This window comes from Polymorphobacter sp. (genome assembly GCF_051860865.1).
GTDB lineage: Bacteria > Pseudomonadota > Alphaproteobacteria > Sphingomonadales > Sphingomonadaceae > Sandarakinorhabdus.
The window spans coordinates 1-40,445 of sequence record NZ_JBIMKZ010000021.1 but is presented as its reverse complement, the minus strand read 5'-3'; the positions used below and the strand labels follow the sequence as shown (position 1 = coordinate 40,445).

Annotated in this window: 39 protein-coding genes; 21 read left to right on the top strand and 18 right to left on the bottom strand. The window is 67.1% G+C overall.

The annotated features are described in order from the left end of the window. Window positions 1-133: 133 nt before the first annotated feature. Window positions 134-466: a DUF6481 family protein gene (locus ACTIFJ_RS05935; protein WP_439533175.1), complete on the bottom strand. Its 333-nt coding sequence runs from the start codon at window positions 464-466 to the stop codon at window positions 134-136. 111 nt (window positions 467-577) lie between these two features. Between ACTIFJ_RS05935 and ACTIFJ_RS05930 the strand changes: the two genes are divergently transcribed. The 4 genes from ACTIFJ_RS05930 to ychF all read left to right on the top strand — a co-directional run bounded on the left by ACTIFJ_RS05930 (window position 578) and on the right by ychF (window position 4,005). Further along, the gene (locus tag ACTIFJ_RS05930; protein ID WP_439533174.1) at window positions 578-1,537 is read left to right on the top strand and encodes a TraB/GumN family protein; all 960 of its coding nucleotides are present in this window, start codon (window positions 578-580) and stop codon (window positions 1,535-1,537) included. Between the two features lie 122 nt (window positions 1,538-1,659). Beyond that, window positions 1,660-2,286 (top strand): 50S ribosomal protein L25/general stress protein Ctc, encoded by a 627-nt coding sequence (locus ACTIFJ_RS05925; RefSeq protein ID WP_439533173.1) that lies wholly within the window; start codon window positions 1,660-1,662, stop codon window positions 2,284-2,286. 30 nt (window positions 2,287-2,316) lie between these two features. Next, on the top strand, window positions 2,317-2,895 hold the full coding sequence (gene pth / locus ACTIFJ_RS05920; RefSeq protein ID WP_439533172.1) for an aminoacyl-tRNA hydrolase: 579 nt from the start codon (window positions 2,317-2,319) through the stop codon (window positions 2,893-2,895). A 9-nt stretch (window positions 2,896-2,904) separates the two neighbouring features. Then, the gene (ychF, locus tag ACTIFJ_RS05915) at window positions 2,905-4,005 is read left to right on the top strand and encodes a redox-regulated ATPase YchF (protein WP_439533171.1); all 1,101 of its coding nucleotides are present in this window, start codon (window positions 2,905-2,907) and stop codon (window positions 4,003-4,005) included. Between the two features lie 8 nt (window positions 4,006-4,013). Here ychF and ACTIFJ_RS05910 read toward each other — a convergent pair whose 3' ends face one another. Continuing rightward, window positions 4,014-4,604, bottom strand: coding sequence for a DUF1826 domain-containing protein (locus tag ACTIFJ_RS05910; RefSeq protein ID WP_439533170.1), 591 nt, complete (start codon window positions 4,602-4,604; stop codon window positions 4,014-4,016). Window positions 4,605-4,750: 146 nt separating this feature from the next. On the opposite strand from ACTIFJ_RS05910, the gene ACTIFJ_RS05905 reads away from it, so the two are divergent. From ACTIFJ_RS05905 to ACTIFJ_RS05890, 4 genes are read left to right on the top strand one after another with little or no spacing between them, the layout of a single operon-like run. Continuing rightward, entirely contained in the window at window positions 4,751-5,632 is an 882-nt protein-coding gene (locus ACTIFJ_RS05905) for a glycine--tRNA ligase subunit alpha (protein ID WP_439533177.1), read from the top strand. Next, a complete protein-coding gene (gene glyS / locus ACTIFJ_RS05900) occupies window positions 5,629-7,830 on the top strand; it encodes a glycine--tRNA ligase subunit beta (RefSeq protein WP_439533169.1) in 2,202 nt (733 codons plus the stop codon). The genes ACTIFJ_RS05905 and glyS overlap by 4 nt, the downstream gene beginning before the upstream one ends. Further along, complete coding sequence (gene ppdK, locus ACTIFJ_RS05895) at window positions 7,827-10,505, top strand: pyruvate, phosphate dikinase (RefSeq protein ID WP_439533168.1); 2,679 nt, start codon at window positions 7,827-7,829, stop codon at window positions 10,503-10,505. Before glyS ends, ppdK begins: the two co-directional genes overlap by 4 nt. Window positions 10,506-10,547: 42 nt before the next feature. Continuing rightward, entirely contained in the window at window positions 10,548-11,942 is a 1,395-nt protein-coding gene (locus tag ACTIFJ_RS05890; protein ID WP_439533167.1) for an FAD-dependent oxidoreductase, read from the top strand. 39 nt (window positions 11,943-11,981) lie between these two features. Here ACTIFJ_RS05890 and ACTIFJ_RS05885 read toward each other — a convergent pair whose 3' ends face one another. The 7 genes from ACTIFJ_RS05885 to ACTIFJ_RS05855 form a co-directional block, all read right to left on the bottom strand. Further along, window positions 11,982-12,212: a superinfection immunity protein gene (locus tag ACTIFJ_RS05885; RefSeq protein WP_439533166.1), complete on the bottom strand. Its 231-nt coding sequence runs from the start codon at window positions 12,210-12,212 to the stop codon at window positions 11,982-11,984. 336 nt (window positions 12,213-12,548) lie between these two features. Continuing rightward, window positions 12,549-12,764, bottom strand: coding sequence for a hypothetical protein (locus ACTIFJ_RS05880; protein WP_439533165.1), 216 nt, complete (start codon window positions 12,762-12,764; stop codon window positions 12,549-12,551). A 75-nt stretch (window positions 12,765-12,839) separates the two neighbouring features. Continuing rightward, window positions 12,840-14,351 carry an oligosaccharide flippase family protein gene (locus ACTIFJ_RS05875; RefSeq protein ID WP_439533164.1) on the bottom strand — a complete coding sequence of 504 codons (1,512 nt, stop codon included), beginning with the start codon at window positions 14,349-14,351 and terminating at the stop codon, window positions 12,840-12,842. 67 nt (window positions 14,352-14,418) lie between these two features. Further along, on the bottom strand, window positions 14,419-14,943 hold the full coding sequence (locus ACTIFJ_RS05870; RefSeq protein ID WP_439533163.1) for a nuclear transport factor 2 family protein: 525 nt from the start codon (window positions 14,941-14,943) through the stop codon (window positions 14,419-14,421). Window positions 14,944-14,954: 11 nt separating this feature from the next. Then, complete coding sequence (locus tag ACTIFJ_RS05865) at window positions 14,955-16,112, bottom strand: acetyl-CoA acetyltransferase (RefSeq protein ID WP_439533162.1); 1,158 nt, start codon at window positions 16,110-16,112, stop codon at window positions 14,955-14,957. Continuing rightward, a complete protein-coding gene (locus tag ACTIFJ_RS05860) occupies window positions 16,109-16,465 on the bottom strand; it encodes a Zn-ribbon domain-containing OB-fold protein (RefSeq protein ID WP_439533161.1) in 357 nt (118 codons plus the stop codon). Before ACTIFJ_RS05860 ends, ACTIFJ_RS05865 begins: the two co-directional genes overlap by 4 nt. Beyond that, a complete protein-coding gene (locus ACTIFJ_RS05855; RefSeq protein ID WP_439533160.1) occupies window positions 16,462-17,667 on the bottom strand; it encodes a CaiB/BaiF CoA transferase family protein in 1,206 nt (401 codons plus the stop codon). Before ACTIFJ_RS05855 ends, ACTIFJ_RS05860 begins: the two co-directional genes overlap by 4 nt. A 71-nt stretch (window positions 17,668-17,738) precedes the next feature. Here ACTIFJ_RS05855 and ACTIFJ_RS05850 point away from each other — a divergent pair, with 71 nt between their 5' ends. After that, window positions 17,739-18,470, top strand: coding sequence for a ThuA domain-containing protein (locus ACTIFJ_RS05850; RefSeq protein ID WP_439533159.1), 732 nt, complete (start codon window positions 17,739-17,741; stop codon window positions 18,468-18,470). Here the strand turns inward: ACTIFJ_RS05850 and ACTIFJ_RS05845 are convergent. Further along, on the bottom strand, window positions 18,458-19,180 hold the full coding sequence (locus ACTIFJ_RS05845) for a TetR/AcrR family transcriptional regulator (RefSeq protein WP_439533158.1): 723 nt from the start codon (window positions 19,178-19,180) through the stop codon (window positions 18,458-18,460). The two genes, ACTIFJ_RS05850 and ACTIFJ_RS05845, sit on opposite strands and share 13 nt — an antisense overlap. A 298-nt stretch (window positions 19,181-19,478) precedes the next feature. Between ACTIFJ_RS05845 and ACTIFJ_RS05840 the strand changes: the two genes are divergently transcribed. The 5 genes from ACTIFJ_RS05840 to ACTIFJ_RS05820 are packed head-to-tail and all read left to right on the top strand — an operon-like array spanning window position 19,479 to window position 24,978. Beyond that, window positions 19,479-20,240 carry an SDR family NAD(P)-dependent oxidoreductase gene (locus ACTIFJ_RS05840; protein ID WP_439533157.1) on the top strand — a complete coding sequence of 254 codons (762 nt, stop codon included), beginning with the start codon at window positions 19,479-19,481 and terminating at the stop codon, window positions 20,238-20,240. Window positions 20,241-20,250: 10 nt separating this feature from the next. Further along, a complete protein-coding gene (locus ACTIFJ_RS05835) occupies window positions 20,251-21,603 on the top strand; it encodes an aromatic ring-hydroxylating oxygenase subunit alpha (RefSeq protein WP_439533156.1) in 1,353 nt (450 codons plus the stop codon). Between the two features lie 14 nt (window positions 21,604-21,617). Further along, on the top strand, window positions 21,618-22,589 hold the full coding sequence (locus tag ACTIFJ_RS05830) for a thiamine pyrophosphate-dependent dehydrogenase E1 component subunit alpha (protein WP_439533176.1): 972 nt from the start codon (window positions 21,618-21,620) through the stop codon (window positions 22,587-22,589). 11 nt (window positions 22,590-22,600) lie between these two features. After that, entirely contained in the window at window positions 22,601-23,611 is a 1,011-nt protein-coding gene (locus ACTIFJ_RS05825; RefSeq protein ID WP_439533155.1) for an alpha-ketoacid dehydrogenase subunit beta, read from the top strand. Further along, entirely contained in the window at window positions 23,611-24,978 is a 1,368-nt protein-coding gene (locus ACTIFJ_RS05820) for a 2-oxo acid dehydrogenase subunit E2 (protein ID WP_439533154.1), read from the top strand. Before ACTIFJ_RS05825 ends, ACTIFJ_RS05820 begins: the two co-directional genes overlap by 1 nt. A gap of 159 nt (window positions 24,979-25,137) precedes the next feature. Here ACTIFJ_RS05820 and ACTIFJ_RS05815 read toward each other — a convergent pair whose 3' ends face one another. Continuing rightward, entirely contained in the window at window positions 25,138-25,776 is a 639-nt protein-coding gene (locus ACTIFJ_RS05815; protein ID WP_439533153.1) for a GntR family transcriptional regulator, read from the bottom strand. A 298-nt stretch (window positions 25,777-26,074) separates the two neighbouring features. On the opposite strand from ACTIFJ_RS05815, the gene ACTIFJ_RS05810 reads away from it, so the two are divergent. The 3 genes from ACTIFJ_RS05810 to ACTIFJ_RS05800 all read left to right on the top strand — a co-directional run bounded on the left by ACTIFJ_RS05810 (window position 26,075) and on the right by ACTIFJ_RS05800 (window position 29,023). After that, window positions 26,075-27,427 carry an MFS transporter gene (locus tag ACTIFJ_RS05810; protein ID WP_439533152.1) on the top strand — a complete coding sequence of 451 codons (1,353 nt, stop codon included), beginning with the start codon at window positions 26,075-26,077 and terminating at the stop codon, window positions 27,425-27,427. Window positions 27,428-27,500: 73 nt separating this feature from the next. Next, a complete protein-coding gene (locus ACTIFJ_RS05805; RefSeq protein WP_439533151.1) occupies window positions 27,501-28,685 on the top strand; it encodes a methyltransferase domain-containing protein in 1,185 nt (394 codons plus the stop codon). Next, entirely contained in the window at window positions 28,682-29,023 is a 342-nt protein-coding gene (locus ACTIFJ_RS05800; RefSeq protein ID WP_439533150.1) for a hypothetical protein, read from the top strand. The genes ACTIFJ_RS05805 and ACTIFJ_RS05800 overlap by 4 nt, the downstream gene beginning before the upstream one ends. A gap of 282 nt (window positions 29,024-29,305) precedes the next feature. Here the strand turns inward: ACTIFJ_RS05800 and ACTIFJ_RS05795 are convergent, their stop codons facing one another. Continuing rightward, a complete protein-coding gene (locus ACTIFJ_RS05795; protein ID WP_439533149.1) occupies window positions 29,306-30,493 on the bottom strand; it encodes an LLM class flavin-dependent oxidoreductase in 1,188 nt (395 codons plus the stop codon). A 141-nt stretch (window positions 30,494-30,634) separates the two neighbouring features. On the opposite strand from ACTIFJ_RS05795, the gene ACTIFJ_RS05790 reads away from it, so the two are divergent. Further along, entirely contained in the window at window positions 30,635-31,261 is a 627-nt protein-coding gene (locus tag ACTIFJ_RS05790) for a cysteine hydrolase family protein (RefSeq protein WP_439533148.1), read from the top strand. Here ACTIFJ_RS05790 and ACTIFJ_RS05785 read toward each other — a convergent pair. Together ACTIFJ_RS05785 and ACTIFJ_RS05780 are read right to left on the bottom strand one after the other, a co-directional pair. After that, window positions 31,252-32,046 carry an alpha/beta fold hydrolase gene (locus ACTIFJ_RS05785; RefSeq protein ID WP_439533147.1) on the bottom strand — a complete coding sequence of 265 codons (795 nt, stop codon included), beginning with the start codon at window positions 32,044-32,046 and terminating at the stop codon, window positions 31,252-31,254. The genes ACTIFJ_RS05790 and ACTIFJ_RS05785 overlap by 10 nt on opposite strands. Continuing rightward, window positions 32,039-32,788 carry an IclR family transcriptional regulator gene (locus tag ACTIFJ_RS05780; RefSeq protein WP_439533146.1) on the bottom strand — a complete coding sequence of 250 codons (750 nt, stop codon included), beginning with the start codon at window positions 32,786-32,788 and terminating at the stop codon, window positions 32,039-32,041. Before ACTIFJ_RS05780 ends, ACTIFJ_RS05785 begins: the two co-directional genes overlap by 8 nt. Window positions 32,789-32,900: 112 nt before the next feature. Here ACTIFJ_RS05780 and ACTIFJ_RS05775 point away from each other — a divergent pair, with 112 nt between their 5' ends. Genes ACTIFJ_RS05775 through ACTIFJ_RS05765 form a run of 3 tightly spaced genes read left to right on the top strand, consistent with a single transcriptional unit; the run spans window position 32,901 to window position 36,846 of the window. Next, entirely contained in the window at window positions 32,901-33,764 is an 864-nt protein-coding gene (locus tag ACTIFJ_RS05775; protein ID WP_439533145.1) for an amidohydrolase family protein, read from the top strand. A 2-nt stretch (window positions 33,765-33,766) separates the two neighbouring features. After that, window positions 33,767-35,314 (top strand): AMP-binding protein, encoded by a 1,548-nt coding sequence (locus ACTIFJ_RS05770; protein ID WP_439533144.1) that lies wholly within the window; start codon window positions 33,767-33,769, stop codon window positions 35,312-35,314. Continuing rightward, window positions 35,311-36,846: an FAD-binding oxidoreductase gene (locus ACTIFJ_RS05765; RefSeq protein WP_439533143.1), complete on the top strand. Its 1,536-nt coding sequence runs from the start codon at window positions 35,311-35,313 to the stop codon at window positions 36,844-36,846. The genes ACTIFJ_RS05770 and ACTIFJ_RS05765 overlap by 4 nt, the downstream gene beginning before the upstream one ends. 193 nt (window positions 36,847-37,039) lie before the next feature. Here the strand turns inward: ACTIFJ_RS05765 and ACTIFJ_RS05760 are convergent, their stop codons facing one another. From ACTIFJ_RS05760 to ACTIFJ_RS05745, 4 genes are all read right to left on the bottom strand, one after another. Further along, window positions 37,040-37,855, bottom strand: coding sequence for an SDR family NAD(P)-dependent oxidoreductase (locus ACTIFJ_RS05760; protein ID WP_439533142.1), 816 nt, complete (start codon window positions 37,853-37,855; stop codon window positions 37,040-37,042). Window positions 37,856-37,866: 11 nt separating this feature from the next. Next, window positions 37,867-38,655 carry an SDR family NAD(P)-dependent oxidoreductase gene (locus ACTIFJ_RS05755; protein WP_439533141.1) on the bottom strand — a complete coding sequence of 263 codons (789 nt, stop codon included), beginning with the start codon at window positions 38,653-38,655 and terminating at the stop codon, window positions 37,867-37,869. Then, complete coding sequence (locus tag ACTIFJ_RS05750; protein ID WP_439533140.1) at window positions 38,646-39,398, bottom strand: acetoacetate decarboxylase family protein; 753 nt, start codon at window positions 39,396-39,398, stop codon at window positions 38,646-38,648. The genes ACTIFJ_RS05755 and ACTIFJ_RS05750 overlap by 10 nt, the downstream gene beginning before the upstream one ends. A gap of 58 nt (window positions 39,399-39,456) precedes the next feature. Beyond that, the coding region (locus ACTIFJ_RS05745; RefSeq protein ID WP_439533139.1) for a TonB-dependent receptor at window positions 39,457-40,445 on the bottom strand (989 nt) is incomplete at its 5' end.

Here is a 40,445-nt window from a genome sequence, read left to right as displayed (position 1 = left end):
AGACGACGGCAGAAGGTCCTGAAGGGCCATCAAAAATTATTTGGGGTCTGGGGCCTGCGGCCCCAGCCGCCGGAGGCCGTTTGTCTTACCGCCGGAGGCCAATTTCGTAATGAATGTGGCTAATGCCCAGGCCCTAGCGGACCTTGCTCTTGCGCGCCGCATAGCGGGCGTCGCGCGCCGCCTTTTGTGCCGCCTCGCGGGCAATGGCTTCCAGCCGCGATTGCTCGGCTTTGACCACCGCTTCAGCTTCCTTGGCGATTCGAGCTTCTTCCGCCTGGCGCGCGCGCTCGGCGCGCTCGACCTTGCGCTGTTCCTCGCGCTCGGCGCGTTTTTCAGCGGCGCGGGCGCGCTCGGCGAGCTTGTCCTCGTCGGGCGGCGGCGCGCTCTTGAACTTGTCGAGTTTGGCCTTGCGGGCCTCGGCAGCCGCCTTCTGGCGGTCGGCGAAATCAGGGAGCTTGAATACCATAGGCCTTGGCCTTTAGCGCCCACGCCGCGCTGCCGCAACCGTCATCCGGCTCATCGCGCAAAGACGCTGTTGCCGCTGGCCAGCGCCGCCCCGTCATGCTTTGTGCGCGCCATGCACGTCCGGCCCATTTTCACTGCCGCGCTTCGCCTGCTGGTCGCGGCCACTCTCGCCATGCCTGCCCTGGCCCAGGCCCCCCAAGCGGCCCCCCAACCGGCCGCACCTGCCGCCGCCGCGCAGACCATGCCCCCCGCATGGGTCATCCGCGATGCCGATACCGAGATCACCCTGTTCGCCACCATCCATGCGCTGCCGGACAACCAACGCTGGCTGTCGCCGCAAGTCACCCAGCGCTTCGACACCACTGATACGCTTGTCCTCGAAACCATGGTGCCCGAGGACCGGTTCGAGCTGGCGCCGCTGATCCAGCAGCTCGGCATCGATGCGGCGCTGCCGCCGCTCGCCGCCCGCCTGTCCCCGGCCAGCGCCACCGCCGTTGCCCGCGCCGCGCAGGAAGCCGGCATCCCGCTGGTGGCGCTGGATCGGATGCAGCCCTGGCTGGCGGCGCTGACGCTCAGCGAGGCGTCGCTGACGCGGCTCGGCATCAGCGCCGCCAACGGCGTCGAGGTGGCGCTGCTGGCCCGCGCCCGCACCATCAAGCGGGATATTGTCACGCTGGAGACCCCGGCTCAGCAGATCGGCTTCTTCGCCGGCCTGCCTCAGGCCGACCAGATTGCCATGCTGGAAGCCACGGTCGCCGATACGGTCAACGCGCGCGCCGATGTCGACCGGCTGGTGGCGCTGTGGCGGGCCGGGGACGTCGACGCCATCGCTCGTGAGTTCGCCCGGGAGGCGCGCGCCTCGCCGCGCCTCTATGAGGTTCTGCTCGCCGGCCGCAACCGCCGTTGGTCGGAATGGCTGGCGGGCCAGATGGGCCGCCCCGGTCGGCAGTTCGTCGCCGTCGGCGCCGGCCATTTCGGCGGCCCCGATGGCCTGCTGGCGCTGCTCAAGGCGCGGGGCTATACCGCCGAGCGCCTCGCCCCGCCTCGGCCCGCCGCCCGTCGCCGCCGGTAGCCGCACGCTGACAGCTTGCCTTTGGCGCGCCCATCGCCTATGGCCGCCGCTTCATCGACGCCCCTGTTTCTGCATCCCTGGAGGCCTGGGGGCCCGTTGAGCAACCATTGGAGAAGCGAGCAATGAGCGATACACTGAAGCTCGCGGCCCAGCAGCGTGATCGGGCAGGCAAGGGAGCCTCCCGTTCTATCCGCCGCACGGGACGCGTGCCGGCCGTCATCTACGGCGCCGGAAGCCCTGCCACCCCCATCCATGTCGAGGAAAAGCTGCTGGTTCGCCAGCTGTCGACCGGACATTTCATGAATTCGGTCGTCGAGATCGAGATCGAGGGCGGCAAGACCATCCGCACGCTGCCGCGCGACGTGCAGTTCCACCCTGTTTCGGACCGCCCGATCCATGTCGACTTCTTCCGCCTCACCGGTGATTCGGTCATCACCGTCAACGTGCCGGTGTCGTTTATCGATGAAGAGCTGTCGCCCGGCATGAAGCGCGGTGCTGTGCTCAACATCGTTCGCCACGAAGTCGCCATCGACTGCGCCCCTTCGGCGATCCCCGACCAGATCGAGATCAGCCTCGAAGGCCTCGATGTCGGCGATTCGATCCACATCAGCGCCGTCAAGCTGCCCAAGGGCGTGGAGCCGCACATCCATGACCGCGATTTCACCATCGCCACCATGGTCGCCCCGTCGGCGCTGAAGAGCGAGCATGGCGAGGCCGAAGGCGAAGCCGCCGCAGACGCGGAAGCCTGAGCCGCGGCAGCCGCCGCCGGGATCGCCGCCATGCAGCTGCTCGTCGGCCTCGGCAACCCCGGTGCCGGCTATGCCCGCCACCGCCACAACATCGGCTTCATGGCCGTGGACCAGATTGCTCTGGTCCACGGCCTTGGCCCGTGGCGCACCGGCTTCCAGGGCCTTTATGCCGAGGGCCGTGTCGGCGCCCACAAGCTGGCGCTGCTCAAGCCCGCCACCTTCATGAACGAGAGCGGCCGCAGTGTTGCCGAAGCCATCCGCTTCTGGAAGCTCGATCCCGCCACCCAACTCACCGTCTTCTACGATGAGCTGGACCTCGATCCCTTCCGGATGAAGGTCAAGCATGGCGGCGGCGCCGCCGGCCACAACGGCATCCGCTCGATCGACAGGCACCTCGGCCCGGACTTCCGCCGCGTCCGCCTCGGTATCGGCCACCCCGGCCACAAGGACCGCGTCACGCCGTACGTGCTCGGCAATTTCGCCGCTGCCGAGCAGGAGCCGCTGGCCGATCTGCTGGACACGCTCGCCCTCAAGCTGCCCACCCTGCTGGACGGCGACGAACCCCGCTTCATGAGCGACGTCGCCCGCCTGACAGCCCCACAAGGATAGGATAATCCCATGCCCGTCACCTGCGGTATCGTCGGCCTCCCCAATGTCGGCAAGTCGACGCTGTTCAACGCGCTGACCGAGACTGCCGCCGCGGCGGCCGCCAACTATCCGTTCTGCACCATCGAACCCAATGTCGGCGCCGTGCCGGTCCCCGATCCGCGCCTCCAGCGCCTCGCCGAGATCGGCAAGTCGGCGAAGATCATCGAGACCCAGCTCGGCTTCACCGACATCGCCGGCCTCGTCCGCGGCGCCTCGAAAGGGGAGGGGCTCGGCAACCAGTTCCTCGCCAACATCCGCGAGACCGACGCCATCGTCCATGTCCTGCGCTGCTTCGAGGATGACGATGTCACCCATGTCGAGGGCCGCGTCGATCCGGTGGCCGATGCCGAGACCGTCGAGACCGAACTGATGCTCGCCGACCTCGAAAGCCTCGAAAAGCGCGTCCCCGCGCTCCAGAAAAAGGCCCAGCAGGGCGACAAGGAGGCCAAGGTCCAGGCCAGCGTCCTCGCCCAGGCGCTCGAGCTGCTCCGCCAGGGCAAGCCCGCCCGCCTCACCGACCCCAAGGACGAGGAGGAAGCCCGCGCCCTCAGGCTCGCCCAGCTGCTCACCGCCAAGCCGGTGCTCTATGTCTGCAACGTCGAGGAGGCGTCAGCCGCCACCGGCAACGCCCATAGCGCCGCCGTCGAGGCGATGGCGGCGACTGTCGGCGCCGGTGCCGTCATCGTCTCGGCGGCCATCGAGGCCGAGATCGCCACCATGCCGCCGTCCGACCGCGCCGAATATCTGGAGAGCCTCGGCCTCCACGAGACCGGCCTCGCCCGCGTCGTCCGCGCCGCCTATGAGCTGCTCGGCCTGCAGACCTTCTTCACCATCGGCCCCAAGGAAGCCCGCGCCTGGACGATCAAGCGCGGCACCCGCGCCCCGGCCGCCGCCGGCGAGATCCACGGCGACTTCGAGAAGAAGTTCATCCGCGCCGAGACCATCGGCTATGATGATTTCATCCTCCACAATGGCGAGGCCGGCGCCAAGGAGCACGGTCGCCTCCGCGCCGAAGGCAAGGAATACATCGTCAAGGACGGCGACGTCCTCCATTTCCTGACCAACGCCTGAGCCCGCCCTTACTCGGCCACGTCGATCACCAGCACCAGCCGCCGCTGCCCGGTCCCGGCGATCGGCGGCGAGCGGTGGATTACCGGCGTCTCACTCCACAGCCGGCCCTTGAACAGCGCCACATCGCCGGCCGCCAGCCGTCGAACCCGCGCGTTCGGCTCCGCATCGTCCAGCCACTCGCTGCCCGGCCCGGCATAGCTGCTGATCAGCCGCGCCGTCACATAATCGGCATGAAATTTCCGGCAGGCATCGCCGGTCACGATCTCCAGCCGCACCGACAGCCGTTCGGCGCCCATCACCCCGGCAAAATGCCCGGCGAGTGCCGCCACATCATCGCTCAGCGCCGGCAGCGCGGGCCAGCCGGCTGCCTGCATCGCCGCCACCAGCATCGGCCCCGTCTCGTTCGCCAAGCTGTCCACCCGCACCTCGCCGGTAGCGCCGACCACCAGCTTCACCGCTTCGCAGGCCGCCCGCGCCGGTAGCCGGCGCTGCCACACCGCCAGATTCACCGATGGCGCGCGGATCATCGCCAGCACCTCGGCGCGGCCCCCGGCCTGCATCGCCGCCAGTACCGGCTGCCCGAGCAGCATCACCGTCATTTCGGTCCCCTCTCTCAATGAAGTAAGGTTATACTATAACATTGTGGGTATCGCGATCGTCAAGAGGGTCTGCCGCCGCTATCCCATTGACCCTCGGCGCACCCCCCCGCTAGAGGGCAGGGCTTCCACACTGCCGTGAAAAGAGAATCCTCCTGTCGGCCCTATCGTTCCAGGACATCATCCTCACGCTCCAGTCCTATTGGAGCGCGCGTGGTTGCGTCATCCTTCAGCCCTATGACATGGAGGTCGGCGCCGGCACCTTTCACCCGGCCACCACGCTGCGCGCCCTCGGCCCGGACAGCTGGAACGCCGCCTTCGTCCAGCCCAGCCGCCGCCCGTCGGATGGCCGCTACGGCGAGAACCCCAACCGCCTCCAGCATTATTACCAATTCCAGGTCATCCTCAAGCCCAGCCCCGACGACCTCATCGATGCCTATCTCGGCAGCCTCGACGCGATCGGTATCGACCGTGCCCGCCACGATATCCGCTTCGTCGAGGATGATTGGGAGAGCCCGACGCTGGGCGCCTGGGGCCTTGGCTGGGAAGTCTGGTGCGACGGCATGGAGGTCACCCAGTTCACCTATTTCCAGCAAGTCGCCGGCTATGACTGCGCGCCGGTCGCCGGCGAGCTGACCTATGGCCTCGAGCGGCTGGCGATGTACGTCCAGGGCGTCGAGAACGTTTACGACCTTGCCTACAACAATAGCGGCGTCAGCTACGGCGATGTCTTCAAGAAGAACGAGCAACAGTTCAGCGCCTATAATTTCGAGCATGCCAACACCGACCGCCTGTTCCAGCATTTCAAGGATGTCAGCGAGGAATGCCGTGCCCTCGTCGCCGCCAACCTGCCGCTCCCGGCCTATGACCAGGCGATCAAGGCCAGCCACCTGTTCAACCTGCTCAACGCCCGCGGCGTCATCTCGGTCGCTGAACGCCAGGCCTATATCGGCCGCGTCCGCGACCTCGTCAAAGCCGTCGCCGACTGCCAGATGAGCCTTACTTCTCCTGCCGCCGCTCCTGCAGCATGAGCCACTTCCTCCTCGAAATCGGCTCGGAAGAAATCCCGGCCCGCATGCAGCCCGCCGCCGCCGCCCAGCTGGCGAAGCGGTTCACCGAGGCCTGCGCCGCCGCCGGCCTCACCCATGGCCAGGTCACTGCCGACGCCACCCCCCGCCGCCTATGGCTGCTCGCCGAAGACGTGGCCGCGTCCAGCGCCGCCACCAGCGAAGAACTGAAGGGCCCCCGCGCCGACGCACCCGCACAAGCCATCGACGGCTTCCTCAAGAAGACCGGCCTCAGCCGCGACGCCCTCGAACCCCGCGACACCCCCAAGGGCCCGATACTGTTCGCGGTCATCCACCGCGAAGGCCGCCCCGCCGCCGTCCTCCTCTCGGAGATCATCCCGCAGATCGTCACCGCCTTCGACTGGCCCAAGTCGATGCGCTGGGGCGCCCCGTCGGCCAGCACCGCATCCCCGCGCTGGGTTCGCCCGCTCACCCATCTCGTCGCCCTGCTCGGCAGCGAAATCGTTCCGGCCGAGGTCCATGGGCTCGCCACCGGCCGCACCAGCCGTGGCCACCGCATCCACGCGCCGGGCGCGCTGGAGATCAGCAGGGCCGAGACCTGGGCGTCGCAGCTCCACGGGGCGCACGTTATCGCCCGCACTGCCGACCGCCGCCGGATCATCGCCGACCGCGCCGCCGCGCTCGCCGCAGCCGCCGTCCTCACCGTTCTGCCGGACGCCGGACTGGAGGCCGAGAACGCCGGCCTCACCGAATGGCCGGTGCCGCTGCTCGGCCAGTTCGACCCGGCTTTCCTCGCCGTGCCGCCCGAGGTCATCCAGCTGACCATGCGCACCAACCAGAAATATTTCGCCTGCGCCGCCCCGGACGGCACGCTGGCCCCCGCCTTCATCTGCGTCGCCAATCTGGAGGCCACGGACGGCGGCCAGTCGATCGTGAAAGGCAACCAGCGCGTCCTCTCCGCCCGCCTATCGGACGCCAAATTTTTCTGGGACCAGGATCTCGCCACGGTAAAAGCCGGCGGCCTCGAAGCCTTCCTCCCGAAGCTCGACCAGATCGTCTTCCACGAAAAGCTCGGCACCGTTGCCGACAAGGTCGACCGCGTCGCCAAGCTAGCCCGCTGGCTGATCGAAAGCGGCGCCATCCCCGCCGCCCCAGCTGTCCCCGCCGCCCCAGCCATCCCCGCGTCCCCAGCCCTCCCCGTCGCCCCGGGCTCGACCCGGGGCCTAAGCGAAAGCCAGGCCGCCACCCTCGCCGACATGGCCGAAACCGCCGCCCGCCTCGCCAAGGCTGACCTCGTCAGCGCCACCGTCGGCGAATTCCCGGAAGTGCAGGGCCTCGCCGGCGGCTACCTCGCCCGTGTCGCCGGCCTCGATCCGCAGATCGCCAACGCCATCCGCGATCATTACAAGCCGACAGGGCAGGGAGACGACGTCCCCACCGATCCTGTCGGCATCGCCGTCGCACTCGCCGATAAGTTCGATACCATCACGGCTTTTTATTGGATCGATCAGCCGCCGACAGGCTCCAAGGATCCCTTCGCGCTGCGCCGAGCCGCGCTGGGTATCATCGCCATCATCCTCAGGAACGGGCTGCGTTTTCGGTTGGAGTCGGTTTTACTGGCCGCCGCCGGGGACGACCTGCGAAAGTTCGACGGCATTTTTTTCGGCGAGCTTGAAAAGCTTGTCGGTGCCTTTTTCGCCGACCGCCTCAAAGTCCAGCAACGCGAAGCCGGCGTCCGCCCGGACATCATCGACGCCGTCTTCGCGCTCGGCGGCGAGGACGATCTCGTCCGCCTGCTCGCCCGCGTCCACGCGCTGCAAGCCTTCATCACCACCGAGGACGGCACCAACCTTCTTGCCGGCTACAAGCGCGCCGCCAACATCCTCAAGGCCGAAGACGCCAAGGACGGCCCCCACTCCGCCGCCGCCCTCGACCCCGCGCAGCTGACGGACCCTGCCGAACAGGCCCTGGGGCACGCCCTCGACACTGCCCTGCCACGCGCCGCCAAGGCCGTGGAATCCGAGGACTTCACCGCCGCCATGGCCGCGCTCGCGGAACTTCGCGGCCCCGTTGACAGTTTCTTCACCGGTCTCATGGTGAATGCTCCCGAGCCCGCAGTCCGTAGGAACCGTCTTGCCCTGCTGGCCCGTTTCCGTGACGCCGTTCACACCGTCGCAGACTTTTCAAGGATCGAAGCATGACCCAGAATCCGTCGCGGGCCGTCTATCGTTTCGGCGGCGGCACCGCCGATGGTGCCGCGGACATGAAGAACCACCTCGGCGGCAAGGGTGCCAATCTCGCGGAAATGGCCTCGATCGGCCTGCCCGTCCCCCCGGGCCTGACCATCGCCACCCCGGTCTGCGCCGCCTATTATGATGCCGGCGGCAAGCTCCCCGAGGCCGTCAAGGCCGAGACGCTCGATGCCCTGAAGCATATCGAGGCCGTCACCGGAAAGACCTTCGGTGATGCCGCCGACCCGCTGCTCGTGTCGGTCCGCTCCGGCGCCCGCGTCTCGATGCCGGGCATGATGGACACCGTCCTCAATCTCGGCCTCAACGACGAGACCGTCCAGGGCCTCGCCGCCGCCTCCGGCAACCCGCGCTTCGCCTGGGATTCATACCGCCGCTTCATCCAGATGTTCGGCGATGTCGTCCTCGGCCTCGATCATTATCTGTTCGAGGACGCGCTGGAGATCCTCAAGGAAGACCGCGGCGTCACCCTCGATACCGAGCTCGCCGCCGAAGACCTGCAGGGCCTCGTCGACCGCTACAAGGCGATCGTCGCCCAGAACTGGGGGGATGAATTCCCGCAGGACCCGCATGAGCAGCTCTGGGCCTCGATCGGCGCCGTCTTCGGCTCCTGGAGGTCGGATCGCGCCCGCACCTATCGCCGCCTCAACGACATTCCGGAAAGCTGGGGCACCGCCGTCACCGTCCAGGCGATGGTCTTCGGCAATCGCGGCCCCACATCCGCCACCGGCGTCGCCTTCACCCGCGATCCCAGCACCGGCGAGCGCGTCACCTACGGTGAATTCCTGATCAACGCCCAGGGCGAGGATGTCGTCGCCGGCATCCGCACGCCCCAGTACCTTACCAAGGCCGCCCGCGAGCGCGCCGGCGCCCGCGCGGAGTCGATGGAAGAGGCGATGCCGCAGGTCTATGGCGAGCTGGACCGCGTCTTCAACCTGCTCGAAACCCATTACCGGGACATGCAGGACATCGAGTTCACCGTCGAGGACGGCCGGCTCTGGATGCTCCAGACCCGCGCCGGCAAGCGCACCGCCAAGGCCGCGCTCAAGATCGCCGTCGACATGGCCGAGGAAGGCCTGATCACCGAGGAGCAGGCCGTGCTCCGCGTCGAGGCCAACGCCCTCGACCAGCTGCTCCACCCGACCCTCGATCCCGCCGCCGTGCGCAACGTCATTGCCCGGGGCCTGCCCGCTTCGCCGGGCGCCGCCTCGGGCGTCATCGTCCTCGATTCGGACAGCGCCGAGGCCCGCGCCCGCCTCGGCGAGCCGGTCATCCTCGTCCGCACCGAAACCAGCCCCGAGGATATCCACGGCATGCACGCCGCCCAGGGCATCCTCACCGCGCGCGGCGGCATGACCAGCCACGCGGCGGTCGTCGCCCGCGGCATGGGCCGCCCCTGCGTCTCCGGCGCCGGCACACTGGTCATCGATCTCGCCACCCGCACCGTCCGCGTCCCCGGCCACACGCTCAACGAGGGCGACCGCATCACGCTCGACGGCGCCACCGGCGAGGTCATGCTCGGCGAGGTCGCAACCGTCGAGCCCGAGCTGGCCGGCGATTTCGCCCGGCTGATGGAATGGGCCGACAAATACCGCCGCATGAAGGTCCGCACCAACGCCGAGACCCCGGCCGACTGCAAGACCGCGCGCGGCTTCGGCGCCGAGGGCATCGGCCTGTGCCGCACCGAGCACATGTTCTTCGAGCCCAGCCGCATCACCTCGGTCCGCCGGATGATCCTCGCCGAGGACCGCGAGACCCGTGACTCGGCACTGGCCGAGCTGCTCCCCGAGCAGCGCGCCGACTTCGAGGCGATCTTCCGCGTCATGGCCGGCCTGCCCTGCACCATCCGCCTGCTCGATCCGCCGCTGCACGAGTTCCTGCCGCACGACGAGGCCGGTTATGACGATGTCGCCGCCGCCACCGGCATCGCGCCGGGCACCGTCCGCCGCCGCATCTCGGAACTCCACGAGTTCAACCCGATGCTCGGCCATCGCGGCTGCCGTCTCGGCATCACCTTCCCGGAAATCTACGCCATGCAGGCCCGCGCCCTGTTCGAGGCCGCCGTCGCCGTAGCCAAGGACACCGGGGAGGCCGTCGTCCCCGAGGTCATGGTACCGCTGGTCGGCACCGCCCGCGAGCTGGAGATCACCAAGGCGATCATCGACGCCGAGGCCGAAGCCGTGTTCGAGGAGCAGGATCATCGCCTCGGCTATCTGGTCGGCACGATGATCGAGCTGCCCCGCGCCGCGCTGCGCGCCGCCGACATTGCCACTCATGCCGAATTCTTCAGCTTCGGCACCAACGACCTGACGCAAACCACGCTCGGCATCAGCCGTGACGACGCCGCCCGCTTCCTCACCGTTTATGTCGACCAGGGCATCTACCCGCGCGATCCCTTCGTCGGCATCGACGAGGAAGGCGTCGGCGAGCTGATCAGCCTCGCTGCCGAGCGCGGCCGCAGCACCCGTGCCGACATCAAGCTCGGCATCTGCGGCGAGCATGGCGGCGACCCGGCCAGCATCGCGTTCGTCGAGACACTCGGCCTCGATTATGTCAGCTGCTCGCCCTATCGCGTCCCCATCGCCCGCCTCGCCGCCGCCCAGGCCGCGCTGAGGGCAAAAAAATAAAGCCTCTTGCCGCCGGGCAAAAGCGACGCGAAAGTGAGTTGTATGGACAACTTTGAATTTACGGTGCCGGTGCTGGTCGTCGGCGGCGGCGCCTGCGGTGCCGTGGCAGCGCTCACCGCCCATGCGTACGGCGCCGAAGTCCTGCTCGCCGAGCAGGACGCGACGCCGGCCGGCACCACCTCGATGTCGCAGGGCCTGATGTGCGCCGCCGGCACCAAAGCGCAGAAGTCACTGGGCATCGAGGACGACGCCGACACCTTTTATGCGGACATCCTTGCCAAGACCAAGGGCCAGACCGACCCGATCATCGCCCGCGCCATCGCCGACACCGCCGGCCCCTGCCTCGACTGGCTGACCGACGTCATCGGCTATCCGTTCAGCGTCGACACCGGCTTTCGTGCCGCCTATGGCCACAGCCGCCAACGCATGCACGGCTGGGACGGCCACGGCGGCGCCGACATGATCCAGCTGCTCCACCAGAAGCTCGCCGAGCGCGACATCCCCGTCCTGCTGCAAGCCCGCCTCGCCGACATCATCGCCGACGAGAGCGGCCGGGTGCAGGGCGTCGTCCTCGAACGGCCGGACGGCAGCCAGGAGCGCGTCGGCTGCGAGACGCTGATCCTCGCCAGCGGTGGCTTCGCCGCCAACCACGAGATGGTCGCCAAGAACATGCCCGAGGCCGCCAACGCCCGCCACAACGGCCATGAGGGCAATCGCGGCGACGGCATCCTGCTCGGCGCCAAACTCGGCGCCGCGCTCGGCGACATGGGCAGCTACCAAGGCTATGCGATGCTCGCCGATCCCAGCGGCATCACCGTGCCGCCCGGCGTCATCGTCGAGGGCGGCGTGCTGGTCAACAAGCACGGGGACCGCTTCGTCGACGAGACCGCCGACATCGCCGGCATGGTGCTGCCGGTCATGGCCCAGCCCGACGGCCAGGCCTGGGTGCTCTACGACGCCGTGATCGAGGAAAAGACTGCCTACACCCTCGAAGTCCAGGCGATGCGCGAGTACGGCGCCATCCGCAAGGCCGACAATATCGAGGCGCTGGCCGAGATCATCGGCGCGCCCCCCACATCAGAATTGGCGTCAGCGCTGGCCGCCACCCTCGACGCCGCCCGCGCCGCCGCCGAATCCGGCCAGCCGGACGCCTTCGGCCGCGTCTGGGGCAATGACCGCCCGCCGCAATGGCCGCTCCATGTCACCAAGGTCGGCGGCGCCATCTACCACACCCAGGGCGGCCTGCAGATCGACGGCCAGGCCCGCGTCCTCCGCCCGGACGGTACCGCGCTGCCCAATCTCTTCGCCGGCGGCGGCGCCGCCCGCGGCGTCTCCGGCCCCAGCTATTGGGGCTATCTCCCCGCCATGGGCCTCGGCTCCGCGATCACCCTCGGCCATATCGCCGGCAAGACCGCGGCCGCCCTTGTAAAATCCTAAACCACAACTTCCGCTGCGCCTGAAAGCTTCCCGCTTCGCTCAGGAGTCGGAATCATAGCGGACTTGCCCATCGTTCTGAACATGAATGAACAGCCGCGGCCGTTCCCGCTTCAGCGCCCTGTTAAGCGCCAGTATCCAGCCGACGATCGTCCATCCCAGAAAAAAATTAAGCGCCGCGATCGACCACGCATCGGGACGCCCCCGCTGAAATGCCACGACGGTCGGAGCAATATAGGCAATAAAGAATACCACGATTACCGCGATCAACATCGATTAGTGCCTCTACGTGCCAAAGGAGCCAGAATAATCTGTTTCTTGTTCGACCAAGTTTTTAGGTCATCCGATTACATCGGAAGTATAAATTAATGCCCGTCAGGCGGACTCTATCATAGTTTTATGACAAAATTTAATCTATCGAGCGCGTTACGGGGTTCGTAGCGAAGAAATAGGGCGCTCGTTTGAAACGCAAGCTTCATGCTGCGTTGATGGCATAGCCATGAAAAGCGTGATCACCGCAAAGCCCCTCGAAACGAGAGTGCTTATGCCCGAGCACTCCCTGTCAACCTCTGGTTAGTTATACTCACTGCGTTAATCAAGTACGTATAACTACTTTTTATGCGCGCTCACGGAACAATTTGCGTTTTGCGCCAACGCCTCATCGCCGGCGTCGCCGGGCGTCAGAACCGTCTCCGCCGATGCCAGGGCATCGGAGGCACCGCCTGCCCTTTCGATCTGACCAATCGCCTTGACTAGCCGCGTCTCCAGCATTGGTTCGTCACGCCGGACATCGAACCATCCGGCCGCTGGAGCGGTGTGATCCATGCACTAGGAAGCCGGGCAACCGCCGCTCGCCCGCATATCCCCTTGCGTGGATGCAGTCCCAGCCGCGTGAGTCCCTCACGTCAGCGCTTCGCGGGACCCAAGCCTCAGCAGGGCGCGCCGCCGCCGCCGCAGCGCGTCGGGCAGCCAACTGGCCGGCAGTACAAGCCCGATCAGCAACGCAATCAGGGCCGTCGCCGGCAGCACGATCAGCAGCGCCAGAATCTGGCTGCCGTTGGCCAGTGGCACCAGCACGAATTCGCCGAGCGCCAGCATGCCGCCGCCGATTGCCAGGCCGGGCGCCATCGCGCCAAGCAGCGGCAGGCGCCCCCCGGTCAATCGGCGCTCGCCGGCGCGGGCGGGCAGCAGCAGCGCCAGGTAAAGCGCGCCGCAGACCAGCCCGGCCACCGCGCGCATGCCATAGGGCGCTGCCAGGAACACCCCGCCGCCGATCACGCCACACATCAGGATATGGCGCAGGATCATGTTGGGCATCGATCCGGCCACCGCGGCCAGCCCGTCGAAGAAATTGAGCGCAATCCGCGCCGGCAGCCCGATCATCAGGATGCCGAGCACCGGCGCCGCCGCCAGCCATTGCGAACCGAGCAGTAGCATCACGATCGGCTCGCGCAGCACCGCGCAGACGGCGGCGATCCCGGCCACGGCAATGGTGATCAGCCGCAGCATGATCACCGCTTGCGCCGTCACCTGGCCATCGCGGTTACGCACGGTGATCAGCGCCTGCCGGGTCGGCCCGTCGAGCGCCGAAAAGGGCTCCTTCAATTGGATGTTGATATTATAGGCCCTTGTATACAGCCCCGCCGCCGCCGGCCCCAGCGTCGCCGCGACGGCGATGGTATCGATCGACGACCAGAACCAGGCGAGTATCCGCGATCCCGCGCCATAAGCCCCCACCGGCCCCACGGCGGCAAACGAAAACCGCCGCGGCCAGCGCAGGCCGATCCGCGTTTGGTGCGCCACGAACAGCGCGGTCAGCAGCATCGAGATATTCTGGGCGATGATGATGCTCCACAACCCCCAGCCCAACGCCGCCAGGATTACCGCCAGCGTCATGTACACCGTCACCGACCCCAGGGACGCCATCGCGGCGCTCCGGAACCGGTGCTGGCGGCGCAGCAGCGCGCTGCCGGTGACGAAGAACACCTGCAGCAGGATGATCGGGATGATGCCGCGCAGGGCAGGGGCCAGATGCTCGAACTGCATCGCCGTCTCGATGGCCGGCGCCGCCACGTATAGCGCGCCCGCCAGCGGCGCCAGGAAGAGCAGCGCCGTCCAGATCATGCTCTGCACATCGTCGCGGGTCAGGTCATCGCGGCGCACCGTCGGCACATCGATCGCCCCCTCGAGGATCACCAGCGACAGCACAGTCACCGTTGCCGTCAGCGCCACCACGCCGAAGTCGGACGGCGTCAGCAGCCGGGCCAACACGATCATGCCGAGGATCGTCACCATGGTCCGGAGCAGCCGCGCACCGATCATCCAGCTGCCGCCACGCGCGACGATGCCCGCCGCACTGCGCGAGGTGCCGCGCCCGATGGCATCAGTCTCAATGGAGGTTTCGGCGGTCATCGGGCCGGCGGTAGCATCGGCGCATTACGAACCGATAAATGCCTGCCCGCCCCGGTCAAGCGTGCGGTTAGCCCTGCAGCCAGCCCGGCAACGCCTCGGGGAAATCGGCAGGCTTCGGCGTCGCATAGGCGCGGTTGCGGTCGCGGTGGAGCATGATCCCCGGATAATCAGCCACATCCACATAATAGAGGAAATTGATCTGCCGCCGGGCAAACCGCCAGCCGGCGTCGGTGCGCCGGTACTCGTCATGATAGCGCAGCGCCGTCACCATCATCGTCTTGTTGCGCTCCAGCTCGGCATGGCCTGAAACCATCCCCGTCGCATGGTTGGCGTCGATGAAGTCGATCTGGACATCGTGCATGTAATGCGCCCCCGCCCCGAGCACGGCGAAGCGCCCTTCATACTGGGTCATGATCGCCTCGATGCCGGTAGCGTTCATCACCCCGTCGGCCGAGCAGACCACGGCATCCTCGGCGAACAGCGCGGCGATATCGTCGGCGCGCCGGTCATCGATCGAGAAGCAATAACGCGCCACCAGTTGCCGGATGGCGCTTTCCGCCTCCAGCCGCGCGATCCGCTGTTCCATGTCCATTGCCATACTCCTCACATCTCGCCCTGGTTGCCGAGGATCACCGTCGCCTGTGCCGACAGCGTGCCACCATTCCCGTGCGCCAGCGCCAGCCGCGCCCCGCCGATCTGGTTCGCCGCCTCGCCGCGCATCTGCCGCGCCGCCTCGACGATCGCCATCAGACCATACATCCCCGGATGGCAGCAGGACAGCCCGCCGCCATTGGTGTTGACCGGCAGCACGCCCCCCGGCCCGATCCGCCCGCCGGCCACGAACGGCCCGCCCTCGCCCTTGCCGCAAAAGCCCAGGTCCTCGAGGAACAGGATCGTGTTGATCGTGAAGGCATCATAGAGCTGCACCACATCGATATCGGCCGGCCGCACGCCGGCCATTGCAAAGGCGCGGGCGCCGCTCTCCACCGCCGCCGTGGTGGTCACGTCGGGCGCCTGCGATATCGCCGTCCACCAGGTCGCCGCCGCCGCCCCCAGCACCGGCACCGGCGGCTGGCGCAGGTCGCGTGCCCGGTCGCTGCGCGTCATCACGATCGCCGCCGCCCCGTCGGTGACCAGGCAGCAGTCTTTCACCGAGATCGGCGAGCTGATCATTCGGCTGGCCAGGCAGTCGGCGATGGTCAGCGGCCCGGTCGCAAAGGCTTCCGGGTTGGTGTTGGCCCAGCCCCGCGCCGCCACCGCCACCTCGGCCATCTGCTCGCGCGTCGTGCCATAGTCATGCATGTGCCGCGCCGCCGCCAGCGCATAGGAAGACAGCGGAAACAGCGGCTTGTACGGCGCCTCCCAGGCGTTGCTGCGCGCCGGCGTCGACAGCTTGCCCCCGGCCGCGCTGCGCTGGTTCGATCCATAGGCGATCAGCGCCACGTCGATCGCCCCGGCATCGAGCGCCAGCGCGGCCATTGCCATATGCGTCATGAACGACGAGCCGCCGGTGCGGTTGTTCTCGGTCATCCGCGGTCGCAGCCCCAGATATTCGGCAAAGCTCAGTCCGGCGAACAGGTCATCGGGCAGGCAGATGAACAGCCCATCGACCTCGTCGAGCCGCAATCCGGCGTCGGCGACCGCCTTCAGCCCCGCCCCGGCCGCCAGCTCCATCGCACTATGACCCGGCATCTCGCCGATCCCGTGCGTCGCCAGCCCGACGATCGCCGTGCGCCCGCGTGGAAACTGCTCGGCGCTCATTCGGGCTCGAAGACCAGCAATTTCTGGCCCTCCTCCTCGATGATCCGCGCCCGCACTGCCATGCCGATGGTCACCGCCTCGGCCGCCACCCCGTCGACCCGGCTCATCATCCGCGGCCCCTCCGCAAGCGTCACCAGCACCACCGCATAGGCCGGCTCCGGCGGCTTGCGGCCGATCACCGTCACCGAATAGACGGTCCCCCGCCCGCAGGTCTCGATCCATTCCACCGCCGCCCCGGTCCGCGGTTCGGCGAGGCGCGGCGGAAAAAACGCCTGTCCCGACTCGACCCCGCGCTGGAGCAGCAACCGCCCGTCCGCCAGCGCCGCGCGCCACTCGGCCTCGGGCCCGATCACCGGCTGACCACCGCCCCGGTCGCTTCCAGCGCTTCGATTGCCTCGTCGGAGAAGCCGGCCTCGCGCAGCACCGCCCGGCTGTCGCCGCCCAGCGCCGGCCCCGGATCACCGATCGCGCCTGGCGTGCCCATGAATCCGGTCGGGATGCCGGGGAAGCGCAAACTCCCCACTTCGGTGTCCCGCCGCTCCCAGAAGCCGGTCTCGACCAGATGGGGGTCTTCCAGCAGCCCGGCCGTGGTCGCAATCGCCATCGCCGGAATCTGCGCCTCGCGGAACAGCGCCTCCCATTCCGCCGTCGTCCGCGTCACCATCTCGTCCGCCAGCGCCGCCAGCACCGTGCCGATATTCTCGGTCCGGCTGCGCATGGTCAGAAACATCGGGTCGCGCGTCCATTCCGGCGTGCCGATGGCGGCAAAGAACGACTGCCAATGCTTGTCGGTATAGATCATCACTCCGATGAACCCGTCCGCCGTCCGATACGGCCGCCGCGACTCCGCCGTCACCCGCGGATATTCGGGCGGGCCGAGCGCGGGCTCGAACACCGAGCCGTTGAGATGCTCGATCATCGTGAACGACACCAATGTCTCGAACATCGGGATCTCCACCTCCTGGCCCTCGCCGGTCTTCTCGCGCGCATAAAGCGCCGCCATCACCGCATAAGCCCCGGTCAGCCCGGACACCTTGTCGGCAATCACGGTGGCGATATACGCCGGCGCCCCGCCGGACAGCCGCGCCTGCAGATCCACAAGCCCGGACGCCGCCTGGACGATATCGTCATAGGCAGGATAATCCCGATACGGCCCGGACCGCGCAAACCCATACATATTGGCATAGATGATCTTCGGGTTCGCCGCCTTCACCGCCGCATAGTCGAGCCCCAGCCGCGCCATCGCCTGCGCCCGCATCGAGTGGATGAACACATCCGCCCCCTCGACGAGCTTGAGCAGCGCCGCCTTCGCCGCCGGCTGCTTCAGGTCGAGCACCAGGCTCCGCTTGCCCCGGTTGACGTTCAGGAACATCGCGCCCCGCGTCGGGTCATTCCCCGGCGGCAGCGCCCGCGTCGTATCCCCCGAAGGCCCCTCGATCTTGATCACATCGGCACCCAGATCGGCGAAGATCTGCGTCGCATAAGGCCCCATCAGCACGCTGGTCAGGTCGATCACCCTGACGCCCGCAAGCGGCCCCTGTCCCCGACCGCTCATCGTCCGCTCTCACTTGCCATCGTCATCACCACTGCTAGGTTCGCGCCCCGATCATACCGAAGGACGCCCCCATGAAAGCCCATCTCATCGCCGCGGGGCGCTTCCACGACATCGATTTCGCCCGGCTCGAACTGCTCAAGCTGCTCGCCGAACATGCCGAAATCCGCACCTCGGTCGCCTCCGATTATGCCGACACCGACAGCCTCACCGCCGCCGACCTGCTGATCACCTACACCTGCGACCTGGTCCCCAACCCCGAACAGACCAAAGCGCTCCAGCAGTTCCTGGCGCGTGGTGGCCGCTGGCTGGCGCTTCACGGCACCAATTCCATCCTCCGCTTCGGCGCCGACGGCGTCGTCGATTGCGCCGACGAGGCGCCCGAATTCATGGCCCTGCTCGGCACCCGCTTCGGCGCCCACCCGCCGATCGCCCCGTTCAAGGTCCATGTCACACGCGCGGATCACCCGCTGACCGAGGGCCTCAAGGATTTCCGCATCGAGGACGAGCTCTATCTCACCCGCCGCACCGCCGACATCGACGTGCTGCTCCACACACGCTTCACCGGCCAGTGCCCGGAGTTCCGCGATGCCGACTGGGACGAGGCCGAGGTCCCGGTGCTCTACGAGCGCAAGGTCGGGGCAGGGGCCATCCTCTATCTGACGCTCGGCCATTGCCGCGGCCATTACGACCTGCAGCCGGTCGCCCCGTTCTGGCCGCATCCCCAGCGCTGCAGCTGGAACTACCCGGTCTTCACCCAGCTGCTGCGCCGCGCCATCCTCTGGGGCCAGCCTCAAACCGCCTGATCCTGCGTGACCGGCGTATCCGCCTTCGGCACCATCGCCCTTATCTGCGCCTCCAGCGAGACCAGCAGCGGCTCCACCATCGCCTCGTCCATGCCGCCGGTCAGCAGGCCGATCGCCATCCCCTCCAGCATCGTCTGCGACAGGGTGATGGCGAAGCGGAACTGCTCGGGCTGGCCCTGCCATTCAGGAAACAGCACATCGGCCTGGGCATTGAAGCGGTCGCGAAATTCCACCTGCAGCGGCTGCAAAATCCGCGCCAGCCCCGGGTTGGTGCGCGAGGCCAGCGCCAGCTCATGAAAGGCGATGAACGTCGGCTTGGAGATCTGCCGCCAATAGGCCCGCACCAGCGTGCGCGGGTCATGGTTGCCGGTGTCGACGGCGCGGCGGAACGCCCGCAGCCGCTTGTCGTGCAGCTCGACAATCGCTGCCTTGATCAGCGCCTCGCCATTCTCGAAATGATGCAGCATGGCGCCGCGTGACAGCCCGGCCTCGGCCGCCACCTGCGGCGTCGTCGTCCCCGAATAGCCGAGCTTGACGATGCAGCGGATCGTCGCCTCGATCAGCCGGGCGCGCGTCTGCGCCGATTTCAGCGCCTGCTGGGTCGGCGTTGCCCCGGCCGTCGCAGCAGTCGTTGTAGCCGGCGTTGCGGCGCTGGAATCATTGCGTATCGCGCGGGCGGAGGCCGTGGAGCGGATCGCTGCAAGTGCCATGTCTGACAGTCCCCTTTGCGGCAGCTATGATTGTTTCCGCCCGCGCAAGTCAAGGCGCAACTGCGCCCTTGCCCGCCGTCGCCGCCGCCGGATTTACCAAGGCGATGCGACCCTCTGAAGCGTCCGAAAGAAAACAATCATGCATGTTTTGGCTTGCGCTCCCCACACGGCTGGTTCAGGGATTGGGCCGCCAGCCGGCAGGTGGTGGACAATCCGGGGTGTCGGTGATCAGATACCCCGAAAGCGGACACGCAGAGGTCCGGCCGGCATATGGGCCGACACTTTGGGAGGAGCTAGGATGGATCTCGGACTTCAGGGCAAGAAAGCCATCATCGTCGGCGCCGCGCGCGGTATCGGCATGGCCACCGCCGAAGTGCTCGCCCGCGAAGGCTGCGACCTCGCCATCACCGCCCGCTCGGAAGACAGCGTCAAGGACGCCGTCGCCCACCTCAAGCGCTATGGCACCAACGTCGTCGGCAAGCCGGTCAACGTCAAGAAAGCCGATGACTACAAGGAGTGGCTGGCCTGGGCGATCGAAGCGCTCGGCGGCGTCGACGTCCTTGTGCCCATCACCTCGGCCGGCGGCGGGCTGGGTTCCGAAAAATACTGGCACAATGCCTTTGAAGTCGATGTCATGGGCCCGGTGCGTGCCGTCGAGGCCGTCATCCCGACGATGACCGAGCAGCAGTCCGGCAGCATCGTCCTCATCGCCACCACCTCGGCCGGCGAGGCCATGGGCGGCCCCCAGGCCTATAACGCCATGAAGGCGTCGCTCGTCACCTGGGGCAAGCAGCTGGCGCTGGCGCACGGCAAGGACGGCATCCGCGTCAACATCGTCTCGCCGGGCCCCATCGAGTTCGAAGGCGGCAACTGGGAGATGATCAAGGGCACGATGGAGAAATTCTACGCCTCGCAGCTGCGCCAGCAGCCGTCGGGCCGGCTCGGCCGCCCGGACGAGGTCGCCCGCGCCATCGCCTTCCTCGCCAGCGAGGCAGCCAGCTGGTGCAACGGCTCGCACCTCGTCGTCGATGGCGGCTTCACCAACCGCACGCATTTCTGAGGGTCCGTCCATGGACGTCAAGCGTCACGTCAACGTCCAGCGCGTCGATCCGCAGGCCTGGCCCCATGGCACGCCCGTGGAAAAAGCCGAGGATCCGGATCTCGGCACCGCGCTGATTCCCGCCGAACGCTATTTCTCGCCCGAGTTTATGGCGCTGGAATGGGAGCATGTCTGGACCAAGGTCTGGCTGCTCGGCGGCCGTTCGGACGACATGCCCGAGCCCGGCGACTATATCTGCACGGAAATCGGCAAGGAATCGGTGCTGATCGTCCGCCAGCCGGATCTGTCGCTGCGTGCCTTCTACAATGTCTGCCTGCATCGCGGTAACCGGCTGCGCCCGGAAGGCTTCGGCAATGTCGAGAGCTTCCGCTGCCTCTATCATCACTGGAACTATGGGCTCGATGGCTGCATCGACCATATCCCGGATCTCGACACCTTCCCGCAAGGGGCCCCGCCGGCCGGGCGCATCCCCGCCCTGCCGTGCGGGGAATGGGGCGGCTTCGTCTGGTTCTCGCTGAACCCCGATGTCGAGCCTTTGCTCACCTATCTCGATCCGATGCCCCAGCACCTCGGCCCCTATCATTTCGAGCGGATGGTCTGGGCGCGGGACATCACTGTCGAATGGGACTGCAACTGGAAGGCCAGCGTCGACGCGTTCAACGAGACCTATCACGTCCAGGGCATCCACCCTCAGCTCAAATGGTATCTCGATGACATCAACGTCCAGATCGATGTCTATGATCGCCACAATCGCTATCTGATCCCGTTCGCCACGGTCAGCCCGCGTGTCGACCTGCCCTCGGCGATCCCGCCGGCCATCGACGAGATCATGCGCAAGGCCGGCATGGACCCGGCCGAATATGAAGGCCGGGTCAGCGATATCCGCGTCGACGTCCAGAAGTTCATGCGCGCCAACGGCAAGCGTTTCGGCAAGGACTATTCGGACCTCAACGACGACCAACTGACCGATGATTACCATTATCAGATCTTCCCCAATGTGTCGCTCAACGCCCATGCCGATGACCTGATGCTGTTCCGCCAGCGCCCGCACGCCACCGACCCGAACAAGATGTACTACGATATCTGGATGTTCGAACTGCGGCCCGAGGGTGAGGAGAAGGAGTCGGACAAGCCCTACCGGCGTCCACGCCACCAGCTGTTCAAGCATGGCGACAAGTCGATCGGCCAGGTGCTCGATCAGGATGCCTTCAACCTGCCCACCGTTCAGAAGGGCATGCACAGCGCCGCCTTCGAGGGCCTGTGGATCGGCAGCCAGGAGTTCCGCCTGCGCCATTTCCACAAGGTCATCGAAGATTATGTCTATGGGGGCAGGGGGTCGAAGCAATCGGGAGAGAAGAAGTGACCGACGGCCCCGCCCTGCAGCTCAGCCGCGAGGCCCTGCTTCAGGCCTATACCCGCATGGCCACCATCCGCCAGTTCGAGGAACGGCTGCACGACGAGATCAAGACCGGCGAGATCGCCGGCTTCACCCATCTCTATTGCGGCCAGGAAGCGGCGGCGGTCGGTGTCTGCGAGCACCTCGACGATGACGACATGATCGTCTCCACCCATCGCGGCCACGGCCATTGCATCGCCAAGGGTTGCGACGTGAAGGGGATGATGCTGGAGATCTACGGCCGCCGCGACGGGCTCTGCAAGGGCCGCGCCGGCTCGATGCACATCGCCGATGTCTCCATCGGCATGCTCGGCGCCAATGGCATCGTCGGTGCCGGTGCCCCCCAGGCGGTCGGCGCCGCCATCGCCGCCAAGCTGGACCGCAAGGGCAAGGTCGCCATCGCCTTTTCCGGCGACGGTGCCTGCAACCAGGGCACCACCTTCGAGGCAATGAACATGGCCGTCGTCCTCAAGGTGCCGGCGATCTTCGTCTTCGAGAACAACCATTATTCGGAGCACACCGGCCCCGATTACGCCACCGCGACCGCCACCGACATCGCCGGCCGCGCCGAGGCCTTCGGCATGAAGGTCTGGCGTGCCAATGGTTCGGACTTCTTCTCCACCTATGACGCGATGACCGAGCTCCTCGCCTATGTCCGCAGCACCAATTTGCCGGCGGCCATCGAGCTCGATACCGAGCGCTTCTACGGCCATTTCGAAGGCGATCCGCAGCGTTACCGCGGCCCCGGCGAGCTCGACCGGCTCTGGGCCGAGCGCGATTGCCTCAAGGCCTTCCGCGCCCGCGTGTCCGAGGCCAAGCTGATCGACATCGCCGATCTCGATGCCATCGACGCCGAAGTTGCCGCGCTGATCGAGGAAGCCACAACCGAGGCCCGCGCCGCCCCGCCGCCGGACCCCGCGAACGTCGCCGACGACGTTTACGTCAGCTATTGAGAGGCGGCCCCATGGCGATCATGAACATCCGCGACGCGATCATCAGCACGCTGCATTCGGAAATGGAGCGGGACGAGAAGATCATCCTGCTCGGCGAGGACATTGTCGGCGGCATGGGCACCGCCGGCGGCCCGGAGGCCATCGGCGGCATCTGGGGCACCACGCCGGGCCTGTTCAAGAAGTTCGGCGCCGACCGCGTCATGGACACGCCGATCTCGGAGAGCGCCATCATCGGTGCCGCCGCCGGGGCGGCGCTGGCCGGCTACCGCCCGGTCGCCGAGCTGATGTTCGCGGACTTTGTCGGCGTTAGCCTCGACCAGCTATGGAACCAGATGGGCAAGTTCCGTTACATGTTCGGCGGCAAGACCAAATGCCCGGCCGTTGTCCGGCTGATCTACGGCGCCGGCATGAACGCCGGCCCGCAGCACAGCCAGTCGGTCTATGCCATGCTCACCGCCATGCCCGGCCTCAAGGTCGTCATGCCGACCACCCCGGCCGACGCCAAGGGCCTGCTCTGCGAGGCGCTGCGCGGCGATGATCCGGTGATGTTCTTCGAGCACAAGGCGCTTTACGGCCAGAAGGGCGAGGTGCCGGACGGCGACCATGTCCAGAAGTTCGGCGAGGCCCGCATGGTCCGCGAAGGCGGCGACGTCACCATCGTCACCTGTGGCCGCATGGTCAATTTCTCGGAGAAGGCTGCCGACAAGCTGGCCACCGACGGCATCGGCGTCGACCTGATCGACCTCCGCACCACCAGCCCGCTCGACGAGGAAGCCATCCTCGATTCGGTGGAAAGCACCGGCCGCCTCGTCGTCGTCGATGAAAGTCCGCCGCGCGTCAGCCTGGCCGCGGACATCATCGCCATGGTCTCCAACAAGGCCTTCTCCAGCCTCAAGGCGCCACCGGAAGCCGTCACCGCCCCGCATTCGCCGATCCCGTTTGCCCGCGAGCTCGAACGCGCCTGGGTGCCGTCCCCCCAGAAGATCGAGGATGCCGTCCGCCGCGTCCTGGCGTATCGCTGATGGCCACGATCAAGCCCTTCACCATGCCCAAATGGGGCATCGAGATGGCTGAGGGCACCGTCGCCGAATGGATGGTCACCGAAAACCAGCCGTTCACCAAAGGCACGGTGCTGGCGCTGATCGAAACCGACAAGATCACCAACGAGATCGAGGCCGAATCCGATGGCCGGCTGGTGCGCATCCTGGCCGCCGCCGGCGAGACGCTGCCGGTCGGCGCGTTGCTTGGCGTTTTTTCGGATATCGAAGCCGATTTCGACGAGGTCGAAAAAGTCATTGCCAAATTCACCCCGGCCGACACCAGTTTTGGTGACGAAACCGACTCAAAGCCGCCCCAAACCGACCCAAAACCCACCGTTTCCGTCCCCGATTCGACCCTGATCAGCCCCGCCGCACGGGCCAAAGCCGAGGCCGCCGGCCTCGATGTCGCCAGCCTCAAGGGCAGCGGCCCCAACGGCCGGCTGACCGCGCAGGACATCGACAAGGCCCTGTCGAAAGCGCCAGCGCCAGTCCTCGTCGGCCCGTTGCCGACGTCGCCGGAGAGCAAGGTCCCCGCCTCGCCGATGGCCCGCCGCCTTGCCACCATCCACTCCATCTCCCTGGAATCATTGACCGGAACCGGTCCGCGCGGCCGCATCACCAAGGCCGATGTCCTCGCCGCCGTGAAGCCCGAGCCCGTCCCGGCCCCCGTCGCCGTCTCGGAAGATGTCGAGATCGTCAACATGTCCTCTATGCGCCGTACCATCGCCCGGCGCCTGACCGAGGCCAAATCGACGATCCCGCATTTCTACGTCCGCCGCCGCGTCCGCGCCGACCGGCTGATGGCGCAACGTGCTCAGATCACTGGCAAAAAGCCGAGCATCAACGATTATCTGGTCAAGGCCTGCGCCCTCGCCCTGATCGAGGTGCCGCAGGTCAACATCCAGGTCCATGGCAACGCCATACACCGCTTCCCTCATGCCGATGTCGCGGTCGCCGTGGCCACCGAAAAGGGCCTCGTCACTCCCATCGTCAAGGCTGCCGACACGCTGTCGATCGCCGAAATAGCCGAAGCAATGCAAGGCCTTGCCCAGCGTGCCCGGACCGGTCGGCTGGCGTCGGAAGAATTCACCGGCGGCAGTTTCTCGCTGTCCAACCTCGGCAGCTTCGGCGTCGAGCAGTTCGACGCCATCATCAACCCGCCCCAAGGCGCCATCCTCGCCGTCGGCACCGCCCGGCCCGAACCGATCGATGACGACGGCGCCATCCGCATCGTCCCCGTGCTCCACCTGTCCTTGTCCTGCGACCATCGTGCCATCGACGGCGCCGACGCCGGACGGTTCATGGCGGCGCTGGCGCGGCTGATCGAGGCGCCGCAGCTTCTGCTTTAGGCATTCAGAAGAAAATGCCTCCGGCGGCTGGGGCCGCAGGCCCCAGACCCCTGTTATCTGGTTGATTCAAAAGACCGAGCTGCCTTCGCCTGCGACGGCCTAATTATCGGGGTCTGGGGCCTGCGGCCCCAGCCGCCGGAGGCATCATTCTCGCCGCACCTATGCGCCGGTAATCGCGGTCACCCGGAAGGCGCGGCGGTTGTGGCCGGTGATGATGGCGCTGGCCCAGGCTTCGTCGCGGGCCTTGAACGCCATCAGCAATTCCTCATGGTCGGCATGGCTGCGGCGCAGGCCCTTCTTGTCATAGCGCCGCGCGGTGCGGTGCAGGATGCCCTGTTCGACGATCATCGAGCGCATCTTGGTCAGCCGCTCGGAATTGGCGATGGTCAGGATCAGGTTGTGGAACGAGCGGTTGTTGGCAACGAAGGTCTCGGTATCGAAGGTCGGTCCCTCGATGGCCCGCTCGATCTCGTCATTGAAGGCCTGCAGCATGGCGATTTCCTCCGCCGTCGCCAGCCGGGCGGCGCGGGCAGCGGCGTAGCTCTCCAGCAGGCCGCGCAGCAGGAAGATCTCTTCCACCTCGTCGGCCGACCAGTCCGGCACGAAGGTGCGCTGGGTATCGGTGCGGCGCACCAGCATCTCTGCCTCCAGCCGCCGCAGCGCATCACGGACGGGGGTGCGGGAGAGGCCGCACATCTCGGCCAGCTCCTCCTCCTTCAGCTGCGTCATCGGCGCCAGCGCGCCGGACAGGATCCGCCCGCGGATGGTTTCATACGCCAGGTCAGACGCGCTCGACATCCTTCATCCTCCCCGTGATCCGCCCCGTGATCCGCCCTGGGATCGTCGCAACTTCCAGATTTCATCACGTATGTGATGAATGTCGATAAGACCCGGCCGCCGCAAGTCCAGACCAAATCGACCAACTGAGATTTGTACACATTTTCGGATGTAGATCGCTTGACAACTGATCGTGCCAAGGCGTTACTTCAGCCCAAGGGCGTGGGGGCCTGTGATTGTATACACGGGAAGAGGGGGTGCAGCGCACCATGCAAGACAGGATGAAGCCCGGAATGCGCCCGATAAAGTCGGCATCCCGATGAGCGCGCCTGACCCCGTACCGGCCACCATGCCGGTCTGGAAGCCGGCGCTTTGGGGCACCGGCCAGGTCGCGGTTCAAGTCTATCGCGACCTCCCGTCGCTGTTGCTGCTCTTCTACATGACACAGTTGCTGGAGATCGATCCCGCGCTCGCCGGCATCGCCATCTTCATTCCCAAGCTGTTCTGGTCGACGACCTGCGATTTCATCGTCGGCAGCCTGTCGGATCGTTACCGGCACCTGATCTCCCGGCGCTGGCTGCTGCTGGTGGGCGCCGCGCTGGCGCCGATCGCGCTGATCAGCCTGTTCCTGCCGCCCGAGGGCACATCGATGGAAAAGGCCGTGCATGTCGGCCTGGCGTTTGCCGCCTATGTCACGGTGTTCTCGATCTTTTCGGTGCCGCACCTGTCGATCGGCGCCGAACTGACGCATGTCCGCGAGGAACAGTCCCGGGTCATGGGCTGGCGCACCACCTTCATTGCCGTGGGCGTGCTGATGGGCGCCGGTTTCGCGCCCTGGCTGATCCAGCGCTTCGGCAATGGCTTCGAGGCCTATCACACCATGACCTATGTGATGGCCGCCGTCTGTTCGCTGGCGCTCATCCTGTCCTTCTTCGGATCGCGCGAGGCGCGTTATGTGCATTCCACCCTGGACAAGAGCACCAAATGGGAAGCGCTGCGGCGCAACCGGCCCTATTGCTATCTGCTCGCCGCCTGGTGCGCGCAGATGTGCGGCCAGGGCGCTGCCTATGCCACGCTGACCTATCTGGTGGTGTTCAAGCTCGCCTTCCCGGACCCCTTCGTTGCGCTCAGCATTTCGGTGATCTTCACCTGCTCGGCGCAGATATTGATGCAGCCGGTGCTGGTGCGGATGACCAATCGCTTCGGCTCGCGGATGACCTTCATTGGCGGCAGCGTGGTCTATAGCGGCGCGCTGGCCTGGATGGGGCTGGGGCCGGAAGGTTCGCTGGTGAACTTCTGGGCGGCGTCCGTGGCGCTTGGCGCCACCAATGCCATCACCTGGCAAAGCTCGGCCGCGCGGCTGAGCGAGATGATCGCCGCCGATGCCGATGCCCATGACGGCGAATCGCATGCCGGCTTTTATTCGAGCCTGTTCGTGATGGGCGAGAAGATCGCCTTTGCCGTCGGCGGCACGCTGATTGCCGGCATGCTGCTCAGCCTGTCGGGGTTCGTGGCCGGCAAGGAGACCCAGTCCTCCAGCGCGGTCTGGGGCATCGCTCTGATCTTCGCGCTGATGCCGGCAACCTTCAACGTGCTGGCGATCTACCTCATGTCGCAGAGCCGCCACCGTACGCCGCGGATCGATGCCCCGGCGCCGGCACCGGCGGAATGAGTGCCATGCAGGATCAGCAGACCATTTCATCGGCAATCGACGCCGCCCGATAACGACCAGGCAGGAGACCATCATGACCAGCGTTACCCATGATCCCGGCATGCAGCTCGAACATGGCATTCTCGCCATCCCCTCGTCCGAGGAGGAAAGCCGGCAGATGTTCGTCAAGTCGCTGAAGTTCCATCTCGCCACCAAGGTCGCGCCCGGCAACAAGCTCGCCTATGAGCAGCGCGCGCTGCCGGCCTTCATCCGCCAGCGCGGCGCGGCGCCGACCAGCCGCCACGAGATCCGCCAGATGATGGGCGACGACCCCTATTTCAGCCTGTGGGGCGCCATGCAGCGCACCAGCCAGGAAATGATGTGGAACTCGGTGCAGGTCTCGGTCGAGCGCCAGAATGCCGACATCCAGGCGCGCGGCAACGCCGGCACTGCCCCGCTCGGCTCGCTGCGCACCGACCCGTCGATGCCGATCCCCAACTACATCAGCGCCGTCGACATCCACTGCATGCCCGGCAATTACCATGGCGAATACCAGGCCGACGACCTCGCCAATGGCGCCGTCTATGACCGCGCCGTCTGGCTCTATGCCATGGGCCGGATGGGGCCGCTCAACGACGACATGGGCCAGTCCCTGTCCAATTACGTCAAGCAGCACCACCCCGACCTGAAGCCGCGGCGGATTCTCGACATGGGCTGCGGCGTCGGCCACTCGACCCTGCCCTATGCCGACAAATTCCCCGAGGCCGAACTGTACGGCGTCGACGTCGGTGCGCCCATGCTGCGCTACGCCCATGCCCGCGCCGAGTCGCTCGGCAAGGCCGTGCACTACAGCCAGCAGAATGCCGAGAAGACCGATTTCCCGGACGGGCATTTCGACCTGATCGTCAGCCATATCCTCGTCCATGAGACCAGCCACAAGGCCATCCGCAACATCATGAAGGAGGCCTATCGGCTGCTGGCGCCGGGCGGGCTACTCGTCCACCTCGAGACGCCGCCCTATGACCATATGAGCGAATTCGACGCCTTCCTGCTCGACTGGGACACCCGCAACAACAACGAACCCTTTTGGGGCGGCAGTCATGAGCTGGGCGCCGCCGACATGGCCGAGATCGGTGGCTTCGGCGCCGATGCGGCGTTCGAGCACCTCCAGCCGAGCGCCTTCGACGAGGCCGCCGCGCAGCGCACGCAGAAGTTCCAGGCCGGCGACTTCGGCGGCGGCGGCGCCTGGTTCCTCTGGGGCGCGGAGAAGCGCGCATGATCGAACTGCCCCGCAAGGCCAAGGGCGAACGGCCGGTCTATCTCGGCGACAGCACCACCGACAATCTGCTGGCGATCATGCTGGCGATGGCCGGCGAGTTCGTCGTCCTGCGCGAGCGGCTCGATACCGTCGAACGCGTCGTCGGCAACACCGAGCTGAAGGCAATGGTCGATGCCTATCGCCCCACAAAGGAAGTCGCCGCCGAGCGCGAGGCCTGGCGCGCCCAGTTCCTCGACATCGTGCTGCGGCCGGTGACGCAGGACTATGAGGACTTGGCCCAGAAAGCCGACGCCGGGGACTATGACGGGGCCATCGCAGTGGTGCTGCAGGCCGATTGACCCGGCCGGGCGTGTTTCGGCGGGCCGTCGGCGGGTAGTAAAAGGGCCTCCGGCGGTAAGAGATAGGGCCTCCGGCAGCTGGGGCCGGAGGCCCCAGACCCCAGGAATTGGGCCATTCCACAGCATCGACGGACGGGGTTGTGTCACCGGCCCCTCGATGGGGTCTGGGGCCTGCGGCCCCGGCAGCCGGAGGCCCCTTGTTTAACCGCCGGAGGCACTTTCGGGCCGACGGACAGGCCGGCGGCGCGGCTGTCCGCGCCGCCGCCTGACCTCAGCCCCGTCTCAGCCCTTGTTCTTGATCTCGGCCTGCATGTCGGCGAGTTTCGTGAACTGCGCCTGCATGGCGGCTTCCATCGATGACTTGAAGCCGCCGTGCTCGGCCTTGATCCAGTCGTGTTGGATGTCGCGCTGCTCGTTCATCTTGTGGATGCGCGGGATCACGTAGCGGGCGATAAGTTCATAGGATTTGAGCTTGGCCTCGAACGGTGCCCAGTTGAGGTCGCAGATCAGATAGCTGCCGAAGCCGCCACCGCTGGCGTTCCACAGGGTCTGGATCTGGGTGACGACGTCATCGACGGTGCCGATGGCTGCGAGCCCGCTCTCGATCATGTAGGTGACGGGATCGTCCATATGCTCTTCGGGGACGATGGGCAGCGTGCCGATGGTCTTGTAATAGTCGATCCAGTCCTTGAGGCCATATTCCATGTCGGCGCGAGCTTGTTCGCGGGTTTCGGCGACATGCGCGAAGCCGACCATCCGCCAGCGGCTGCGGTCCATGCTATGGCCATTGGCCTTGGCGATATCGCAGGCGATGTCCCAGTTCTTCGACGCAGCGGCGGTGGCGGCCGGCGAGGTGGCACTGATTGTCATCATCGAGGTGCCGTTGCGCCCGGCGGCCATCGGGCCGGAGGGCGAGACGACGCAGGCGGTGCTCAGCTCGATGGGCTCGTTGTTGTACGGCCGCATCTGCAGGCTGGCGTTCTCGAGCGTGAACCATTCGCACGAATAGCTGACCGTCTCGCCGCGCATCAGTTTGGCCATGCAGGCCAGTGCTTCCTCCATCCGGTCGCGCTGCTTGGCAACGGGGATCCCCATCATCTTGGCGTCGGAGGGCAGCGAGCCCGGGCCGCAGCCGAACATCGCCCGGCCGCGGGTCATGTGATGCAGCTGCATCCAGCGGTCGGCGAGGATCAGCGGGTGGTGATAGGGCAGCGAATTGACGCCGGTGCCGAGGCGGATGGTGCGGGTGCGCTCGGCGGCGACGGCGATGAACAGCTCGGGCGAGGCGATCAGCTCGCCGCCGCCGGAGTGATGCTCGCCGATCCAGGCCTCGTGGAAGCCGAGCCGATCGAGGTGCACGACGACTTCCATGTCGCGGTCGATGCAAAGCGTCGGGTTTTCATGGTTCATGTGGATCGGCGGCAGGAAGATGCCGAAGCGGAGATTCTCGAGCGCGACGTTCCTAGTCATGAATTATCCCTTCCTGTTGCAATTTGTATCCAGAAATTCCGGATGCGCCATTGTTTCTTTGTCGCTGTGTCCGGGTGCTTGACGAAGATGTACACAAGCGGGAGAGTTGGCGCGTTTCCAACGACCAGCAGAGGCAGCGCCATGACCGATCTTCCCGTGACCCCGACGCTCGATTCCCGTACCGCGTTGATCATCGTCGACATGCAGCAGGGCTTCCTGCAGGACGAGTCGGCCATGGGCCGGATGGGCTTCGACCTGTCGCTGCTGCGCGAGGCGCTCGACCCCTGCGTGCGACTGGTGGATACGGCGCGGCAGACCGAGGCGCTGATCGTCTTCACCCGCTATGTCTACCAGCCCGATTATTCGGACGGCGGTATCATGGTCGAGCTGTTGCCGGCGCTGAAGACGGAAGGGGCGCTGAAGGCCGGGGACTGGGAGGTCGAGCTGGCCGAGGTGTTCGGGCAGCGGGACGGCGAGGTGGTCGTCGACAAGAGCAAGCCGAGCGCTTTCCATGGCACGACGATGGATGCGGTGCTGGCCGCGCGCGGGATCGAGCGGGTGATCGTCTGCGGCATCACCACCAACTGCTGCGTGGAGAGCACGGTGCGCGATGCCAGCCACCGCGACTTGCAGACCTGGGTGGTGACTGACGCGGTGGCGGAATCGGCGCGGGACCGGCACGACTATGCGATCCAGTGCATGACGATGTTGTTCGCGCGCGGCACCACCGTCGCCGAGGTGCAGGCGGCGAGCGCCGTTCACGCGTAATAGCCGCTGGCATCGAGCGCGGCGGCGACCTCGTCCGGCACCAGGTCGGGCGCGAAATTGGCGCCGCCGCTCAGCACGGTGACGCGGGCATCGGGCACCCCGGCGCAGGTGGCGGCGAAGCGATCGAACAGCAGGTCGTCGGGCGACGAGACGAGGTGGAGCGGGCAGGCGACGGCGCGGAGCTGGGCGGCGGTGTCCTGCGCCCAGACAGCGCGATAGGCGTGCGGGCGGCCGGCCCAGCCGCGCAGCATGTCGATCATCTCGCGGTGGAGCAGCGCGGTGTCCTGGTCGGCGCCGCCGACGCGCAGATATTCCCAGTTCTTCAGCAGATAGGCGCCGCTGCGGCCCGGGCGGAACGGCGCGCCGAGGCGGCCGGCATAATGCGCGCGCTCGGCCTCGGTCAGCGCGGCCGGGCCGAACAGGGTGAGGCTCTGCGCGCGGGCCGGATGGGCCATGGCGAAGGCCAGCGCGATTGCGGCGCCGGTGTGATGGCCGACAAGATGGACGGGGCCCGTGGGGGCGACATGGTCGATGAATTGGGTCAGCCAGCCGACATAATCGGCCATCTGCGGGTCGGCAGGTGGATCGAAGCTGTTGCCGAAGCCGGGCGTGTCCGGCGCCCAGAGCGGCAGCGGGGTGCGCAGCCGGGCCATGACCTTTTCCCACATCCGCGACGAGCTGGCGGTCTGGTGGAGGAGGATGACCGGCGTGCCGCTGCCGGGGCGGTGGCCATGGTGGAGCTGGCCATCGGGGAGGGCGGTGTAGCCGCGGACGAGGTCAGGCATCGAAGCAGCTCCTCATCGCGGCGGTGACGCTGTCGATGATGTGGTCGCGGTGGTCGCGGATGGCGTCGGCGGCGCCGGCGACCGAGAGCACAACGCGGCGGTCCCCGGGCAGTGGCGGCAGCAGCCAGGCCAGTGCGCCGACGCCGGCCGAGAATTCGCTGTCGCCCTCGCCGAAGCCGGCGGCGCGGACGGCGGCGACCTGTGCCATGACATGGCCGAGGTCGGCGTGCTGGGAGGGATCGCGCACCCGCTCGTTGGTGCGCTCGACATAGCGGGCGATCAGCGCGTCCGGCCGACCGGACAGGGCGACGATGCCGATCACCGTGGTCAGCAGCGCTGTGCGGTCCCCGGCCATCACGGTCAGCGCCAGCGGGCGGGTGCCGCGCTCGACATGGAGGAACTGCATCTCGAGGTCGCTCTGGGTGGTCAGCGCCACGGTCTCGGCGGTGTCCGACTGGATGGTGCGGACCAGCGCCGACAGCCGCCGGTCCGAGCCGAGCCCGTCGACCAGCCAGCCGCCGAGCATCGCCACGCGCATCGTCGGCAGATAGCGGCGCTCGAACGGATCATGGGCGAGATAGCCAAGGCCGACGAGGGTCTTGAGCAGCGCCACGGTGCTCGATTGCGGCCAGCGGAGGCGCTGGACGATGTCGGTGGCGCTCAGCGGCCGCCGGTCCTCGTCGAACAGCTCGAGCACGGCGAGCACGCGCGCCGCCGACTTTACCCCGGCATCGCCCGACATCAGAATATCATGTATGTGATATTATTCATCACATACAGGATTGCATTTGACTCGGCCGATGTCCAACGGGAAAGTGCGAAAACCGGTTCGAGACCGGAAAAAAGGGGATCGCATGACCGGCGGCTATATCGACATCGTCTGCAACATCTTCACGCCCGAGGCGGTTGTCGGCGGGATGACCGGCGTCGACGAGGACTTCAAGGCCAAGGTCCGGATGGACCCAGCGATGCGCGGCGGCGTGTCGATGGACGATTATCTTCGCAAGATGGACGAGGCCGGGATCGAGCGGTCGCTGCTGATAGCGGTGCGCGCCGGCGACCTCAATGTGAAGCTGTCCTGGGAAGTGCCTTACGAGATCATCGCCGAGATCTGCGCCAAATATCCTGACCGCTTCTCGGGGCTGGCCGGGATCGACCAGACGCGCGGCATGCGCGGGCTGCGCGAGCTGGAGCAGGCGGTCAACGACTATGGCTTCGTCGGCGCCCACTGGTATCCGCACTGGTTCGGCTGCCCGCCCGATGCGCCGCAAATCTATCCCTATTATGCCAAATGCTGCGAGCTCGACATTCCGATCATGATGCAGGTCGGCCAGAATCTCGTCTATTCGCGCGAGCGGCGGCTGCCCTCGGTGGCGCGGCCGATCCTGCTCGACCAGGTGGCGATCGACTTTCCCGAGCTGGTGCTGATCGGCATCCACATCGGCGTGCCCTGGGCGGACGAGATGCTGGCGATGTGCTGGAAGCACGAGAACGTCTACACCTGCGGCGATGCTTATGCGCCCAAGCACTGGCCGGCGTCCTTCGTCCATTATGCCAACAGCTTCGGCCGCGAGAAGGTGCTGTTCGGCACCGACTGGCCGGTGATCGACCCGATGCGCGCGGTTACTGAGATCGAGGCATTCAACATGCGGCCCGAGGCGCACCGGATGATGATGCGCGAGAATGCGCTCCGCATCTTCAAGAAAATGCCGCGATAGCCATGCATTATCCGGTCCGCGCGGCGCAGGTTCCGCAGAATTTCGTCGCGATGACCGCACTCGGCTCGGTCCGCGCCTCGGCGCGGCGGGACCCGGCGCGCAAGGCGGTGGTCTGCGGCGACCGCGTCCGCAGTTACGGCGAGCTTGTCGACCGCAGCGAACGGCTGCGCGATGCGGCGATCACCACGCTCGGGCTGGTCAAGGGCGAGAATTGCGCGATCGTGGCGCGCAATTGCCTCGATTATATCGAGGTGGCGCTGGGCATGCCGGACGCCGGCATCGCCGTCGCCACGGTCAACCCGCGCTTCACGGCGAGCGAGATCCGCGCGGTCGTCGACAGTGCCGAGGCCCGCGTCATCTTCACCGATGCCGAGACTGCGCCCACGGTACGCGCTGCCGGCTTCGCCGCCGACGTGCGGATCATCGAGTTCGGCGCCGATTACGAAGCGCTGATCGCCGCCCCGCCGACGCCCGAGGCGCTGCCGGTGATCGAGGAATGGGATGTCTGGACCATCCCCTTCACGTCGGGCACCACGGGCCTGCCCAAGGGCGTGCTGCTCTCCCACCGCTCGCGGCTGCTTTTCGGGCTGATCAGCAGCGCCGAGTTCGGCTGCTTCGGGCCGGATGACAGCTTCCTCGTCGTCACGCCGATGGCATTCGGCGGCGGGCTCGCCTATCCGCTGGCCTCGCTGGCCACCGGCGGCTGGTTCGAGATTCTCGACCGGTTCGATCCCGAGACCGTTCTGTCCCGGCTGAAGAGCGGCGATTTTACCGGGCTGTTCCTGGTGCCGACGCATTTCCAGATGATCTTTGAACTGCCGGCCGAGACGCTGGCCCGCTACAAGCACCCGCCGGTGCGCGCCATCATCTCCAGCGCGGCGGCGCTGCCGCAGGCGATGAAGGAGAAGATCGTCGATTATTTCGGCGATGATGTGCTGCACGAGCTCTACAGCTCGACCGAAATGGGCATCGTTTGCAATCTGCGGCCGCGCTTCCAGCTGCTGAAGGACCGCTGCGTCGGCACGCCCGAGCCCTATGCCCAGGTCAGCCTGCGCCGCGACGACGGCAGCGAATGCGACGCCGAGGAGGTCGGCGAACTCTGGGTGAGCTCGCCGACGCTGTTCAACGGCTATTACAAGCGCCCCGAGGAGACCGGCACCGCCAGCAAGGATGGCTGGGTGACGGTCGGCGACCTCGCCAAGCGCGACGCCGAGGGCTTCCTCTATATCGTCGACCGCAAGAAGGACATGGTCATCACCGGCGGCGTCAATGTCTATCCGCGCGAGATCGAGGAGGTGCTGGTCCGCCACCCGTCGATCCTCGAGGTGGCGGTGATCGGCGTGCCCGACGAGCGTTGGGGCGAGCGGCTGCTGACCGTCGCGGTCACGCGCGGCGGCGCCACGCTGACCGCCGCCGATGTGACCGCCTTTTGCGAGGGCAAGGTCGCCGCCTTCAAGATGCCGCGCGCGCTCGAACTCATCGATGCCCTGCCGCGCAACGCCAATGGCAAGGTGCTGAAGAACGTGTTGCGCCAGCGGTTCACCGCGTGATCCAGGGCCTGGACACCGACGCCGCCCGGCGCGCGCTGGCCGGCCAGGACATTTTCTACGCCGGCGCGCCCGTCGCGGGTATCGCCCGGCCGGGCAGCGTCGCCGAGGTGCAGGCGCTGGTCGCGGCCGCGCGCGCCGAGGGCCTGCACTTGGTGCCGCGCGGCGGCGGCATGAGCTACACCGCCGCCATCGTCTCGGCGGCGCCCGAGCGGGCCGTGCAGGTCGACATGCGCGGGATGGCGGCGATCCGCGAGATCAACGCGCAGGACATGTATGTGCTGGTCGAGGCCGGCTGCACCTGGCAGGCGCTCGACGAAGCGCTGGCGCCGCTGGGGCTCGAGGTGCCGTTTCGCGGCCCGGTCTCGGGCCGGCTGGCGACGATCGGCGGCGGCGTCGCGCAGAACGCCATCTTCTATGGCACCGGCCGCCACGGCACGGCGGCGGACTCCGTGCTCGGCGTCGAAGTGGTCACCGGCACCGGGGCGCTGGTCCGCACCGGCAGCTTTGGCGTGGCCGGCGCCTCGCCGTTCCTGCGCCATTTCGGGCCGGACCTGTCGGGGCTGTTCACCGCCGATTGCGGCGTGCTCGGCGTCAAGACGGCGCTGGCGCTGCGACTGCGCCGCCGGCCAGCGGCGCGCGACGTCGCCAGCTTCGCCACCACCGATCTCGATGCGCTGTTCGGCTTCCTCGCCGCGCTCGGCCATGATGGCCGCGCCAGCCAGGTGATGGCGCTCGATGTGCGGCTGGAAGGCGAGCGACTGCGCCAGACCGGCCTCACCGCCAAGCTCGACTATCTGCGCACCCTCGCCAGCGGCCCGGGCTCACTGGCGCAGCGGGCGTCCGAGGGCATGGCCATGGCCCGCGCCCGGCTGCGCACGCCGCCAGGGCGCGGCCTCGCCGTGCACGTCTTCCTCGAAGGTCCGGACGCCGCGGACTGCGCATGCCAGGCCGCCTCGATCACCGCGCTGGCCGAGGCGCACGGCCTGCCCGCCGCCGACCAGGCGCCGGCCCGCGCCATGCTGCGGCTGCCGTTCGCGCCGCTGACCGGCCTCGCCGGCGCACCGGGCGAGCGATGGGTGCCTGTTCATTTCATCGTCCCGCATTCCCGCGCGCTCGACGCCATGGCCGATATCGAGGTAGTCATCGCCGAGCACGCCGATGCGATCGCCGCGCACAAGATCAAGGTCCGCCACCTGATCGCCAATCTGGGGGCCGGCGCGGTGACGCTGGAGCCGATGTTCCTCTGGCCGGACCGGCTGACGCCCTTCGCCGCCCAAACGCTGAAGGAACAGGGCGGGCGGGACGCCGACGATCCCGCCAACGCGCAAGCCGAAGCCGCCGTGCGGCAGCTGCGCGCGGCGATGATCGCCCGGCTCGATGCCAGCGGTGCGCTGCACAGCCAGCTCGGCCGCGCCTATCCCTATCAACCACGGCTCGACGACGGCGCCCGGGCCGTGTTCCAGGCCGTGCGCGCCGCGCTCGACCCGGACAATATCATGAACCCCGGCGCGCTCGATACGCCGGTGGCCTAACCAGAGGAAACTGGCCTCCGGCGGTAAGCGAAGTGCCTCCGGCGGCTGGAGCCGCAGGCCCCAGACCCCGATAATCGAGCCTTCGCATGGCGACGGCATCCGGTCCTGCGGATGAACCCAATATTTGGGGTCTGGGGCCTGTGGCCCCAGCCGCCGGAGGCATCCTGCTACGCCGGAGGCGCTGTCGACGGGCCTAGCGGTTAACGCCCTCCAGGAAGCGGCGCTCATCACCATAGGTCGGCAGGTGTGCCATGGTGCCGCCATCGACCGGGAAGACATGGCCAGTCAGGTAGCTGGCCTCGTCCGAGGCCAGGAAGGCGACCATGCTGGCGACATCCTGCGGCACGCCCATGCGCGGCAGCAGGGCGGCGTCTTCGTTATAGTCGACGATCGCGCGCGGCACGAGCCGGTCCAGCGTCGGGGTGCGCATCATCGAGGGGGCGACGGCGTTGCAGCGTATGCCTTCGCGGCCATGGGCGGTGGCGACCACTTCGGTCAGCATGTGCACGGCGGCCTTGGAGACGCTGTAGGCCGGCATCCGGTTGGCGGCGCGCAGGCCGTAGATCGAGCCGGTGTTGATGATGCTGCCGCCGCCGGCGCGGCGCATGGCCAGCACGCCGTAGCGGCAGCCGAGCAGCGTGCCGCGCACGGTGACTTCCATCGTCCGGTCCCAGACGTCCATGGGCACGGAGAGGATGTCCCCGTCCAGCGCCAGCGCCTCGTCGGAGAGCATCGCGGCATTGTTGTGGAGGATATCGAGGCGGCCGAAATGCGCCTCGGCGGCGGCGACGGCATCGCTGATGCTGGTCTCGTCGCCGATGTCACAGCGCACGGCGATGGCCTCGCCGCCGGCGGCGATGATCTCGGCGGCTACGGTTTCGGCGGCGGCGATGTGAAGGTCGGTGACCACCAGCCGGGCGCCCTTGGCGGCCATGGTCAGCGAGCAGGCGCGGCCGATGCCGGCGCCGCCGGCGGTCACCATCGCGACCTTGTTGGCGAGTGTGGTCATGGTCGTTCTCCTCAGGAAATGGTCAGGCCGCCGTCGACGGTCAGCACCGCGCCGGTGACGAAAGAGGCGGCATCGGAGAGCAGCCAGGCGATGGCCTCAGCCACTTCGTCCGGCTCGGCGATGCGGCCGAGCGGATGGGCGGCGGCGAGGAACCGGTCCCGCGAGGCATCGGCTTCGATCCAGCCGGCGAGCATCGGCGTGCGGGTGCCGCCGGGGCAGACGGTGTTGGCGCGCAGCCCCTGCGCCGCATAGTCGATCGCCGCGCTCTTGGTCAGCCCGATGACGCCGAACTTGCTGGCGATATACTGGACCTGCGCCGGCACGGCGATCAGCCCGGCGACGGACGACAGGTTGACGATCGAGCCGCCGCCGCCGGCCAGCATCGCCGGGATCGCCGCGCGCATCAGCAGGAACATGCCGGTGAGGTTGACGCCGACGACGCTGTTCCAGCTGTCGACCGTGCAGTCGGCGAGCAGAGCGGCGTCGCCTGTGAGGCCGGCGGCGCTGACCAGCCCGTCCAGCCGGCCGAAGCGCGCCAGCGTCGCGGCGACGATGGCCTCGCAGGACGTCGGGTTGGTGACGTCCAGCGTCTCGGCGTCAGCGTCAGACCCGAGGGCGGTGGCGACGCGGTCGGCACCGGCGCGGTTGAGGTCGCCCAGCATTACCCGGGCGCCGCGTGCCACGGCCAGCGCAGCGGTGGCGGCGCCGATGCCGGAGCCGCCGCCGGAGACGAGGATCACCTTGCCGGCGAGAGACGCCCGGTTAGCGGCCGTATCGGCGGGGCTGCCGGTCAGTTCCATTCCTGGAACGTGTATTCGATGTCTTCGAGGATCTCGGCCGGGGTCAGCACGAAGGTGAAGTTGCCGTACCAGGCGTTGGTCACCTTGTCGGTGGGGATGCGGTGGATGGCCGAGGTGCCGGGATAGCCCATTCGCGCCCAGCCGCGACCCTTCCAAAGGAAATCGAGCTTGAAGTCGGCGGTCCTGGCATGGACGACCTGACGTCGCGCCGGGACCTTGGGGTCGGGCGAGGGGATGTGGCGGACCATGATCCAGCTGGCGAGGCCGGGCATTTCCTCGACAATGCCTTTCTGGTCGGTGATGCACGCGACTTCCATCATCGTCCGGCCATATTTCTCCAGCTTGCCATAGACTTCATTGGCATCGATCTGGAGGCGGCCATCGTCGCACAGCACCTTGGGCATGCCATAGATTTCCCGGCCGACGAAGGTGGCGGTGTCGGTCGAGGTCCAGATATAGGGGATGTGCATGCCGCGCTTGCCGTCATACTCGACCTCGTGGCAGATCAGCGCCTCGTGGTAATGCAGGCTGTGCGGCGGCTGCGAGCCATCCATGATGATCGCGTAGACCTTGCCGCCTTCCACCGCGGTCAGCGGCTCGGGGGTCATGTACAGCACCTCGTCGTGCGGGATCTCCAGCTCGACGATGATGGCGTGGTATTTTTCCATGAAATAGGGCCCCGGCGCGTAGGGCGGGGACCAGGTCGGCATGACATGGCCGTGGCGCTTGTACTGATCGCTCATTGTCGGGCTCCCTTGAAAGCGGCGCGGCGACGCTGTTCGTCGCCGCGCCGATCGGTTGTCAGAAGCGGAACCGTACCTCGACGCCGTAGGTCCGCGCGTCGGCCAGCGCGAACGCATTGGCCGTACCCGCGATGATCGGCGCAACTTCCCGGACATAGCGCTTGTCGAAGATGTTGCGGCCCCACAACGAGATGTCGAGCTTCTCGGAGGTGATGCCCAGGCGCGCATTGACCAGATCATAGGGCGTGCGGGCAAAGTCCGGATCGTTGATCGTGTTGTACTCGGTGCGGCCGAAGCGGTTGTACTCGACCCGGCCGACCAGGTTCCTGGTGTCGTCGAGCGGGATATCGACAGCGGTCCCGAGCGACAGGGTGGTTTTCGGCACATAGGGCGGAGTCTTGCCGACGGCGGCCGGGTTGGCGGCGAGCTGGCGGATCTTGGCGTCGATATAACCGAAGGCGCCAAAGAAGGTCAGCCAGTCGGTTGGCCGCAGGGCGGCATCGATTTCAAAGCCCTTGATGCGCGATTTGTCGATGGATTCGATCGATTCCACAAAGGCGATCGGATCGAACAGATATTGCTGGTTGTTTTTGATATCGGTCCAGAACAGGGCCGAGTTGAGGGTCAGCCGACGATCGAGCAGTTCACTGCGGAAGCCGACCTCATAGGTGGTCGCCACTTCTTTCTGGAACGTGTCCTGGGTGATGATCGCGGCTTCGGCGCGGGCACGGGCGGCCGCCAGGCTGAGTGTCGGGTCCTGTTGGCGGAACAGCGAGACCCGGCTCAGCACGGCAGTCTCACGCGTACCGATTGGGTTGAAGCCGCCTGATTTGAAGCCCTGGCCCCAGCTGGCATAAACCGACGCATCATCGTTGATCTTGTACTTGAGGGTCACCTTGGGCTGGAACTGGCGGAACGTCTCGGAAAGGCCTGTCCGGCACTGGGCCGCCGTCTGCGCGAAGATGCGGACGCAGGCATTGAAGCTGGCGCCGCCGAAGAACGGATTGGGCTGATCCGGGCCGATCGAGCCGGTCTGCCGCTTCTCGA

Excerpts from the sequence above, each read along its gene's own strand:
- ACTIFJ_RS05910 (WP_439533170.1), bottom strand. The coding sequence starts at position 4,604 with ATGACGGTGATGCTGCTCGGGCAGCCGGTACTGGCGGCGATGCAGGCC.
- ACTIFJ_RS05795 (WP_439533149.1), bottom strand. The coding sequence starts at position 30,493 with ATGACTAGGAACGTCGCGCTCGAGAATCTCCGCTTCGGCATCTTCCTG.
- ppdK (WP_439533168.1), top strand. The coding sequence starts at position 7,827 with ATGACCCAGAATCCGTCGCGGGCCGTCTATCGTTTCGGCGGCGGCACC.
- ACTIFJ_RS05750 (WP_439533140.1), bottom strand. The coding sequence starts at position 39,398 with ATGAGCGATCAGTACAAGCGCCACGGCCATGTCATGCCGACCTGGTCC.
- ACTIFJ_RS05875 (WP_439533164.1), bottom strand. The coding sequence starts at position 14,351 with ATGACCGCCGAAACCTCCATTGAGACTGATGCCATCGGGCGCGGCACC.
- ACTIFJ_RS05930 (WP_439533174.1), top strand. The coding sequence starts at position 578 with ATGCACGTCCGGCCCATTTTCACTGCCGCGCTTCGCCTGCTGGTCGCG.
- ACTIFJ_RS05850 (WP_439533159.1), top strand. The coding sequence starts at position 17,739 with ATGAAAGCCCATCTCATCGCCGCGGGGCGCTTCCACGACATCGATTTC.
- ACTIFJ_RS05865 (WP_439533162.1), bottom strand. The coding sequence starts at position 16,112 with ATGAGCGCCGAGCAGTTTCCACGCGGGCGCACGGCGATCGTCGGGCTG.
- ychF (WP_439533171.1), top strand. The coding sequence starts at position 2,905 with ATGCCCGTCACCTGCGGTATCGTCGGCCTCCCCAATGTCGGCAAGTCG.
- ACTIFJ_RS05845 (WP_439533158.1), bottom strand. The coding sequence starts at position 19,180 with ATGGCACTTGCAGCGATCCGCTCCACGGCCTCCGCCCGCGCGATACGC.
- ACTIFJ_RS05815 (WP_439533153.1), bottom strand. The coding sequence starts at position 25,776 with ATGTCGAGCGCGTCTGACCTGGCGTATGAAACCATCCGCGGGCGGATC.
- ACTIFJ_RS05925 (WP_439533173.1), top strand. The coding sequence starts at position 1,660 with ATGAGCGATACACTGAAGCTCGCGGCCCAGCAGCGTGATCGGGCAGGC.
- ACTIFJ_RS05775 (WP_439533145.1), top strand. The coding sequence starts at position 32,901 with ATGACCGGCGGCTATATCGACATCGTCTGCAACATCTTCACGCCCGAG.
- ACTIFJ_RS05760 (WP_439533142.1), bottom strand. The coding sequence starts at position 37,855 with ATGACCACACTCGCCAACAAGGTCGCGATGGTGACCGCCGGCGGCGCC.
- ACTIFJ_RS05755 (WP_439533141.1), bottom strand. The coding sequence starts at position 38,655 with ATGGAACTGACCGGCAGCCCCGCCGATACGGCCGCTAACCGGGCGTCT.
- ACTIFJ_RS05805 (WP_439533151.1), top strand. The coding sequence starts at position 27,501 with ATGACCAGCGTTACCCATGATCCCGGCATGCAGCTCGAACATGGCATT.
- ACTIFJ_RS05885 (WP_439533166.1), bottom strand. The coding sequence starts at position 12,212 with ATGTTGATCGCGGTAATCGTGGTATTCTTTATTGCCTATATTGCTCCG.
- ACTIFJ_RS05855 (WP_439533160.1), bottom strand. The coding sequence starts at position 17,667 with ATGAGCGGTCGGGGACAGGGGCCGCTTGCGGGCGTCAGGGTGATCGAC.
- pth (WP_439533172.1), top strand. The coding sequence starts at position 2,317 with ATGCAGCTGCTCGTCGGCCTCGGCAACCCCGGTGCCGGCTATGCCCGC.
- ACTIFJ_RS05810 (WP_439533152.1), top strand. The coding sequence starts at position 26,075 with ATGAGCGCGCCTGACCCCGTACCGGCCACCATGCCGGTCTGGAAGCCG.
- glyS (WP_439533169.1), top strand. The coding sequence starts at position 5,629 with ATGAGCCACTTCCTCCTCGAAATCGGCTCGGAAGAAATCCCGGCCCGC.
- ACTIFJ_RS05835 (WP_439533156.1), top strand. The coding sequence starts at position 20,251 with ATGGACGTCAAGCGTCACGTCAACGTCCAGCGCGTCGATCCGCAGGCC.
- ACTIFJ_RS05870 (WP_439533163.1), bottom strand. The coding sequence starts at position 14,943 with ATGGACATGGAACAGCGGATCGCGCGGCTGGAGGCGGAAAGCGCCATC.
- ACTIFJ_RS05800 (WP_439533150.1), top strand. The coding sequence starts at position 28,682 with ATGATCGAACTGCCCCGCAAGGCCAAGGGCGAACGGCCGGTCTATCTC.
- ACTIFJ_RS05820 (WP_439533154.1), top strand. The coding sequence starts at position 23,611 with ATGGCCACGATCAAGCCCTTCACCATGCCCAAATGGGGCATCGAGATG.
- ACTIFJ_RS05890 (WP_439533167.1), top strand. The coding sequence starts at position 10,548 with ATGGACAACTTTGAATTTACGGTGCCGGTGCTGGTCGTCGGCGGCGGC.
- ACTIFJ_RS05825 (WP_439533155.1), top strand. The coding sequence starts at position 22,601 with ATGGCGATCATGAACATCCGCGACGCGATCATCAGCACGCTGCATTCG.
- ACTIFJ_RS05780 (WP_439533146.1), bottom strand. The coding sequence starts at position 32,788 with ATGTCGGGCGATGCCGGGGTAAAGTCGGCGGCGCGCGTGCTCGCCGTG.
- ACTIFJ_RS05935 (WP_439533175.1), bottom strand. The coding sequence starts at position 466 with ATGGTATTCAAGCTCCCTGATTTCGCCGACCGCCAGAAGGCGGCTGCC.
- ACTIFJ_RS05790 (WP_439533148.1), top strand. The coding sequence starts at position 30,635 with ATGACCGATCTTCCCGTGACCCCGACGCTCGATTCCCGTACCGCGTTG.
- ACTIFJ_RS05880 (WP_439533165.1), bottom strand. The coding sequence starts at position 12,764 with ATGGATCACACCGCTCCAGCGGCCGGATGGTTCGATGTCCGGCGTGAC.
- ACTIFJ_RS05770 (WP_439533144.1), top strand. The coding sequence starts at position 33,767 with ATGCATTATCCGGTCCGCGCGGCGCAGGTTCCGCAGAATTTCGTCGCG.
- ACTIFJ_RS05785 (WP_439533147.1), bottom strand. The coding sequence starts at position 32,046 with ATGCCTGACCTCGTCCGCGGCTACACCGCCCTCCCCGATGGCCAGCTC.
- ACTIFJ_RS05840 (WP_439533157.1), top strand. The coding sequence starts at position 19,479 with ATGGATCTCGGACTTCAGGGCAAGAAAGCCATCATCGTCGGCGCCGCG.